Origin of the sequence: Amycolatopsis vancoresmycina, assembly GCF_000716785.1 — a bacterium.
Classification (GTDB): domain Bacteria; phylum Actinomycetota; class Actinomycetes; order Mycobacteriales; family Pseudonocardiaceae; genus Amycolatopsis; species Amycolatopsis vancoresmycina.
In genome coordinates this window covers 335,883-393,088 of sequence record NZ_JNYY01000014.1, presented here as the reverse complement: position 1 = coordinate 393,088, position 57,206 = coordinate 335,883, and the positions used below count along the sequence as shown (strand labels likewise).

The window sequence follows — 57,206 nt, the reverse complement described above, 5'->3', positions numbered from 1 at the left end:
TGCGCGCCATCGGCCATGTCACCGCAGGCGGACAACGAGGCGACGGCGACCAGCGCCAGCGCGCTGACGACCACCGGCCGGATACGGTTCATGACGTTCTCTCCTCGGTGAGGGCGGCACCGCCGTCCGGCGGACCTCGACACCTGGAGACACGGACGGGTGCGGGAAACGGTTCAGCCTTGTTTCGGGCCGTTCGGTGCCGGTTCGGCGGCGGATTGGTGGGTCCCGGTGATCGGCACGATCTTGTCGCCGTGCGGGCGCGCTTCCTAAGCTGATCACGTCCGCACCGCCGCCCCTGCCCGTGCCGGGAGGCCGCCGTGCCCGTCAAACCCCTCGTCCTGGTGGCGCTGCTGGCCGCGGGCTGTTCCGCGGCCGCGCCGGCCTTCACGGCGACCCTGACCTCGCCCACGGACGTCGTGCTGAGCTGGCCGGACGACGACGCCGGGCACCGCGTCGAGTACGCGAACGACCCGGCCGGGCCGTGGACGACGCTGCGGTTCCTGGCCCCGCACGTGACGAGCTACCACCACCCGGACCTGATCCCGGAGACGCCGTTCTACTACCGCGAGCAGCCCTACACCGGCCCGGTCTCGACGGACCTGCACACGGCGATCTCGGGCGACACGGCGACGTTCACGTGGGCCGACCGGTGGAGCGACGAAGCCGGGTTCCTGCTGGAGATCCGCCGGCCGGGCGCGCCGGACTTCGACCCGGTCGAGGTGACCGACCCGAACGCGACGACGTGCGCCCTGTCGCTCCTGCCCGGCGAGGAGAACTCGGCCTACCGGATCCGGGCGCTGCACTACGGCCCGCTCTCCCCGGTGGTCCACCAGACCACCGGGAAGGAGCGGTAGCCGTCACTCCCCCGCGAGCACCGTCCGCAGGAACTGGCCCGTGTAGCTCTCCTCGACCTCGGCGATGTGCTCCGGCGTGCCCTCGGCGACGACCGTGCCGCCGCCGTTGCCGCCCTCGGGACCCATGTCGATGATCCAGTCGGAGGTCTTGATCACGTCGAGGTTGTGCTCGATCACGATCACCGAGTTGCCCTTGTCGACCAGGCCGTTGATCACGCCGATCAGCTTGTTGATGTCCTCGAAGTGCAGACCGGTGGTCGGCTCGTCGAGGATGTACACCGTCTTGCCGGTCGACCGCTTCTGCAGCTCGCTGGCCAGCTTGACGCGCTGCGCCTCACCGCCGGACAGCGTCGGCGCGGGCTGGCCGAGCCGGACGTAGCCGAGGCCGACGTCCACCAGCGTCTGCAGGTGGCGGTGGATGGCCTTGATCGGCTCGAAGAACTCCGCGGCCTCCTCGATGGGCATGTCGAGCACGTCCGAGACGGTCTTGCCCTTGTAGTGCACCTCGAGGGTCTCCCGGTTGTACCGGGCGCCCTTGCAGACCTCGCACGGGACGTAGACGTCCGGCAGGAAGTTCATCTCGATCTTGATCGTGCCGTCGCCGGCGCACGCCTCGCAGCGGCCGCCCTTGACGTTGAACGAGAACCGGCCCTGCTGGTAGCCGCGCACCTTGGCCTCGGTGGTCGCGGCGAACAGCTTGCGGACGTGGTCCCAGACGCCGGTGTAGGTGGCCGGGTTGGACCGCGGGGTCCGCCCGATCGGCGACTGGTCGACGCGCACCAGCTTGTCGACGTTGTTCAGGCCGTTCACCCGGGTGTGGCGGCCCGGCACCTGGCGGGCGCCGTTGAGCTTGTTCGCCAGCACCGTCGCGAGGATGTCGTTGACCAGCGTCGACTTGCCCGAGCCGGACACGCCGGTGACCGAGACCAGGCAGCCGAGCGGGAACGAGACGTCCAGCCCGCGCAGGTTGTGCTCGCGCGCGCCGACGACGGTCAGCTGCCGCTTCTTGTCGATCGGCCGCCGGATCGCCGGGATGTCGATCTTGCGCCGGCCGGACAGGTACTGCCCGGTCAGCGACTCCTTGCTCTTGAGCAGCTTCTTGTACGGTCCACTGTGGACGATGTGGCCGCCGTGCTCGCCGGCACCCGGGCCGATGTCGACCACCCAGTCGCTGGAGCGGATGGTGTCCTCGTCGTGCTCGACGACGATCAGCGTGTTGCCGAGGTTGCGCAGCCGGGTCAGCGTCTCGATCAGCCGGTGGTTGTCGCGCTGGTGCAGGCCGATCGACGGCTCGTCCAGCACGTACAGCACGCCGACCAGGCCGGACCCGATCTGCGTCGCGAGCCGGATGCGCTGCGCTTCACCACCCGAAAGAGTGGCGGACGCGCGGTCGAGCGACAGGTACGTCAGGCCGACGTCGAGCAGGAAGCGCAGGCGGGCCTGGATCTCCTTGAGCACCGCGCCGGCGATCATCGCCTCGCGCTGCCCCAGCTCCAGCTCGTCGAGGAACTGCGACGCCTCCGCGATGGACAGCGCGCAGACCTCGGCGATGGACATGTCGCCGCGGGTCTTGTGCTGCAGCGTCACCGCGAGGATCTCCGGCTTGAGCCGGGTGCCCTGGCAGGCCGGGCACGGCACCTCGCGCATGTAGCCCTCGTACCGCTCGCGCATGTACTCGGACTCGGTCTGCTCCTGGCGCCGCTCGAGGAACGGGATGACGCCCTCGAAGTTCGCGTAGTACGAGCGCTGGCGGCCGTAGCGGTTCTTGTAGCGGACGTGGACCTGCTCGTCGACGCCGTGCAGCACCGCCTTCTGGGCGCGCGCGGGCAGCCGCCGCCACGGCGTGTCCATCCGGAAGCCGATGGTCTCCGACAGCGACTCGAGCAGGCGGATGAAGTAGTCCGCGCTCTGGCCGCCCGACCACGGCGCGATCGCGCCCTCGGCCAGGGACAGCTCGTCGTCCGGGACCACCAGTTCCGGGTCGACCTCCTTGCGGATGCCGATGCCGGTGCACTCGGGGCAGGCGCCGTAGGGCGAGTTGAAGGAGAACGAGCGCGGCTCGAGGTCCTCGATCGCCAGCGGGTGGCCGTTCGGGCAGGCCAGGTTCTCGGAGAAGCCGCGGATGCGGTGCGGGTCACCTTCGGGGAGGTCGACGAACTCGAGCTCGATCAGGCCGTCGGCCAGCCGCAGCGCCGTCTCGACCGAGTCGGTGAGCCGCTGCCGCGAAGCCGCCTTCACGGTCAGGCGGTCGATCACCACGCCGATCTGGTGCTTCTCCTGCTTCTTCAGCTTCGGCGGGTCCGTGAGCGCGTGGACCGTGCCGTCCACGACCACGCGCGCGTAGCCCTGCTGCTGCAGGTTCTCGAACAGGTCGACGTACTCGCCCTTGCGCCCGCGCACCACCGGCGCGAGCACCTGGAACCGGGTGCCCTCCGCCATGGCGAGCACCTGGTCGACGATCTGCTGCGGGGTCTGCTTGCTGATCGGCTCGCCGCACGTCGGGCAGTGCGCCTTGCCGGCGCGGGCGTAGAGCAGGCGCAGGTAGTCGTAGACCTCGGTGATCGTGCCCACGGTGGAACGCGGGTTGCGCGAGGTCGACTTCTGGTCGATCGACACCGCGGGCGAGAGGCCCTCGATGAAGTCGACGTCCGGCTTGTCCATCTGCCCGAGGAACTGCCGGGCGTACGCCGAGAGCGACTCGACGTAGCGGCGCTGCCCTTCGGCGAAGATGGTGTCGAAGGCGAGGCTCGACTTCCCCGACCCGGACAGGCCGGTGAACACGATCAGGCTGTCGCGGGGCAGGTCGAGATCCACGCCGCGGAGGTTGTGCTCGCGGGCACCGCGAACAACGAGGCGATCAGCCACGCCAGGGTCCTCTCAATGTCTTCTTCAGCTGCGGTCGCGCACCCGGTTTTGCGCCTGGCTCAGGCTGCACGGGTGGCCGCGATCCATGCTACGAGCCACCACCGACAAAAACGGGTTCCGCGTCCTTGACCTGCGGTTCTTCGGGCTTTCGACGTCTGGTGAGCCACCGGTGGGCCGGGCGTTCGACCCCCGCGGTGACCGCCCAGCCGGCCAGCACGGCGGCGCCGGCGACGACGGGGAGCCGCAGCCAGCCGGGGAGGCCGAGGTCGAGCAGGGCGCGCGCCAGGACGTAACCCAGTTCCTGGTGCACCAGGTAAAGACCATACGAGATGCCCGCGAGCCAGGTGACGGCCGGGGCGATCCGGGCCAGCCCGGGGAACCGCCAGTCCGGGCCGCGGGCGGCCAGGCAGACCAGCAGGAGAAGCACGGCGAACCCGATCGTGGACGGCCAGCGCTGCGCGTCCTGCGGCAGGGCGACGTGGAACGGGAAGACCTGCAGGTCCTGCGCGGCCACGGCGGCGATGACGAAGAGTCCGATGTGCCAGGTCTTCAGGCGTCGCTGCGCCCAGAGCCAGATCGCGACGCCGATGGCGAACACGTGCAGCCGGTGCAGGCCGAGGCCGTAGTAGAAGGTCTCGACGACCGGGCTCGCCGTGCCCGGCGGGAAGACGAGGAAGCGCAGCGCGAGCGGGACGAGGATCAAGGACCACAGCAGCGCGACGGTCAGCCGGTGCGTGCGCCATGACCGCGGCCACAGCAGGGCGGCGCCGGTGAAGGCCATCAGCTGCACCGGCAGGGTCCAGTAGGAGCCGTCCAGGTAGTAGAACGTCTCCGACCGGATGCCCCATTCCTGCACCATGCCGAGGTTGGCGAGCAGGTCCAGCCAGGTCGGGATGTACCACGGCGAGGGGTCCGTCGGCGGGCCCTGCGGCACGCCGAAGAGGAACCCGGTGACGCCGGGCGGGTAGGGCAGGCCGCTGAAGGAGATGGCGGCCCAGCGCGTGACGACGTAGGTCAGCAGGACGGCGACGAGGTACGCCGGCACCAGGCGCGCAACGCGGTTCCAGAGCCACCGGCGCGGATTGCCCTTGCGGAGGCTGGCGCAAACGAAGAAGGCGGAGATCACCAGCAGGATCGCGGCACCGAACTGCGCTGTCACCCGGAAGGGGTACCCCGTGAGCTCGGGGTGCAGGAGCGCACCCTGGTGGGTGACGTGCCCGAGGACGACCGCGACGACGGCGACGACCCGGAGGAGGTCCCAGCTGATCCGGCGCGGCGTCGGGGAGGTGGGCACGGTCGTCCTGAGGTCGGGGCTGACGGGTTCGCGACGAGCCTACGTGCCGCGGCGCGCGGCCGCTTGTGCGGGTGGAACAGGTTGGAACGAAACGACTACCGTGTGCACGGTGAACATCGCGGAGACCTACACCGGGCACGTCGACCCGGGCGGCGACGCCACCCGCCGCACCCTGGACGCGCTGACCATCACCAAGCTGTCCGTCGGCCCGATGGACAACAACGCGTACCTCCTGGTGTGCCGCGCGACGAACGAGGCCCTGCTGATCGACGCGGCGAACGACCCGGACCGCATCTCGGACCTGATCGGCCACGGCCCGGACCGCCCGTCGCTTCGCACGGTCGTGACGACGCACCAGCACCAGGACCACTGGCAAGCCCTGGGCGCAGTGGCGGGCGCGAACGGCGCGAACACGGCGGCCCACCCGCTGGACGCAGAGCCGTTGCCGGTACCGCCGGACTTCCTGGTCGAGCACGGGGACACGCTGACGGTGGGCGAGGTCACGTTGTCGGTGATCCACCTGAGGGGGCACACGCCGGGGTCGATCGCGCTGCTGTACCGGGACCCGGCCGGGTATCCGCACCTCTTCACCGGGGACTCGCTGTTCCCGGGTGGGGTGGGGAAGACTTCGTCGCCGGAGAACTTCACGTCGCTGCTGGACGATGTGTCTTCGCGGATTTTCGACGAGCTGCCGGATGAGACGTGGTTCTACCCGGGACACGGGGACGACTCGACGCTGGGTGCGGAGCGGCCGAAGCTCGGCGAATGGCGCGAGCGCGGCTGGTGAGCTGACGACGTACCCGGACGGGGCCGCCCTCCATGGTCGTCCTGCTCCCCGTCCTCGCCGCTATCGGCGGCGCCCTCGCCGGGGCATTCCTCTGCTGGGGTGCCTTCCGTCTCGGCGTCGCGCTCGCCGACTGGGCGGAGGCGCGGCGATGAACATCACCAAGGCTAACGACACCAGCCGGTGGCGCTCCAGCATTCGCCTGGAGCGCCACCAGGCCACCCGGCGCGAGGCGATGGTTCGCCAGCGCACACCGGCTGCTGGCCTGCGGAGGCACCCGTAACAACGGTGCCTGGGCAAGCGACCTGGTCTCGCAGCCCTTGAGCAAGGAGCCATCACGATGTCCGACACGAGCCGCGTGCCGACCCGGCTGTCCGCCAGCGAGGCCGCCGCCCAGAGCCGGGTGCTGAGCGACGAGGACCCGATGCTTCAGGCCGCGTTGGAGCAGCTGGCGGACGTACTCGATCCGGCGGATCCTGTTGTGGACGTTGGTCTTCGTCCGCCTTACGCTGGCCATCGTCGGTGTCGTGCTGACGTTCGTGCTCCAGGTGCCGGCCGCCGACCACGGCATCGCCAGCTGACCACGTCTCAGAGTGGCCCCTAGGCTCGCGTCATGACCGTTCATCTTGTCGTGACGACAGCAACCCCAGACCGTGAATCCGGCGAGAAGCTGGCGGGTTCGGCCGTCGCTGCCCGGCTCGCCGGGACCGCACAGGTCATCGGCCCGGTCACGTCGTTCTTCTGGCACCTCGGCGAAAGCGGCAAGGGCGAAGAGTTCAACGTGACGTTCAAGACCACGGACGCCCGCTACGCCGAGCTGGAAGCGCACATCATCGCGAACCACCCATGGGACAAGCCGGAGGTCACGGCCGTCGAGCTGGTGCGCGGCTCGGCTGACTACCTGGCATGGGCCGAGGAGTCCACCCGGCCCTGCTAGACCTCCAGCCGCGCGAGCAAGTCGCCGACCGCCGCCGTCGACCGGTACCGCGTCAGCTGGCGGGCGACGGTCTCGATCCTGGCCGCCGGACGCACCGAGCTGACTCCGGCGGCCAGGTCGGCGGCGCGCGCGAGGGTCACGGCGGCCTGCTCGATCTCGTGGGCGTGCAGGTAGGACGTAGCGAGCCATGTCAGGTACAGCGCCTTGTCGCGCGCGTGCGTGTCGTCGAAGCCGGACAGCACTCGCTCCAGCACCGGCACGGCCCGCAGCGGGCGGCGCAGCTCGGTCCAGCACCGCCCGGCCATGATGTCGATCTCGGCGTCGTTCACCCAGAACACCCAGTCCGGCTCCGGACGGTCGTCACGGACCTGCAGGGCTTCACGCGCCAGGTTCAGCGCCCGGTCAGCCTCCTGTGGCTCGCGAGCCGTCGCATGAGCCCACGCCTTCCGTTCGAGCAGCAGTGCGTTGACCTTCGGCGTGGCCATCGGCCGCGCGATCTCGCAGGAGTCGGCGGCCAGGGCAGTTCCGCTCTGAGCTGTCGTGGTCTGTTGGTAGGCGGCGTAGGCCAGGGCGTTTCCAGCAAGGTCGAGCACGCCAGCGTCCTCGGCGGCTCTCCGGCTGTCGCTGTAGAACCGCTGGGCGAGTGCGTGCTGACCGTGGTCGAACGCTGCCCAACCAGCCTGTTGCTGCTGCTCGGCGAGCAGCGCTCGCAACTGCTGACCGATCTCAGTTGCGTGGGTTGATTCGCGGAGCAGCCGCTGCGTGAAATCGACCTCGGCGGAGTACACCGGGAAGGTTTCGGCGCCCCCGATGACGTTGTCGAGGCGGCGGAGTCGGGCTGTTCGGCGGCGCAGCTCGTCGACGTCGGATTGTCCGATCCGGCGCGCTGTCGGCTGTTCGGTGCGAGCCAGCGGGATCGCCAGAGCGGCCATTGCTCCGATGAATTCACGCCGCTGCACTACCTCTCCCGTCTTTGTCTTCCGCTGTTCCGCACGAGTCGCCATGACCGCTCGCCGAATTCCCTGCACATCGATCCCGAAGCTCGCGGCAATGTGCTCCTGCCAGAAGGGCGTCGGCAATCGCCGCTCACGCTCCCATCGCGATACTTCGTTCCGGGTGACGACCCGGCCCGAGATCTCGGAAGCACCTCGGCCTGCTCAGCTTGAGAACGGCCGGCGGTCACGCGCTGGTTCTGGAGCAGTGCGCCGACCCCTTGCTGCTCCACTCGTACTCCCTCGGCTCGCACCCTGCAGGTGGCCATCATCGCTCTGGCCCCCGCTTCTGGCCACCCCCTGCGAATGGCCACCTCTCCGGGCTCCTCCTACCAGGCATTATCGCTCATAGCCTCGATAGTGTGACAGCGTGCGATGGTGAGACGCCTCCCGTGGACGAGGTGCGACGGCAGCAGCCGAGGATCAATCGGTACGCGACATGACGGTGCTCGACGACGTACCGCGCGCCACCGCGCAGGGCGACTGGTGGGAATGGCACGGGTTTATTGACGGCCTCGCGCACCTTTATCTGCACGCGCAACTCGCCCTGGACTGGCCGCCGCTGGTGTTCCCGGCGTGCGAGCAGCGGCGCCCGGGACCGCTGGGCCACGACCGGCCAAGCATCACCCGACAATCGGTCGGGCATCGCACGCACCCGCCATGCCTCGCCTGCCTCAACAAGACCAGGCCCACGGAGGTGCCCGGTGCCCGCTGAGCCGTACTACATCCGCGACCCGGCCGAGCTGGCGCAGAAACTTGCACTCGGCCACTGGCTCGTCTTCACCCACGAGCGCCTCGGCGACGAATGCGATCTTCCGACCTGGAAGGCCGCAGTACGCGAAGCCTGCCTAGACCTCAACGTGGTCGAGGAGACGATCACGATTCCTCGCAAGGACCTGACGATCGTGTTCAACGCCGAGAAGGTGCCGGACGCCGAGGAGATCAGGGCGTCGGTGAGTCGGGCTGAGCTTGACCGGTGGATCGCACGTGAGCTGCGGCCCGAGCTGCAGACGCGACTTGCGCGAGGTGAGTAGAAGCTCCCGGCCGGCGCGTTCTGCCAGTCCTCCACACGTTGGGCGGACGCGTCGGCCGGGTTCCAGCCGCCCACACCCTGCCGTGCGCAGCGGAGTCGAGGCGAAGCGGAAGAGCCGCGCTCCCTGATCTCCGACCTGTCCACGCCTCTATCGAAGGACGGCCGATGCCTACGCCGCGCAATCCTGCAGGCCCCGGACCGACCCGCCCAGGCCCCGGCAGGGACAGGCCCAGCTCTCCCACGCGCGGCAACCCCGCCCCACAACGGGGCCCCATCAACCCGCCGCCCCCTGAGCGCAAGGACACGTCTCATGCCACACAGGTCGAACCGACGTCGACGCGACCGGCGAAGCTGCCTCACCGGAGGCCAGCAAGGCAATGTGACCCTCGGCTCGGCGGGAAGCTGGCCCCCGCAGCAGCCGAGCGGCCCGACCCATCCGGGCGGCCCCTACCGATCGACCCTGTTCCGCTGGCCGCCGAGGCAATGGCCACCGTCGCAGGACGACGAGAGTTAGGATTGACCCATGCGGTCCACCCGGGAAATGCGCAGGCTGGCGGCGGTGCTCCTCGCGGGAGCTGAGAAAGCCCGCTTCTACCCCGAAGATTTACGCCACGCTGCGCAGGTGCACAGCAACCGCCTCTACCCGATGCTGGACAAGCTGAAGCAGCGCGGCTGGCTCAAGGACGAGTGGGATGAGCCCGACAAGATCCACCGCTACTTCGTACTCACCGACGACGGTCGGCGCGGGCTGGCCAAGCCGTTGTAACCCGGCGTTCGGCGCCAGAGCAGGCCAACCAGCCGAATGCGGCGCAGTGAAGAGCCGACACCGCCGTCGTTGTCCGTCACGTCCGAAACGACCGCGCACCTACCACCCAGCAGCCGAAGAACCCGGTCGAGTTTGCCGGACCAGGCGCGACGGAGTGGCGCGAGCACGACCGGCGAACTGGAGTCAACCGGCGGCTTTGTCGCTGGCGATGAGGTCTTCCGGCGTGGGCCGGGCGGCGGCAGACCTGGACGGCGGCAGCGGAAGCTCACTGACTGACGCCAACTCCGGAATCTTCTCGTCGAGTCTCGGCTCCAGAAGGTTCTTGACAGTGATCAACCGGACTTCGAGGCCATCTGCCCAGCGCGCTCGCGCAGCTTCTTCCCGCGCGTTACGCGTGAAGCTGAAAGCCACGACGTAGCCCACCTCGTGCTTCCCGCGACGCATGGCGGTCTCGAAGTTGTCGATGACATTACGGCCGACTCGATCCGACCGTTTGACTTGGATTGGATGGTTGACCATGAAGCTGTAACCGTCGATTCCCATGTCGCCGGACAGTCGAGGCGAGTGGGTGCCGACGAACTTTTGTATCACCCAATTTTGAAACTCGAAAGGCTTGAGCCGACGAAGAGACTCCTCGGAGTCAGGCATTCCCAGCACCTGGATCGGCGAGCTGGTCACCCGGCGCATCCGCTGTCGAATGATTTCCATCGCAGTAGGGCTGATGTCGATCCCAATCCACCTTCGCCCCAGCTGCTGCGCAGCAGAAACAGCGGTACCACATCCACAGAACGGGTCGACTACAATATCTCCTACATTACTGCTTGACTCGATAATCCGCTTCAAGAGCGCTTCCGGTTTCTGCGTCGGGTAGCCGAGCCGTTCGGCCGCCCTCGAATTTATCGGGTGCACATCCACGACAACGTCCTGCACCGGAACCCCCGGAGAGATATGGAGATACTGCTTGAACCTCGGCTGTCCACCCCTTTTGGCAGGCCAATGGATCAAACCCACCCGGTCCGCTTCATCCAAGCGTTCGGAAATCGGTAACGAACTCAGCGAACGACCGGTTATCTTCTCAAAATACTCATACATGAGCGACGGTATTGCCCAATGTCTACCGCTACAGTTCGGGTCCACGCCACGCCACGGCAGGCCGGAATCCCCCGCGCGACGACCAGGGCCGGTAAGCGCCACGTCTTGGTAACGACCCCGAGCATCCTCGTACTTGAACTTCTCCTCGACATAGCTGAGGTCATAGGCTTGGTAGACTTTGTTCCACGTGAACGCGTCCGACTTCGAGTAGAACAGGATGGCGTCGTGCTGAGGACCCCATCGGCGCGCGGAATTATGTGAGCCGGTTCGCTTCCAGATCACTTCGTTCCGGAAGCTGGTCACCGTGAATATCTCATCGAGCATAACCTTCAGGTAGTGGCTCGCATGGGGATCACAGTGCAAGTACAACGAACCGGTCGACTTGAGAATCCGATACAGATGCCGGACCCGATTTCGCATCCAGTCGATATACACCTGAATACCCCCCTCCCAGCGATCTTCGAACGACCGCACTTCGGCCTCGTCTCCCCAGATAACCTCATAAGACCTGTTGGAAAAGAACGGGGGGTCGAGGTAAACTAGATCAACACTATTGGATGGCATGTTCGAAAGCGCATTGATGTTGTCCTCCCGATAGAGGACGCCGGTGTCGATCTGATCGGACATGACAGTCTCACTCTTCCTATGTGCATGGAACCACGACAACCGCAACATCCGACCGTGAAGGACGGTCGCCGAACTGCGAATCCTACGCATACCAACCAACAGGCCACGGCTCGAGCACCAATCGACTGCTCGTACACTTGACCATAGTCATCACACCTTCCCCAAGGGTTCACGATCTCCATATCCGAGATTCGGCGCAAGAAAAATGATCGTCAAGCAAGGTCACCGAGTTGGCTCAGTAGCGGTAACCCAGGCGATTTGGATCAAGAAGGCAGGCTGACCGTCTGGCGTAGTCAGCCAATCGAATGGGCCAGTCCGGGCGGCAGCGCGGAGGGCCAGTCGGACCGAGGTAGACAGATGTGGGCCACTCAGCCTGCCTCGCAACGGCGCACTAATTTCCCCTTTTGCTACTGATGCGAGACTCCGTTCCCGGGCCGGCGCAAACGACGGCGTCGCCGAACGATCTACCCAGGCGAGCGATCGGGGAAGACGACATCGGCCTTACCCTGGTAACGACCGCCGGGATAGGGTGATCACCGCATGTCACGACGGGGAGGGTCGGTGGCGCAGAGCAAGCACGCCAGGCGGGTGCTCCAGCAGCAGGCTTCGGCCCTGCTGAACGAGAAGATCCCGCAGCTCGACGGCGACCGGCGCCGGATCCTCACCGCCCTGCTCGTCGAGACCGCCGGGAACTGGCGCCTCTTCGTGCGCGCCACGCCCCTGGACGAGCAAGCGGACGCTTTCCTCGTCGGTCCCGACGGCATCTTCGCCGTCACCGTCGCCGGCGCCCCACCGCACGGCTCCAGCCGCCACGAGCTCGTGCGGCGCGCCGAAGAAAGGTGCGCCGGCATCCGGGATGGCCGGGGGCGTGTGCTCGCCGGCAGCGCCGTCCACTTCGTGCTGATCACTCCCGGTCCCCCGGTCGCCGTCCGGGACGCCGGGCTGTTCCGGGTGCTCGCCGAGCCCGAACTGGCGAAGCTGCTCAAGCCCGCCGCACCACACCTCAACCGGCGGCAGATCGAAGAGATCAGTGCGCAGGCCGAGAGGTTCTTCGACGGCTATGTCCCGTTGCGCGTCCGAGTCCCGGAACGCGGCGGAACCACCGACGGCTTCCTGGACGCCGGGAGCCTCGTCGACGCCGAGGTCGCCGCCGCGCAGCTGCGGCCCTTCGACTCGTGGCTGACCTTCCTGCACCCGCACCAGCGGGCGGTCGTCACCCGCGACTACCGCGGGCCGGCGCGGATCAGCGGGCCGGCCGGGACCGGGAAGACCGTCGTCGCGCTCCACCGGCTGCGGCACGTCGCCCGGCGGACCGGTGGGCCGCTGCTGTTCACCACCTTCGTGCGCACCCTCCCGCCCGTGCACGAGGCCGCCTTCCGCCGGCTGGCCCCGGAACTCGGGGACCGGGCGGAGTTCCTCCACCTCCACGCCTGGGTGCGCCGGTTCCTCGCCGGGCGCGGGCAGGCCGTGGAGGTCGACGCCCGTGGCGTGCGAACCGCCTTCGGCCGAGCCTGGATGCGCCACCGGGCCGTGCTCGAACCGATCGAGCGGCACGACGAGTACTGGCGGACCGAACTCGACCGGGTCATCAAGGGACGCGGGTTCACCACGCTCGAGGAGTACCGCCGTCCGTCGGTGCGGCGCGGACGCGAAGTCCGGCTGGGGCACGAACAGAAGGCCGCGGTCTGGCAGTTCTACGAGACTTATCAGGAGATGCTCGCCGAGCGCGGCCTGCACGACCACAACGACGTCATCGACCTCGCCTTGGCCGAGCTGCGGCGGCAACCGCTCGAAACGCGCTACGCCGCGGTGGTGGTCGACGAGGTGCAGGACATCACCCTCAACGGCCTCCGGCTGATCAAGGAGCTGGGCGGCACCGGCCCGAACCAGCTCCTCCTGGTCGGCGACGGCCAGCAGCAGGTCTACCCGGGTGGCTGGCGGCTTTCCGACGCGGGCATCCCGGTCCAGGGCCGCGGCGAGGTGCTGCGGGTCAACTACCGCAACCGCGCCGAAGTCCTGGCCTTCGCCCAGCGGTTCGACGCGCGCAACGAGGTCGACGACCTCGACGGCGCGGCCGGGATCACCCTGCGGCACGCGGAAGCGGGCAACACCGGCGGCACGACGGCGTCCTGGCGCGGGCCCGAACGGGACCTCGCCGCCGAGCTGACGCGGCGGATCGCCGGGCTGCGGGACACGCTCGGGCAGACCGCGCTGATCGTGTTCCAGCACCAGGACCTCGTGCGGTGCCGCCGGATCCTGCGTGCCGCCGGGATTCCCGTCCTGTCCCTCGACGACTACTCCGGAGCCCCCGACGACCACCTCAAGGCCGGCACCGTGCACCGGGCGAAGGGCCTCGACTTCCAGGCCGTCCTGGTCGTCGAGTTCACCGGCGAACCGGGTGAGCGGGGAGCCGCCGCGGAAGAGGCGTCGGACCTGCGCGACCGGCAGCGCCTCGTCGCGGCGACGCGCGCCCGGGACTTCCTCTGGTGGGGTGTCGTCGAGGACACGTTCGGAGCAGCCGGGTAACGATAGAGGACGTCAGGGCAACTTCCCGGACGAACCGGGCGTCCCTCGCAAACCCAGCGCTGCGACTTCCATCGGTTCTCTCCGCCAGGAGGCCCACCATGTCCACCACGAAGCGGCGCGCGCTCGCCGCCGTCGTCCTCTTGCTCGCGGCAGGCGGGATCGCCGGTTCGCCCGCCCAGGCCGCCGCGCCCGTCATTCCGGCCATGACCACCATCCGGACCGGGAACAACGCCGGGTTCGACCGGGTCGTGCTCGATCTGAGCTCCGGGCCCGCGCCCGCCGTCAGCTACCAGCTCACCGATGAGCTCACCGCCGACCCGAGCGGTGAAATCGTCTGGCTGACCGGGCAGTTCTTCGTCAACGTCACCGCGACGCCCGCCGCCGCGCACGATGCTGCCGGGAACCCCACCTACACCGGGCCGCCGAAGTTCCGGACGCAGAACCTCGCCAACGTCATGGCCGTTGCCGTCACCGGGGACTTCGAGGGGCACCTCTCGGTCGGACTAGGGGTGCGGTCGCGGACCGCGGTGAACGTCTTCACGCTCACCGCGCCCAACCGCGTCGTCATCGACGTCGCCCACTGACGGCGGGCGGGGGAGTCACCCGCGCTCGTACGGGATCTTCTCCCCCGCCTCGACCGCGAACGGCAGGTGGTTGCCCGCCGGCGGCAGGGGGCACGTCGCGAAGTCGGTGAACGCGCACGGCAGGTTCACCGCGCGGTTGAAGTCCAGCGTCACCGAGCCGTCCGCGGCCGGCGCCCCGACCGGCAGCGACCGGTTGGCCGCGTACGTCGTCACGCCGCTCGTCCCGTCGGTGAACAGGATGCTGAGCCCGCCGTCCTTGCCGTTGAACGCCGTCAGCGTGTGCGGCGCGCCGTCGCGCGTGAAACGGACCACCCCGGGTGCCGTGTAGACGTGGCTGAGTCCCTCCACGACGGCGCCCACCGTCGTGGGCCGCGGTGCGTCGAACGGCTCGAACCGCCCGGACAGCACCCACGACGGCGACGGTTCGTACGCCGGGACCCCGTGGAACTCGCGCAGCACCTCGGCCTTCGGGTCGTGGACGCGGATCAGGTACCCCGAGCGGCGGGCCACCTCGATCTCGACGTCGCCGGCCAGCACGCGCGTGCCGGCGCCGCTGTTGACCAGCCCGAACCGCCGGACGCCGGTGACCGGTTCGCCCTCGTGCACCAGGGACGCGCCGGCCGGGTCGACGTAGGCCGCGTCCGCGTCCTGCCACCAGCGGCCGGGGATGCCGGGGTACTCCCGCGGGGCGTCGGTCAGCCAGTCGAGCGATACCAGCGCCAGCCAGCCGTGCGGCTGCGCCAGGTCCGCCTCGCGCCGAACCTTCCAGTCCTGCCACTCCTGGGTGAACGTGCTCATCGCGGGCCCCTTCCGTCGGCTACGACGGTGCCAACCCGGTGCCCGCGCCGCTATTCCGCGTCCCAGCATCCGGACGGCTCAGCCGCCGGAGGGCCTCAGTCGCCGAAGGACCACTGCAGCCCGTAGCTGAGCCCCTGGTGCAGGTCGTGGAACTCGAGGCCGACCTCGCCGACCCGGTTGACCGTCAGCGCGTCGCCCGAATCGACGCCGTCGTCGACCACCCGGCCGGGCACGCCGTTGAGCCGCCACACCCGCGACGGCGGCGCCGCGCGGTCGAACCGGACCCGCACCGTGAACTCCTCGCAGCGGCGCAGCGGCGTCATGACGTAGTACGGCCGCAGTTCCGTGCGCTGCGGCGTGAACCGGATGCCGTACTCGTGCCGCTGGCCGAGCCGCAGCGGGCTCGGCAGCCGCAGCACGAACTGCGCGTGGCTGGCCGAAACCGGGCGCGTTTCGACGACTTCGCCGCCGAACAGCGCGTCCGCGGTGATGCCCGGCCCCGGGCCGCTGCCCGGGCCGGCCGGCACGCTGAACGGCAGGATCAGCTCGTCCAGCTCGTCGGTCTCCGCGACGATCCGGCGCTCCTCCTGCAGGCTGGGTGGGTCGTGGTCGAGCCGGAGCATCGCCTTCATCGACTCGACGTACCAGCCGGCCAGCGGGTGCCGGTCACCGCGGGAGGCGGGCGCGCCGAGCAGCTCGTCGAGCCGGCGGAACGCGAGGTCGATCCGGCGGCGGGCGGTGCGCGGGTCGCGGTCGAGGACCGTGGCGAGCCAGGAGATCCGCCGGTCGAGGAACTCGCCGGCCGCCTCCTCGTGCAGGCCGAGGGCCGCCAGCGCGGCCAGCCGCAGGTCCGCCGGCAGCCGCCCGCACAACTCGGTGAGCCGCAGCACGAGCTTGTGGCGCGCGGCCGCGGGCTGGTCGGCCTCGGTGATCGCGCAGGCCGCCCGCAGGCAGGGGCCGATCCGCAGGTGCAGGTCGGCCGCGTCGAGCCCGCGGCCGCGGCGCAGTTCGTTCAGCTCCCGCACGAACGGCAAGGTGTGCTCGTCCGTCGTTCCCACCCCTTTGCGTTCCCGGCGCAAGAAATACTCACGCTACCAGGTGCCGATCACCGGGGAATCGTTCGCGAAATGCCCGGCCGGCCGGCCCCCCACGAGCCGGCCGGCCGGGCCACCGCGGGTCAGCCGGCCCCGAAGATCAGGGCCCAGATCGAGTGGCTCTCCATCAGACACACCTCCTCATCGCGGTACCCGGGCCGAGGCGGAGAGCAATTCCGCAGGGACGGAATCCGGTCGTGGACGCGCAGGACCGCGGCTCACCGGCCTCGCTCGAAAAAGGAAAACCGGCCGGAAGGCATCCGATTCTTTTCCGGCCGGTTCCAGGATCGCCGGGTGGCGGCGCCCGTCAGATGTCCGATGTCACCGGTCTTGTGTGCCGTTTGGCTCAGAACGCGCGAAGGCCTGGAGGACGCGGGGCTCGCGGATGAGGAACCGGCGCCTGCCGGTTTCGACGATCCCGCGCTCCCGCAGCACGCGCAGCGCCCGCGCGACGGTCCGCCGGGCCGCCCCGATCTGCGCGGCGACGTCCTCCTGCGACAGCGCGTCGATGACGACGCCCTCCGGCACCGTGCGGCCGCGTTCCTCGGCCAGCCGGACCAGCACCACCGCGACCCGGCGGCTGACGTCGAAGGCGGCCGAGTCGACCCGGGCGGACTCCGCCGCGCGCAGCCGGGCCGCGACGGTCTTGATCGTGGCGATGGCGATCGCCGGCCGGGCGTGCAGGACGTCGACGAACTCCGCGCCGGTCAGCTGGAAGACGGTGCAGGGCTCGATCGCGCGCACCGACGCCGACCGCGGCCGCCCGGTGACCGCCGCGAGATCGCCCAGCACCTCGCCGGGGCCGCGCAGCCCGAAGAGCACCTCGCGGCCGTCCTCGACGATCGTGGAGACGCGCACCCAGCCGGAGACCAGCACGTGGACGTGGTCGGACGGGTCGCCCTCCATCAGCACGACGTCGTTCGCGCGGAACCGGCGGCGGGTGCCGCGGGCGAGCAGGTACTCGCGATCGGCGTCGGCGAGGTAAGCCAGCAGCGCCCCCTCAGCCGTGTCCTCTTGCGCGCTCATGGCTCCCCTCCGGAGATCTCACGGTAACCCGGCGTGGCGGCGTTCCGCGAGGGTGCCGCCCGGTAGGGTCGGCGCGTGGACGTGGAGATCTACACCGACGGCGCGTGCAGCGGCAACCCCGGACCGGGTGGCTGGGGCGCGGTGCTGCGCTACGGCAGGCACGAGCGCGAGCTGTACGGCGGCGAAGCGACCCCGACGACGAACAACCGCATGGAGCTGACGGCGCCGATCCGGGCCCTGGAGAGCCTGACCCGGCGGTCGCAGGTGCGCGTCTACACGGACAGCACGTACGTCCGCAACGGGATCACGCAGTGGCTGCCCCGCTGGAAGAAGAACGGCTGGCAGACGACGGCCCGCGAGCCGGTGAAGAACGCGGACCTGTGGCAGCGCCTCGACGCGGCGGTCGGCGAGCACGAGGTCGAGTGGCTCTGGGTCAAGGGCCACGCGGGCCACCCGGAGAACGAGCGGGCCGACCGGCTCGCGGTGCGGGGCGCGCAGGAGGCGCGCAAGACCGGGGAACCGGTCAACGCGGGTTAGCAGGCGCCGTCAATTCGCCGTTTTCCACCATCGGGCCGTTTCCCTCACCCGTCCGGCCGGTTGACCACGGGCCACGCCGCCGATAATTTCCGCCTCGGTCCGCCGGACACGGTTTTCCCGGTCGTTCTCCCGCGGATTCGCCGGAGGAGAAACCGTGAGGAAACGCAGGTCCGCCGCCGCGGCGGAACCGGCCGCCGACGCCGCGATGGGCACCGCCTCCGCGCTGGCGCACACCGCCCGGCAGCCGGGCTGGTCCGGATGGGAAGACCACGGCGGCGAGCTGGTGTCCCCGCCGGCCGCGGCCTCGTGGGCGCCGGGGCGGCTCGACGTGTTCGTCCGGGCGTCGGACAACGCCTTGTACCACAAGGCTTTCCACGACGGCTGGTCCGAATGGGAACCGCTGGGCGGACCACTGGCGTCCGCACCGGCCGCCGTCTCGTGGGGTGACGGGCGCATCGACGTCTTCGCCGTGAACACCGGGAACGTCCTGTGCCACACCCGGTTCGACGGCGGCTGGTCGGCGTGGCAGTCGCTCGGCGGCGCCCTGACGTCGGCGCCGGCGGTGTCGTCGTGGGCGCCCGGACGGCTCGACGTCTTCGCGCGCGGCAAGGACAACGCCGTGCACCACCGGTGGTTCGACGGCGGCTGGTCCGAGTGGGAGAGCCTCGACGGTGTCGTCACGTCGTACCCGGCGGCCGTTTCCTGGGGCCCCGGGCGGATCGACCTCTTCGCCCGCGGAACGGACCATGTGCTGTACCACAAGGCTTTCGCCGGATCGTGGTCGGCGTGGGAGCCCCTCTGCGGGCCGCTGACGGCGGGCGTCGGCGTGGCTTCCCGGGCTCCCGGCCGGCTCGACATGTTCGTCCGCGGCATCGACGGAACCCTGCGCCACAACCGGTTCGACGGCGACTGGTCCGGCTGGGAATCCCTGGGCGGGCTGCTGCTGCACCCCCTCGGCCCGGCCGCGGTTTCCTGGGGACCCGGCCGGATCGATACTTTCATCACCGGCGCGGACGGCCGCCTTTACCACAAATGGCAGGGGTGAAATGAGGGCTCCGCGGTGGGGCACGGCCCACCGTGGCACAATTTCCCGATGCCTCCCGCCCCGTGCCCGTGCGGCCTCGCCGAGTCCTACGCCGACTGCTGCGGCCGGTTCCACGACGGCGGCCTTTCCGCGCCGACCGCCGAACTGCTGATGCGCTCGCGGTTCAGTGCCTTCGCCGTGCGCGACACCGCGTACCTGCTGCGCACCTGGCACCCCGGCACGCGGCCGCGGCAGCTGCGGCTCGATCCCGGCCAGGAGTGGACGCGGCTGGAGATCCTCGGCCGCTCCGGCGGCGGGCTGCTGCACAACGAAGGCACGGTCGAGTTCCGGGCGCACTACCGCCACCACGGCCAGGACGGTTTCGTCGAGGAGAACAGTCGGTTCCGCCGCGAGGACGGCCATTGGGTCTATCTCGACGCGGAGGCGTAGCCCTTCGTGCTAAACAGGGCGGCGATGGGAAAACTGACGCGCCGCGCCCGGGCCAAGGCGGACTACCTCGGCTTCCTCGGCGCCCGGGAGTGGCCGCTCGCCGCGTCCGGGCTGGGGGTCGTGCTCGGTGTCGTCACCATCCTGCCGAGCGCGGTCGGCGTGGTGCTTTCCGTCGTCGCGCTCGCGCTGGGCGTCGCCACCTTCACCCGTGACGTCCGGCTGCTGCGCCGCCGCTGGGCCGGGTTCGAGTTCACCACCATCGCCGCGCCCTTCCCGACCGCCGAGCTGCCGCCACCGGCCGCCTACCCGGAACCGGCCTACCTCGCCGTGCCCGCCCGCGGCACGGCGCTGGTCAGCGCGGCGATCGACCGGGAGCTGTGGACCGAACGCCACACCATCGACGTCGCCGAGGAGCCCTACCGGCTGCCCCCGGCGTTGAAGGCGACCGCGCCGCACGTACTGCCGCTGCGGGCGCGCGGCCGGCTGCTGTTCAACGGGCCGATCGTCGGGATGCGCGGCGACCCGCTGCCCGCCGCCGGCGCCCGGCCCGCGCCGGTCCGGCTGCACCGGGCGCGGTTCTTCGACGCCGTCTGCTCGAACGAACTCGGCGCGCTGCGCATCACGCGCGTGGACACCGGCGAAGAGTACGACCTGCGCAAGGCCGAACTCACCGACACCGCCGGCGCGCTGCGGGAGCTGAGCAGCAGCACGCTGGCCGACCTCGTCGGCGTCTCCACGGTCGCGTTCACCACCGACGGCAAGCTGGTCACCGTCCGGCAGTCGTCGCTCAACTCCGTCAGCGGGCTGCTGCTCGCGCCCTCGGGCAGCGGCTCGCTGGAGCCGCGTGACCTGCGCACGCCCGACGGCGGGCGGCGCCGGCTGCTGCACACCGCGGTCCGCGCCGGGATGGAACGCGAACTGTGCGAGGAGAGCGGGCTCCGGCCCGCGGACGTCCGCGGGACGAAGGTGGTCGGGTTCGCGCGCTGGATGGAGCGCGGCGCCAAGCCCGAGTTCTTCGGGCTGACCGAGCTGGCCGTCGACAGCGCCGAGGTCACGCGGCGCCGCCCGGGCAGCGGCGAACGGCTCTACAGCGCCGGGCTGACGCTCTTCGACGTCGACCTCCCCGCGATCGGCGCCGCGCTGGCCGGCGGTGTCCCGCTCAGCGAGGCACTCCCGCCGCGGCTCTGGGAGGACGGTTCCCTGCCGCTCCTGCTGGCCCTGCGGGCCGCGGCGGCGTGGCAAGCCGCCCGGGTCTGACGAAACGGCCCTGTTCCCGGCGTGATCGGACCGCTACGATCGTCGCAATTGTTAGGAAAGTTCCCTAACGATGGTCCGCTGTCCCCCGCCGCCGTGGGTGCCTAGGAGGCGCGCTAGTGAGCTATCGGCAGAGAAGAACCCGGACCCTCCTCGCGGCGGCGGCACTCGCCGTCGCGGTCAGCGGGGTCACCGTCGCTTCGGCCACCGGGCAGGAACCCGCGAGAGCCGTCGTCGCGGCCGCGGCGCCGGCGACCGCCGTCCCCGGCTTCCTGATCCAGACGTCGGCGCAGGTCAGCGACGACTCCGCGGTCTCCAAACCCGGCTACAACACCTCGGGCTGGTACCCGGTCGGCCCGCGCTCGACCGTCTACGCCGGCCTGCTGGCTAACGGCAAGTACGCCGACCCGTTCTACTCGACGAACATGAAGAACGTGCCGACCGCGGACTTCAAGGTCCCGTGGTGGTACCGCACCGACCTCACCGTCGCCGACACCACCCAGCGCACGTACCTCGACTTCAGCGGTGTGCTGTCCAAGGCCGACGTCTGGGTCAACGGGACGAAGATCGCGGACAAGGCCGAGGTCACCGGCGCCTACACGCGCCACGACCTCGACATCACCGCGCAGGTCAAGGCCGGCACGAACAGCGTCGCGTTCAAGGTCTACCCGAACGACCCGGACAAGGACCTGTCGATGGGCTGGATCGACTGGGCGCAGACCCCGCCGGACCAGAACATGGGCATCGTGCGGGACGTCCTCGTGCGGCGCAGCGGCCCGGTGGCGCTGCGCGGCGGCCACGTCGTCACGAAGCTGACCGGGCTGAGCCACGCCGACCTGACGGTGAAGGCCGACGTCCGCAACGACAGCGCCGCCGCGGTGTCCACGACGGTCTCCGGCACGGTGGCGGGCAAGCCGATCAGCCAGACGGTTTCGCTGGCCGCCAAGGAGAAGAAGACCGTCACGTTCGGCGTGGTCGGGATCGACAACCCGCAGGTCTGGTGGCCGGCCGGGATGGGCGGGCAGCCGCTCTACGACCTCGACCTGACCGCGAGCGTCGGCGGCACGGCTTCGGACACCTCGCACTCGAGCTTCGGCGTCCGCACGGTGACGGCGAACAAGAACTCGAGCGGCGGCCGGTCCTACACGATCAACGGGCGGCCGCTGCTGATCAAGGGCGGCGGCTACTCGCCGGACCTGTTCCTGCGCTGGAACGAGCAGTACGCGGCGGACAAGCTCGCCTACGTCAAGGACCTCGGGCTCAACACCGTGCGCCTGGAAGGGCACATCGAGCCGGACGAGTTCTTCGACCTCGCCGACCGGATGGGCGTGCTGACCCTGCCCGGCTGGGAATGCTGCGACAAGTGGGAGGGCCAGGTCAACGGCAGCGAGAAGGGTGACCCCTGGACCGCCGCCGACTACCCGGTCGCGAAGGCGTCGATGACCGCCGAGGCCGAGCGCCTGCGCGACCACCCCAGCGTCATCTCGTTCCTGATCGGCAGCGACTTCGCCCCCGACGCGACGATCGAGAAGAACTACCTCGACGCGCTGTCCGCCGCGGACTGGGCGACGCCGGTGGTCCCGGCCGCGTCGGCGAAGTCGTCGCCGCAGCTGGGGTCGTCCGGGATGAAGATGAACGGGCCGTACGACTACGTCCCGCCGAACTATTGGTACGACAAGGCGCACAGCGACCTCGGCGGCGCGTGGAGCTTCAACTCCGAGACCAGCGCCGGGCCGGACATCCCGACCATGGACACGCTCAAGCGGATGATGTCGTCCGGTGAGCTGGACACCCTGTGGAAGAACCCGTCGGCCGCGCAGTACCACCGGTCGTCGTCCTCGACGTTCGCCAACCTGAAGCTCTTCGGCGACGCCCTCACCGGCCGCTACGGCAAGCCGGCGAGCCTGGACGACTTCGTCCGGAAGGCGCAGCTGGCGCAGTACGAGAACGTCCGCGCGGAGTTCGAGTCGCACTCGCGGAACTTCAGCGACAGCTCGAACCCGGCCACCGGGATCATCTACTGGATGCTCAACAGCGGCTGGACGTCGCTGCACTGGCAGCTGTTCGACGCCTACCTCGACCAGAACGGCTCGTACTTCGGGGCCAAGAAGGCGAACGAGCCGCTGCACATCCAGTACTCGTACGACACGAAGTCGGTCGTGGTCGTGAACCACAACCACGACGCGGCGTCCGGCCTGACCGCCCGGGTGCAGCTGTTCAACCTGGACGGCACCTCGAAGTTCGACCAGACCAAGAGCGTGTCGGTGGGCGGTGACGGCGCGAAGACGACCGCGCTGACCATCGGTTCGGTGAGCGGCCTGTCGACGACGTACCTGGCGAAGCTGGTGCTCACGGACTCCTCGGGCAAGGAGGTCAGCCGGAACGTGTACTGGCTGTCCACCAAGGCCGACACCCTGGACTGGGGCAACAGCGACTGGTACTACACGCCGACGACGGCGTACGCGGACCTGTCGGGGCTGAACAGCCTGGCCCAGGTCTCGCTCGGGTCGACGGCCACCTCGACGGCGAACGGCGACGGCACCACGACGACCAAGGTGACGCTGACGAACGGCTCGTCCGGCAAGGTGCCGGCGTTCTTCGTCGACGCGCACGTGGTCGGCGCGGCGGGCGCGCCGGTGCTGCCGGTGCGGTGGACCGACAACCAGGTCAGCCTCTGGCCGGGCGAGTCGGCCACGCTGACGGCGACGTACCGGACCGCGGACCTCAAGGGCGCCAAGCCGTCCGTGCGGGTCGCGGGCTGGAACACCGGGACGAAGACGATCCCGGCGGACGGCACGGTCGACCCCGGCCCCGGCAACCCGGTGGACTACCAGGCCGAGGACGCGACGATCACGAACGGCGTCGCGGAGTCCAACCACGCCGGGTTCACCGGGACCGGGTTCGTCAACTACGACAACGCGGTCGGCAGCGCGGTGGAGTTCACCGTTTCCGCAGCCGCGGCGGGCAACGCGAACGTCGTCCTGCGGTTCGCCAACGGCACCACGGCGAACCGGCCGATGGACATCACGGTGAACGGCACGAAGGTGGCGTCCGCGCTGGCGTTCGGCGGCACGGGCAACTGGGACACGTGGCAGACGGTCACGATCCCGGTCACCCTGACGGCGGGCACGAACAAGATCAAGGCGACCGCGACGACCGCCAACGGCGGCCCGAACGTCGACAAGATCACCGTCTAGGTCCGGGCCGGGGCGGTCTCGCGCCGCCCCGGCTCAGTCCCAGAGCAGCCGCTGCTCGCGGTCCGGATCGGACACCGTGGAGCTGACGTCGTCGAACAGGCGCGTGACGCGGTCGGCGGGCGTGTAACGCGGCCAGCCCGGGTCGCCGGTCGCGACGAACCGGACCCAGGCGCCGAACATCTCCGTCGCCACCGCCTGCATCCGCTCGGCCGGGAACGTCCGCCCGGCGAAGAGGAACCGCCAGTTGCGGTTGCGGATGTCGTCGAACACCAGCGGCAGATCGAGGCCGTGCACGGCGCCGAGCCCCTTGCCGCGCGGGGCGATCCGCCAGTCCAGGCGGTACATCCAGGCGGCCGGCTGCCGCTCGGCGAACCGGATGGCCGGGATCCACCAGTCCCCCGCGGTCAGCACGCGGTTGCGGATCTGGTCCTGAGGCCAATCGAGTAGGTCGTTATACACCGCGACGGCCTTGTCGATTTCGACCGCGTCCAGCATCGTCGAGCCGACGCCCAGCAGCTTCGCGCCACCCGACTGCAGCCAGCCGAACAGGTCTTCCTCGTCGGCCGTCGTCCCGATGAGCAGCGGGGTTTCCCGGACGCCCTCCAGCGGCCGTTCCGGCAGCAGTTCGTCGCCGACGACCACGCGGTAGGTCACCTTGGTGCCCGAAACCGCCGAAACGCGTTGCTGCGCTTGGAGGATCTGCGTGACCGGCAGCGTGGCGAGATCTCCGGGCCGGGCGTCCAGTTCCCGCAGGACGGCGTCGGCGACGGCCGCGCCTTCGGCCGGGGTGTGCACGACCGAGCCGACGCCGGTGCCGCTCTGCACGATCGCCTGGTGGACGAGACCGCGGGTGGCGGGCACGGCGAGCAGCGTCCCGACGGTACGACCGCCGTTGGACTGCCCGGCCAGCGTGACGCGGTCCGGGTCGCCACCGAACGCGCCGACGTTCTCCCGCACCCAGCCGAGGGCGGCGACCTGGTCGCGCAGGGACAGGTTCGAGTCGGCGACCCCGGGCAGGTGGAGCATCCCGAGCACGCCGAGCCGGTAGGCGACAGTCACGACAACCACGCCGGCGCGGGCGAACGCGGACGCGTCGAACTGGTGTGGCGCGCCCATCACGCCGCCCCCGCCGTGGATCCACACGAGAACCGGGTACGAGCCGGGTTCGGAAGGCGCGTAGACGTTGAGGTAGAGGCAGTCTTCGTCGCCGGTGAAGCCACGCCCGGTCAGCTGGGGCTGCGGCGCGCGGGGCGCCCACTCCGTCGCGTCGCGTTCACCGGACCACGGCTTGGCGGGGCGTGGCGCGCGGAACCGCAGCTCCCCCACCGGCGGCTCGGCGTACGGCACGCCGAGGAACGTCCTGACCCCGTCCCGCCCGGACCCGCGCAGGACACCGGCCGCGATCTCCACCGTCGTCACACGCCCAGCCTAGGGACGACACGGCACCCGGCACCGCGCAGGCCGTGTCGTCCGCCTGAGTACGCGTGTCGTCCATCGGGGCACGCGTGTCGTCCGGTCCCCACCCCGGCTTCCACCGCGAGCGACCGCCGAAGCCCGCACCGACCTGGCCAGGTGACACCCGCCGCGGCGGACGGGTAATGATTAGCCCGTGCACGTAGCTGCAGAGATAGTGGCGCTGGTCGTGACCGTCCTCGTCGTCAGCGCGGTGGCGCGGCGGCTGGACTGGTCCGCCCCGCTGTGCCTGATCGTCGTCGGCGTCGCCGCCTCCTACGTCCCCGGTGTGCCCGAGGTCCACCTCGACCCCGAGGTCGTGCTGCTGGGCCTGCTGCCGCCGCTGCTGTACTCGGCGGCCATCCAGACGTCGCTGGTCGACTTCCGGAAGAACCGCGGGGCGATCGGGCTGATGTCGGTCGGGCTCGTCGTGTTCACCGCGCTCGGCGTCGGCGTGGCGGCCTGGGCGGTGATCCCCGGGCTCCCGCTGGCCGGCGGCATCGCGCTCGGCGCGGTGGTGGCGCCGCCGGACGCGGTCGCGGCCAGTGTCGTCGCCCGCCGGGTCGGCATGCCCCGCAAGCTGATCCGGCTGCTCGAAGGCGAGAGCCTGTTCAACGACGCGGCCGCGCTGGTCGCCCTCCGCACGGCCATCGCCGCGCTGGCCGGTTCGGTCAGCCTCTGGCAGGTCGGCGCGGACTTCTTCCGCGCGGCCATCGGCGGGGCGGTGGTCGGCCTGGTGGTCGGGTTCGCGGCCGCGTTCATCCGCGCCCGGATGGACGAGCCGGTGCTCGACACCGCGCTGTCGTTCGCCGTGCCGTTCATCGCCTACATCCCGGCCGAGGCGATCCACGGCTCCGGCGTGCTCGCGGTCGTCATCGCCGGGCTCATCCTCGGGCACAAGGCACCGCAGATCCTCTCCGGATCGACGCGGCTGGCGTCCCGGCTGAACTGGCAGACCATCCAGTTCCTGCTGGAGAACATGGTCTTCCTGCTGATCGGCCTGCAGCTGCGGCGGATCCTCGCCGAGGTCGGCGAGAGCGGCCTGTCCCTGGCCATGCTCACCTGGATCTGCGTCGCCGTGCTCGGCGCGACCATCCTGACCCGGGTGCTGTGGATGGCCGGGATCGGCACCGTGAAGCGCGTGGAACGGCGGCTGCTGCCGAAGAAGCCGCGGGCCAAGATCTGGCCGTGGCGGTACTCGGCCGTCATCGCGTGGGCGGGCATGCGCGGGGTGGTCACGCTCGCGGCCGCCTTCGTGCTGCCCGCCGACACCCCGCAGCGGGCCGTGCTGGTGCTCGCGGCGTTCGTCGTGGTGGCCGGCACCCTCGCCGTCCAGGGCATGACGCTGCCGCCGCTGATCCGGCGGCTGCGCCTGCCGCGGCCGGATCCGGCGGAGGACGCGCTGCAGGAGGCGGCCGTGCTCCACGACATGACCCGGGCGGCGCTGGCCAAGCTGGAGGAGATCCAGTCGCCCGACGACCCGCCGGAGATCATCCAGCGCCTGCGGGACCGGCTGCAGCACCGCGCCGACTCGGCGTGGGAGCAGCTCGGCAGGCAGAGCGCGCTGGCCGAGACGCCGAGCGACGCCTACCGCCGGCTGCGGCTGGCCCTGCTGGAAGTGGAACGCGACCAGTTCCTCAAGGCCCGCGACAGCGGCAGCGCCGACGACGACGTGCTGCGCAAGGTCCTGGAGCGGCTCGACATCGAAGAGTCCATGCTCGACCGCGACGAGGCCGAGCCCGACACCGAGGGCCGCGAGCTGCGCACCCCGGCCGCGACGGCGGGGTCGTGCAAGCACCTCGCCCACGAGTGGACCGACAAGGAACCCAGTTCGGCCGACAGCTGCGCCGCCTGCATCGCCGAGGGCACGACGTGGGTGCACCTGCGGATGTGCCTGAAGTGCGGCAACGTCGCCTGCTGCGACTCCTCGCCGCGGCGGCACGCGACCCGGCACTTCCAGGAGTCCCGCCATCCGGTCATGCGCAGCTTCGAGCCCGGCGAGACGTGGCGATGGTGTTTCGTGGACAAGCAGCTGGGTTAGGGTCGGGGCCATGAGCACGCCCGAGCAGGAGATCGAATACCGCCAGCACCGCTTCAGCCCGCCCCCGGGTTCGACGGAGATCTTCCTGGTCCGGCACGGCGAATCGGCCCCGGCCCGCGGCGACGACCCGTTCGAGCTCGTCGGCGGCCAGGCCGACCCGGACCTCGCCCCGGAAGGCCGTGACCACGCCCGGCGCGTCGGCGACCGGCTCGCCGGGGAGCGGATCGACGCGATCTACGTGACGACGCTGCGCCGCACGGTGCAGACCGCCGCGCCGCTGGCGGAGAAGCTCGGGCTGACCCCGGTCGTCGAGCCGGACCTGCGCGAGATCCACCTCGGCGACTGGGAGAACGGCCTGTTCCGCAAGTACACGGCCGACGGCCACCCGATCGTCGACCGGCTGTGGACCGAGCAGCGCTGGGACGTGATCCCGGGCGCGGAGTCCGACGAGCGGTTCGGCGCCCGGCTGCGCGGCGCGCTGACCCGCATCGCGGCGGCGCACCCGGACCAGCGCGTGGCGGTGTTCACCCACGGCGGCGTGATCGGCGAGGTGTTCGCGCAGGCCAGCCGCTCAGTCGAGCGGTTCGCGTTCCTCGGCGCCGACAACGGGTCCATCTCGCACCTGGTGCTGCACGGCGATGTCTGGATCGTGCGGCGCTTCAACGACACCGCCCACCTGGCTACGCCGCTCGGCTGAGCTTCCCGGCCGCGACGAGCTGCACGGTCACCAGGATCGAGACGGCTTCCGCGGCGAGCAGCCCGATCAGCACGAGCACCTGCGTCAGCCCGGCCTGGACCGGGCCCGCGCCGCCGAGCAGCACGCCGACGTACGCGCCGGGGAGCGTCACCAGGCCGACGGTGCGGGTCTGGTCGAGCGCGGGGATGAGGGCGTGCCCGGCGGACGGGCGGCAGATTTCGAGCGCGGCCGGGCGCGGCAGGAATCCGAGGGCGAGGGCGGCTTCGTACTCGCCGTGGCGGGCTTTCAGCTCGTCGAGGGCACGGCGGGCGGCCTGCGAAGTGGCGGTCATCGCGCCGCCGATCACGATCCCGGCGATCGGCACGACGGCGATGGGCTTCGGCGGGACGACCCCGGCGCCGAGGACGAGCGCGAGCACGGGGACGACACCGGCGGCGATGGCCAGTGCCGTCCACGGGAGGTTCTTGCGGGTGCCGACGCGCCGGGCCGACGTCACCGCGGCGATGCCGAACATCAGCAGCACGAAGAGGCCGGTGAGCGGGGCCGAGCGCAGGACGGCGGTGATCACCAGCGACACGACGGCGAGCTGCGCGACCGCCCGGACGGCGGCGATCAGGACAGCCCGTCCCCGGCCGAGCCCGCCGGCCTGGACGACGGCGGCGCCGGCGAGGGTGAGCAGGAGCAGGACGGCCACGAGGGCGGGCCCGAAGGTGATCGCGGCGTTCACGCCGCCGATCCTGCCGTCTAGACGGAGCAGCTGAAGAGGCGGTCCGGTGTGGACTCGGCCTTCTCGGCGACGACGACGCCGTCGACGACGATCCGGCAGCGCAGTTCGCCGGGCCCGGGGTTCCGGGCGGCGATGCTGTAGAACTCGGTGCGGCCGGCGGGGCCGACCCGGGTGAACTGCGTCGACCACGGCGTGGCGACCTCGGCGTGCTGGGTCAGCGCCGACCCGGCGGCGGCGAAGGTGACGTTGCGGGCGCCGTGCGCGCCGAGCAGCTCGTAGACGACGGTGTGGCTCACGGTGCGGACCGCGGCGGGGGCGACCGGCGCGGTGGCGGGCTCCTCCTTGACGGGTCCGCGCGCGGACCGGGGCACGACGTAGGCGGACACGGCGAAGGCGGCGGCGAGCACCCCGAGGACGACGACGAAGCTGCCGGCCGACCGAGCCCGCCCGGCGCAGTCGCCCGGGGTCCGGGTCGCGGTGGGAACACCCATGGAGAGGTCTTCTCTCGTCCCGCGCACTTCCGTCGAGTGCGTCGATGTATATCTCGCCGTGACCTGACGGGGCGTTAGCGCGGTTCGCCGGAAAATCCGATGTTCACCCGGACGGGTGGCTGCGGGAAGGGCCGGTTTTGTCGGACCCCGGAGGCATGATCGAGGTGTGTACGAGGAGACAGCCCCACCGCGGCGGCTGCGTGAGGTGGCGCGCTGCCTGTGGCGATCGGCTTCGGAGGGCCCGAAGCGGATCGTCCCCGACGGCTGCGTGGACCTGGTGGCCGGCGACGGCGAGGTGTTCGTGGCGGGACCGGACACGATGGCGTGGTCATCGGCGCCGGCGCCGGCGCTGAGCGGAGTCAGGTTCCGGCCGGGCCACGCGGCGGCGGTGCTGGGCGTGGCTGCGGACGAGCTGCGCGACCGCCGGGTGCCGTTGGGCGAGCTGTGGGGGCGGCCGGGAGAGCTGGCGGCGGAGCGGGTACTGGCGGGTGAGTGGTCGTTGGCGGAGGCGGTGGCGTGGCGGCTTCCGGCAGCGTCATCGCCGGATGCGGCGGTGACGGCGTTGATCGCGCGGCTGGATGCGGGGGTGGCGCGGGTCGCGGATGCGGTCGCGATGCTGGCGGGGGCGGGTCACGGCGCGGAGTCCGGCCGGCCGGGTTCCGGTGGGGCGCGGGCTGCCGCCATGCTCGCCGCGACTGACCCGGAGGGCTGGCGCATCGCCGAAGCGGGCGCCATCCTCCCGCGCCGCGGCCCACAAGCTGCCGCGATCGCCGAAACGGCCGCCATTCTCGCGCGCCCCGGCCCACAAGCCGCCGCAGTTCGGGCCGAAGATCCGGCCGCGCCGGTGGCGGTGAGCGAACGGCGGCTGCGGCGGCGGTTCGTCCAGGCGGTCGGCTACGGCCCGGCCACCTACCTCCGCGTCAGCCGGTTCCAGCGCGCCGTCGCCCTGGCGCCGCGCGTTTCCGGGCTGGCCGCACTCGCCGCCGCCACGGGGTATGCCGATCAAGCTCATCTCAGCCGGGACTGCCGCGCCCTCACCGGGCTCACGCCGCGTGCCTACTTCCGCCGTCCCTCCACTGTGGACGTGGCGGAGCGTGATCGACTCCGTTCGGCGTAACCCGCGCGGACAACCGGAAGTGGCTGCTCACCCGAAAAGGTAAGCGGACGGTAAACGACTACCAAGAGCGCTATTCTCCCCCTCGACAAGTGATCAGGGAGGGCCCGTGGCCACCATCAGCGACGTCGCGGCGAGAGCCGGAGTCTCCACGGCGACCGTGTCGCGCGCGCTCAACGGCAAGTCCACTGTGGACCCGACGCTGGCCGCGCGGGTCCAGGAGGCGGCCGCCGAGCTCGGGTATCACCCGAACGGGCTGGCCCGCAACCTCCGCCGTCAGGAGACGGCGGTGCTCGCGCTGATCATCTCCGACGTCGAGAACCCGTTCTTCACCGCCATCGCGCGCGGCGTCGAGGATCTCGCACAGCGGTCCGGGTATTCGGTGGTGCTCTGCAACTCGGACGAGAACGAGGACAAGGAGCGGCGCTACATCGAGGTCGCGCTGCAGGAGCGGGTCGCCGGCGTGGTGCTGTCCCCCACCGGCCGTTCGACGAGCGTCGAGGGCCTGCGCCGCCAGGGCACGCCCCTGGTGGCCGTGGACCGGCCGCTGCCCGCGGCGGCAGGCGACCAGGTCCTGGTCGACACCCGCCACGCGGCCGCCGAGGCGACGCGCCACCTGCTCGCGGGCGGCTACGAACGCGTGGGCTGCCTGACGGGCCCGGCGGGCGTCCGCACGGCCGACGACCGCCTGGCGGGCTACGCGGACGTGGTCGGCGAGGAAAACGTCCTGTCCCGGCGGGCGGAGTACCGCGCGGAGGGCGCCCGGCTGGCCGCATCGGAGTTGCTGGACGCGCCATCGCCACCGGACGCGCTGCTGGTCGCGAACAGCACGATGGCGATCGGAGTCCTGGAGGCGCTGTCGGCCCGCGGCCTGCGCCCGGGCAGCGACGTGGGCATAGTTTCGTTCGACGACGCCCCGTGGACGACGCTGGTCGACCCCCCGCTGACGGTGGTCGCCCAGCCGGCGTACGAGGTGGGCCGGGTGGCGGCGCAACTCCTGCTGGCCCGGATCTCCGACAGCAGCCGCGACGCGACCACGACGACGCTGGAAGCACGCTTGATCGTGCGGAAGAGCTCCCGCCGCTGAGGCCGGGGTTCCGGACGCCGCCCCGCGCACCCAGTCAGCTCTCGTACCCGGACAGTCGACTTGCGTACCCGAAGGGTCACCCCGTTCGGAGCGACGTGCCCGGGGGCCGGCTCGTGCCGGCCCCCGGGCACGCCCCACCCCCTGTGTCCCCCATGACCGGCGCCGGAACGCCGGATCCTGCGAGCACGGAGCGGAAATCGTTTACTCACCGGCAACCTAGGTCCGCCGGCCGGCACTGTCAAGCCGACCCGAGACTGGACAACCCACCCCCGCCCGGGGACACTAGCGGGAAGTTGCTTACTCAACGTGTTGGATGATGTGCCCTAAGTGTCGATCTCTGGTGAATTCACCCACAGACAGGGCAAGAAACCGCACGAACCCGCACACGCGCGCTGTTTCGGGTTAACCTGAGCCACATGTCTGTAGCGCTGGAGAACATCCTCGCCAAGGCGGGCCTCAAAGTTGACGCGAACGAGTTCCTCACACTCGTCGAAGATGCGGCGCGCAGACTCTCCCCACCGAACCCCGATCCATCGCACTACTTCTCGGCCGACCAGCGCGCCGCGCTCGCCGACGTCGGGCTGGACCTCTCCCCCCGGCGGGAAGACGAGCCCGACTTCCGGGCGCGGACCGTCGCCGCCCATGCCGTGCTCGCCGAGGGCGCGCTCAGCGTCAACGAAGCCGCCAAGGCCCTCGGTGTCGACGACAGCCGGATCCGGCACCGCCTCAAGGAAGGCAGGCTGACCGGGTGGAAGGACGGCGGCTGGCGGCTTCCCGCGTGGCAGTTCGCCGGTTCCGGGGTGCTCCCCGGCCTCGAGGTCGTGCTGAAGGCCCTGCCCGACGACCAGCCCGCGCTCGTCGTCGCCGCCTTCATGAGCACTCCGCAGGCCGACCTGGTCATCAACGACCACCCGGCGACCCCTCGGCAATGGCTCCTCTCGGGTGGTGACCCGGACCACGTCGCCCGCCTCATCGCCACGCTCGGCACGCCACTCTAGGCTGGACCCCCCGAGCAAGATCACCGACAAGGACGGACCACCCCCGACCCATGGCCCGGCTCCCGCTGCCGCCCGCCCGATCCGTCCTGGTCCGGCAGCTGAACCGCGCCGACGACGTGGTGACGGTCCAGCCCGCGACCAGGCTCGTCCGGATCTTCACGGCGCACGGCAACCACCCCCAGCAGTGGAACTCGTTCCGCTACACCGGCCCGCTCCCGCACGGCCGGTTCGACCAGCAGTCGCCCGGCCGCGGCGGCGCGCCGGTCACCGACCCCGCGAACGGTGTCCTCTACTTCGGCCTCACCGTGCGCACGTCGGTCGCCGAGGTGTTCCAGACGAGCTCGACGGTCGACCGCCGCACCCGCGGCCCCCGGCTCGTCGTCGTCCGCCCGACGCGCACGCTGCGCCTGCTCGACCTGACCGGCCTCTGGCCGACGCGGGTCGGCGCGTCCCAGGAAATTTCCAGCGGGCCGAAGAAACTCACGCAGGCGTGGGCCCGCGCGATCCGCGGCGCGTTCAGCGACCTCGACGGCCTCTGGTACCGCTCGTCGATGGACTCCGGTGACCCCGCGATCTGCCTGTGGGACCCCCCGGCGGGCGCCGCGCTCCCGATCGCGCCGGACGTGCTGCTGCCGCTGGACCACCCGGGCCTGGACGTCCCGCTGGGCCGCGTCTGCGAAGAGCTCAACTACACGCTGCTGAATTGAGCCGCCAGGACCGGGGATGACCGCCCGCAGGTCCGTCCCGTCGACGACGTGGGTCGCGACGGCACGGGCGGCCGGGGTCGCGTTGAAGGCGAAGCCGCCGCGTCACAGGTGCCGCGACCACCACTCCAGGATCGCCTCGAAGCGCTGGACCCGGTGCCGCGGCCGGCCCGACCGGCTCAGCTCGTGGCCCTCCCCGGGGAACAGCAGCATCTCCGCCGGCGCGCCCGCCCGGCGCAGGGCCACGAACATCCGCTGCGCCTGCTCCAGCGGGCACCGCCAGTCCTGCTCCGAATGCACCACCGCGAACGGGATCCCGATCTGCGCCGCGTACGAAAGCGGCGACTTCTCGCGCTGCACCTCCGGCGACGCGCCGATGTAGGCGTCGACGAAGAAGTAGCCGATGTCGGAGCTGCCGACCATCGAGTCCCACGCGTTGACCGCGCGCTCGCTCCACGCCGCCTTGAAGCGGTCGCCGTGGTGGGCGGCCAGCCAGCTCGTCATGAACCCGCCGTACGAGCCGCCCATGATGCCGACGCGGGAGGCGTCCAGGTCCGGGCGCTCGAGGGCCTTGTCGAGCAGCGCCAGGACGTCGTCGACGTCCACCGTGCCGAACGCGTGGGTGATCGCGTGGCCGTGCGTCTGACCGTAGCCCGCCGATCCGCGCGGGTTGCCGACCACGACCGCGTAGCCCGCCGACGCGTACACCTGGGCCTCGTCGAACAGCGCCCACTCCTGCTGGGTGAACGGGCCGCCGTGGACCACGCGCAGCACCGGGTGCGGGCCGTCGCCCTCGGGCAGCACCAGCCAGCCGTGCACCGGGTAGCCGTCCGGCGCCGTCGTCTCCAGCTCGATCATCGGGCGAATGCCCTTGTCGCGCAACGGCTTCGCGTAGTCGGTGAGCACCCGCGGGCCGTCTTCGCCGAGCAGCACGACCTCGCCCGGTGTCGACGGCGTCGCGATCACCGCCACCAGCACCGAGCCGTCCAGGGTGAACGACCGGACGGCGGCCTGGTCCGCGTGGACCACCGGCAAGTCGGCCAGCGGGGCCGCGGAAGCGCCGACGGGGACCGCGCGCAGTTCGACCGCGCCGCGGTGGCGGACCGCCACCAGGACGTCGTCCCCGCGCGGGGCCGGCGGGCCCGCCGCGGCCTCGCAGTCCACGGTCTCGGCGTCGGTGAGCCGCCGGCCCGCGACCGGGCCCGCGCCGAACTCCGGCGTCGCCGCGTAAAGCCCGGTGGGCGCGGCTTCGTGGTGGTCCTCGAAGGACTGTCCGAAGTAGAACAACGTGCCGTCGGGCCCGAAGGCAGGCCGCTCCGAGTAGCCCTCGCACCGCACGAGCACCGACGGCTCACCGCCCGAAGCGGCGATCGCGCAGATGTCGCGGGCGTCGCTTTCGGCCGCGTCCCAGTCCGGCGGCGCGGTGAAGACCACGTGCGTGCCGTCCGGCGTCCACGCCGGGTGGGCCACGTCGAACCCGGCTCCGGTCAGCGGCTCGAGGTCGGCGAGCTCGGCCTGGTCCAGCGCCGCGACGGCGTCGACGACGAACAGCCGCTGCAGGCGGTCGCGCAGGAAGCCGACGTCGTCGATCCGGTAGTCCATCCGCGTGATCCGGCGCGGTGCCTCGGCGGCCGGCTCCGGCGTCTCGCCGTCGGCGTCCGGTGTCCCGTAGCGGCCCGCTTCGGGCACGCGGGCGGTGAACGCGATCCGCCGCGAGTCCGGCGCCCACACCGGTTCACCGGCCCCGAGGTGCAGCGACGTCAGCCGGCGCGCCTCTCCACCGGCCGACGGCATCACGTGCAGCTGCGGGCTGCCGTCGGCGCCGTCGCCCTCCCCCGCGCGGAGGAACGCCACCCAGCGGCCGTCCGGCGAGATCGCCGGGGCGGAGTCGTGCCGGCCGTGGGTCCACGCGGACTCACCGCCGTCGAGCGACACGCGCCGCACCGCGCCGAGCGCGGCGTTCGCTTTCAGGTCCGGCTGCTTCAGCGCGGTGAGCAGCAGGTTCCCGCGCAGGGCGGGACGGCCGGGGGTGACGAGGTGTTCGATGTCGGCAGGACGCACGTCCCGACCGTACCCGATATCCTTAGCGAGGCGAACGATTTTGCCGGACGTTAAGCCGCGACCTGCTTGCGCTCGTCGCGCCGCGCCTTGGCCAGGCTGGCCACCGTGGTCACGGTCAGCACGACGACGATCACGCCGAGGGAGACCCAGTTGTTGATGTCCAGCCAGTCCGGCACGACGTGGTATTCGTGCAGGGCGTGCAGGAACAGCTTCGCCCCGATGAAGGCGAGGATCACCGCGAGGCCGTACGTGAGGTAGACCAGCTTCGTCACCAGGCCGCCGAGCAGGAAGTACAGCTGCCGCAGGCCCATCAGCGCGAACGCGTTGGCGGTGAAGACGAGGAACGCCTCCTGCGTGATGCCGAAGATCGCCGGGATCGAGTCGACGGCGAAGAGCAGGTCGGCCGAGCCGATGGCCACGATCACCAGCAGCATCGGGGTGATCATCCGCTTGCCGTTGATCTTCACCGTGTAGTGGTGGCCGTGGTAGTCGTCGGTCACCGGGGCGATCCTGCGGACCTGCCGGGTGACGGCGTTCTCGTGGTACTCCTCTTCTTCACCCTTGCCGCGCAGCATGCTGACGGCCGTCCAGACGAGGACCGCGCCGAAGAGGAAGAACACCCAGACGAACTGCTCGATGAGCGCGGCGCCGATGGCGATGAAGACGCTGCGGAAGCCCAGCGCGAGCAGGATGCCGACGAGCAGCACGCGGTGCTGGTGGATGGCGGGCACCTTGAACGACGCCATGATGATCATGAAGATGAACAGGTTGTCGACGCTCAGCGAGTACTCGGTGATGTAGCCGGTGAAGAACTCGACGCCCGGGTCGTGCCCGGCGAAGATCCACACTCCGGCCCCGAAGAGCACGGCGCACGAGATGTAGAAGATCACCCAGCGAGCGGCTTCCCCCGTGGTCACCTCGTGCGGCTTGCGATCGACGATGACCAGGTCCAGCGCGATCAGCGCGAGCAGGCCACCGATCGTGGCGATCCACAGCCACAGGGGGACAGTCATGGAACTCGAACCTCCGGATAGTGCGCAGCAGCAACTAACCGGAGGTCTCTCCCGCCGGTGAAAACACCGGCCGACGGTGCCGGGGGCGCAGGGCCACCGTGCTGACGACACCGCCGCGAAGGAATACTCCCCTCACAGCGCGTCCAGTTTGCCGGTTCCCGCCACCGAAAGCCAGCCGGGATCGCGCACGTCACCGGGTTGGGCCTGTAATTCCGGTCACTTCGGTCCACCAGGTGGTCGCGGACGTGTGATCACTGTGAGGAGCGGAGGACACTCTCAGGAAACTTCACATACGGTCACGTCGTGCCCCGACTCCCGCTCCCGCGCACCCGCCGGGCCCGCCTCACGGCGCTCGGCGCCGTCGTGGTGGTGCTCGCCGCCGCGACCGTCCTCTGGGCGACGCGCGACACGGCCCCGCCCGCCGTGCCCACCCAGGACGCGCTGCTCGACCTGCCCGCCGCCCCCGGCTCGGCCGAGCAGGTCAAGATCGACACGACCACCTACCTGCCCACGACGCTGCCCGCGCCGGCCGTGCTGCTCGCGCACGGCTTCGGCGGGGACAAGACCAGCGTCGCCGACGACGCCCGCGAGCTCGCGCGGAAGGGCTTCGTCGTGATGACGTGGTCCGCGCGCGGCTTCGGCAAGAGCACCGGCAAGATCGGGCTCAACGACCCGGACGGCGAGGTCGCCGACGCGAGCCGGCTGATCGACCGGCTCGTCGCGCAGCACCAGGTCACGCTCGACGCCACGGGCGACCCGAAGGTCGCCGTCACCGGTGCTTCCTACGGCGGCGCGCTGTCGCTGCTGCTGGCCGGCACGGACAAGCGCGTCGACGCGATCGCGCCCGTGATCACCTACAACGACCTCGCCCAGGGCCTGGTCCCGAACGCGGCGACCCCCGCGGCCACGGCCCCGGGCACCCCGTCCGCCGGCGCGTTCACGCCTGACGGCGTGTTCAAGAAGAGCTGGGCCGGCATCTTCTTCTCGGCCGGTTCCGGCGCCGCCGCGAGCGGCTCGCCGTCCGCCGAGGCGCCGGAAGCCGGGCAGGAGACCGACACCGGCTCCACCGGGGCGACCGGGGCCGGTGCGGCCGCCGGGGCCGCGCTGCCCGCCGGGCCGCCGGGGGCGGGCGGGCCGCGCGGCGGGCCCGCCGACCCGTGCGGCAGGTTCACCGCCGCGGTCTGCCGCGCCTACACCGAGCTGGGCACCACCGGGCGGGCGAGCCAGGCGAGCGTCGACCTGCTGCGCCGCGTCTCCCCCGCGTCCGTGACGAGCAAGATCACCGTGCCGACGCTGCTGGTGCAGGGCGAGAGCGACACGCTGTTCGGTCTCGACCAGTCCGACGCGAACGCGCGGCAGATCACGGCGGCGGGCGGCAAGGTCAAGACGATCTGGTACACCGGCGGCCACGACGGCGGCAAGCCGGGGCCGCAGCTGCGCGCCAAGATCGGCGACTTCCTGAAGACGGCGCTGGACGGCGGCGACCCGGGCACCGGCTTCAGCTACGACGTGCAAGGCACGTTGCGCGCCAACGGAACGCCGTCGGTCCGCACGGTCAACGCCGCCGCCTACCCCGGGCTGACCGGGCCGGCCACCGAACGGCGGCTGCTGGCGCTGAACGGGCCCGCGCAGCCGGTGGTGCGCCCGGCCGGGGCGAACCCGGCGGCGGTCAGCGGGATCCCCGGCCTCAACGGCGTCGCGAGCAGCTCGTCCCGGCTCGGCGCGCTGTTCAGCAACGACCCGCCCGGCCAGGCCGCGCAGTTCGCCACGGCTCCCTTCGACGGCCAGGTCGTCGTCAGCGGTTCGTCCACCGTGCGGCTGCAGGTCGCCGCGGACCCGGCGCACCCGCAGCCGGACGCGGTGCTGTTCGCGAAACTCTACGACGTCGGGCAGGACGGCTCGCGCGTGCTGCCGGCCAACGCCATCGCGCCGTTCCGGGTGAGCGGGCTGCCCGCCGACGGCACCCCGGTCGAGGTCACCGTGACGCTGCCCGGCATCGTCCGGCCGATCGAGGGCGGGCACTCGCTGCGGCTCGTCGTCGGCACCACCGACCAGGCGTTCGCCGCCCCGGCCGCGCCCGCGGTGTTCCGCGTCGGGCTCGCCGCCGGCACCGCGCTGGCCGTGCCGATCGTGCCCGGGACGTCGGTCGGTTCCCCGGCGCCGGTCGGGCAGCTGGTGGGGATCGGCGTGACGCTGGCGATCGGCCTCGCCGCGGTGCTCTTCGCGGCCCTGCGCCGCCGCCGCGCCACCGACGCCGACCCCGAGCTGGCCGCGACCCCGCTGGTCATCGAGGGACTGCGCAAGCAGTACGCGGGCGGGTTCGTCGCGGTGAAGGACCTGTCGTTCCGGGTCGAGCCGGGCCAGGTGCTCGGCCTGCTCGGGCCGAACGGCGCGGGCAAGACGACCACGCTGCGGATGCTGATGGGCCTGATCACGCCGACCGCGGGCAGCATCCGCGTGTTCGGGCACAAGATCACCCCGGGCGCGCCGGTGCTCTCGCGCATCGGCTCGTTCGTCGAGGGCTCGGGCTTCCTGCCGCACCTGTCCGGCCGGGCGAACCTCGAGCTGTACTGGGCGGCGACCGGACGTCCGGCGGAAAAGGCGCACTTCGCGGAGGCACTGGAGATCGCCGGGCTCGGCAACGCGGTCGAGCGCCGGGTGCGGACCTACAGCCAGGGCATGCGGCAGCGGCTGGCGATCGCGCAGGCGATGCTCGGCCTGCCGGAGCTCATGGTGCTCGACGAACCGACCAACGGGCTCGACCCGCCCCAGATCCACCAGATGCGCGAGGTGCTGAAGCGGTACGCCGCGACCGGCCGCACGGTGGTGGTGTCCAGCCACCTGCTGGCCGAGGTCGAGCAGACCTGCACGCACGTCGTGGTCATGCACCGCGGTTCGCTGGTGGCCTCGGGCGAGGTCGGCGAGCTGGCCGCGGCCGGCGGCGAGGCGACGTTCCGGGTCGACGACCCGGCCGCGGCCGCCGCGGCGCTCAAGGCGCTGAGCGGGGTCACCGACGTCGACGTCGAGGGCGAACTCGTCCACGCGAACCTCGGCGAGCTGCCGCGGGCCGAAGGCGTGGCGGCGCTGGTGCGTGCCGGTGTCGCGGTGGAGCAGGCCGGGCCTCGGCGCCGGCTGGAAGACGCGTTCCTGCAACTGGTCGGAGAGGAATCATGAGCGAGGGTGTGCACACCGATCCGCACGCGCTCGACGAGCTGAGCGACCTCGCGTCGGCCGAGCACGCCGGGGTTGGGCCGGACGGCGCGGTCGAGGGGTATTCGGCGCGGCGGACGCTGCGGCTCGGCGTCGAGCTGCGGCGCCAGCTGAAGCGGCGCCGGACGCAGTTCCTGCTCGGGTTCGTCGCGATCCTGCCGTTCATCCTGGTGATCGCGTTCGAACTCGGGCAGTCGAACCCGAACCGGCGCAGCGGTGGGTTCGTCGACCTGGCCACGGCGTCCGCGCCGAACTTCGTCGTGCTGGCGCTGTTCGTGTCCGGGACGTTCCTGCTGCCGATGATCGTGGCGCTGTTCTTCGGCGACACGATCGCGAGCGAGGCGTCGTGGTCGAGCCTGAAGTACCTGCTCGCGGTGCCGGTGCCGCGGCAGCGGGTGCTGCGGCAGAAGGCGATCGTGTCCGGGCTCCTGTCGGCGTTCGCGCTGGTGCTGCTGCCCTTGGTGTCGCTCGGCGTCGGGGTGATCTGGTACGGCGCGGGCGACGCGATCAGCCCGACCGGCGACGCGGTGTCCTTCGGCGACAGCCTGCTGGCCATCGCGCTGTCCACTGTGTACATCATCCTGCAGCTGGCCTGGGTGGCCGGGCTGGCGCTGGCGCTGAGCGTGTCGACCGACGCCCCGCTCGGCGCGGTCGGCGGCGCGGTGCTGGTGGCGATCCTGTCGCAGATCCTGGACCAGATCACCGCGCTGGAGGGCCTCCGCAACTACCTGCCGACGCACTACGCGTTCTCCTGGATGGACCTGATCTCGACCGACGTCGACTGGACCAACCTGGCGAGCGGGATGCTGTCGGCGGCGATCTACGGGACGGTGTTCTTCCTCTTCGCCGGGCGGCGGTTCGCTCAAAAAGACATCACCAGCTGACGCCACCGGCGGGCGTACGCTCCATCGATGACGTCCGCAGTGGAGTGGCACCAGCCGCCCGCGGCGCTGGTGCGGACGATGAACGTGGTGTTGCGCGGGGTGCTGCCCAGCCCGCTCGGCCGCGGCGTCGGCGAGTTCATGCTGCTCGCCTTCACCGGCCGCCGGACCGGGCAGCGCTACCGCGTGCCGGTCACCGCCCACCGCGTCGCCGGTGACCTCTGCGCGCTGACACCGGCAGGTTGGCGGCTCAACTTCCGCGGCGGCGCCGACGTCGACGTGACGCTCGCCGGCCGGACGACCCCGATGCGCGGCGTGCTCGTCGAGGACCGGGCCGAGGTGGCCCGGATCTACCTGGACCGCATGACCGAGCTGGGCATGCGCCGGGCGGCCCGGATGATCGGGCTGAAGTTCCCCCTCGGCAGGCTGCCGGCCCTCGACGAGGTCGCCGAGCTGGCCCGCCGGGAGCACTTCGGCGTCGTCCGGTTGAGCGTCAGGACCTGACCGCCCGCCGCCCCCGCGGTACGGTCGGGCCGTGCCGATCACCCTGGACAGCCACCGCGACGTCGCCGTGCTCCGGATCGACCACGGCCGGGGCAACACCTTGGACACGGCTTCGTGCCGCGAGCTGGTGCTCCGGCTCGAGGAGGCCGAACAGGCCCGGGCGGTCGTGCTCACCGGAACGGGCGGGATCTTCTGCGCGGGCGTCGACCTCAAGCGCATCGACGAGGGCGGCGCCCCGTACGTGGCGGAGTTCCTGCCGCTGCTCTCGGACGCGTTCCTGTCGGTGTTCGGCTTCCCGCGCCCGGTGGTGGCGGCCTTGAACGGCCACGCCATCGCCGGCGGCGCGGTCCTCGCGGCGGCCTGCGACCACCGGGTGCTCGGAGCCGGCACGATCGGCGTGACCGAGCTGCTGGTCGGGGTGCCGTTCCCGCTGGCGGCCCTGGAGATCCTCCGCTGCGCGTACGGAACCACGCGGCTGCCGTCGCTCACCTACCCGGGTGAAACCTGGGGCGGCCCGGAAGCCCTGGCCCGCGGGCTGGCCGACGAGCTGGCACCCCCGGAGGAGGTGCTGGACCGGGCGATCGCCGTCGCGGCCCGGCTCGGCGAGCTGCCCGCCGAGCCGTTCACCCACACGAAGGCCCAGATCCGGCAGCCGTTCCACGAGCGGATCGCCGAGTACCGCCACTCGGACGACCCGCAGGTGGAGCGGATGTGGCAGTCCGCCGAGGCGCTGGCCGCCGTGAAGTCCTATGTGGACCGGATGCTGCGCTAGGCGGCGCGCACGCCGCTCTCGGCGAGGGATTTGATGCCCTCCACCGTCTTCTGCATGTTGGCCTGCAGCTCGCCGAGCCGCATCGCGACGATCTCTTCCTCGTGCTCGGGCATCGAGCTGATGATCTTCGTCAGGTTGGACGGGCCGGGGCCGATCTGGGCCCGCTGGCGCAGGATCGTGCCGTCGCCGTCCGGGATCAGCTCGAAGCGCCACGAAGCCGCCGGGTTCGTCACGTCCATCACGGCCCAGGCGAACAGGCGGCCGGGCTCGTACCCCGTCACCGTCGAAACCGTCTCCCACTCCCCGGCGACCGGGTGGGAGTTGCGGCCGCGGAACTGCGCGCCGAGGCCGGGCTCGGACCCCTCGAGCCAGCCGCCACCCTGGAACTCGTTCGAGAACCGGGCCGGCAGGTCGACGTCCAGCAGCCAGGACCAGACCTCGGCCGGCTGCGCGGCGATGCGGACCTCGACCTGGGTCGTAGGGCAGTCGGAAACCTTCATGGCGGACCCCTCGCTCGATGCCGGTGCCTACGGGTTCGGACCGTAACGTGGCGCCGATCACCCGGACAACTCGCACGGTGCGCGCGACTGCGCACGCCGGAGGACGTCCGCCCCGGCGCCGCGCCACCCGCCGAAAGTCGGATCCTGACCGATTCTGCGCCCGGACAGCCGATTGCCGACCCGGGCCGGTTCTGTGAGGGTCCCACGGAGGGTTCGTGAGCCGGGAGGGTGCTCGATGCGCAGACTTTTCACCGCCGGTGCGGTCCTGCTCGCGCTGGCCGGCCTGGCGCCGGCGGCCGCGGCGGCGCCCGACATCAAGACGGAGCTGCAGCGGATCCCGGGGCTGACCGTCGTGTCGGAGGACCCGGCACCGGCCGGGTACCGGTTCTTCAAGCTGACCTACACGCAGCCCGCCGACCACCGGCACCCCGAGGCGGGCACGTTCCAGCAGCGGTTCACCCTGCTGCACCGGGACTTCGCCGCCCCGACGGTCGCCTACACCAGCGGCTACAACGTCGGCAGCACCCCGAACCGGTCCGAGCCGACGCAGATCGTCGACGGCAACCAGCTTTCGATGGAGTACCGCTACTTCGCGCCTTCGCGGCCGGAGCCGGAGAACTGGGCGAAGCAGCTGACGATCTGGCAGGCCGCCGCGGACGAGCACCGCGCGGTGCAGGCGTTCAAGGCGATCTACCCGGGCAAGTGGCTGGCCACGGGCGGCAGCAAGGGCGGCATGACCGCGACGTACTTCCGGCGCTTCTTCCCGGACGACGTCGACGCGACGATCCCGTACGTCGCGCCCAACGACGTCATCGACCCGGTCGACGTCTACAACCGGTTCCTCTCGCGGGTGGGCAACGATCCGGCGTGCCGGGCCGCGTTGAAGGCCATCCAGCGTGACGCACTCAAGCGGCGTGACGAGCTCGGCGCGATCGCCGCGGCGGACGCGGCGCAGCGCGGGCTGACGTTCTCGATCGTCGGGTCGGCGGACAAGTCCCTCGAGATCTCGGTGATCGACTCGTACTTCGCGTTCTGGCAGTACCAGAAGCAGTCGGACTGCGCGACGGTGCCGGCCCCGGGCGCACCGGCGGCCGACGTCTACGCCTGGTACGAGAAAGTGGAGAGCCTCAACACCTACTCCGACCAGGACCTGGCGCCCTACATCCCGTACTACTACCAGGCGGCGGTCCAGCTGGGGTCACCCGAGGCGTACGACGGTTACCTCCGCGACCTGCTGCGCTACCCGGGCGCGGACCAGCCCAAGACGTTCGTGCCGTCGTCGATCCGGCTGCCGCGCTTCGACTACCTGGCGATGCCGGACATCGACTTCTGGGTGAAGTCCCGCGGCACGCGGCTGCTGTTCGTGTACGGCTCCAACGACCCGTGGGGCGCGGAGCCGTTCGAGCTGGGTTTCGGCAGCCGCGACTCGTACCGCTACTACGTCCAGGGCGGCAACCACGGCTCGAAGATCGCCCAGCTGGCCCCGGCCGAGGCCGCGGCGGCGACGGCGACGGTCCGGCGGTGGGCGGGCTTGCCACCGGTCTCGGCGTTGACGGCCCGTTCGGCCCCGGCGGGCTTCCCGGACTTCGACGCGGACCTGACACCGCGGGCACGGCTGTAACTTTTCTCAGGCCGGGCGTACTCTCACGACACCTGACGGCCCGGCCTGAGGAGGCGCGCATGCCTCGTCCCGTCCACTTCGAGATCCACGCTGGCGACCCGGAACGCGCGGTGGCGTTCTACACGGCGGTGTTCGGATGGAAGTTCGAGCGCTGGGGGGAGGTGCCTTACTGGATGATCACCACCGGGGAGGGTGCCGGGATCGATGGTGGGCTGCTGCCTCGGCAGGGGCCCGCTCCGGAGGCTTCGGCGCCCGTGCATGGGTTTGTGAACACGATCGATGTGGCGGATTTGGATCGGGCGTTGGGAGAGGTCAACCGGGCTGGGGGGACTTTGGCTTTGCCGAAGAATCCGGTTCCCGGGGTGGGGTGGCTGGCTTATTGCAAGGATACTGAGGGGAATGTTTTCGGGATGCTTCAGGCGGATGAGAACGCTCCGGCTCCGGAGTGATCTCCGGGGGCTTGAGTTTGGCGGCCGAAGGGCGTTCTTGATCGGGTGAACCCTTGCCTTGGGTGGGCCCTTCATCCCGATTGGCCATTGTGACTACGGCCAGCAGCACCGCGTCAAGGCGGGAAAGCGTGCCTTGACCCGGTGCCGCTGGCCGTGTTGGGGCTTTGGATCGGGATGCAGGGTGGGGGCTGGCTGGTGGTCCTGGCTGGCGGCACCCTCGCCTTGCGCTTCCCGGTTGCCTCGCTTGCGCTTCCCCGGCCGGCTTTCCGGTCGGGGAAGCGGCCCGGGAGCCCGGTGCTACTGCCCGGCGAACCGGTGCTACTTGATGCCTGCTGCGTCCATGCCCCTCAGCTCCTTCTTCAGGTCCGAGATCTCGTCTCGCAGGCGTGCCGCCAGCTCGAACTGCAGGTCCCTTGCTGCCTGCATCATCTGGTCCGTCATCTGCTGGATCAGGTCGGCCAGCTGTGCCCGGGGCATTGCCGATACGTCCTTGTCCACCAGCATTCCCGAGCTGCGGACGCGGTCGCCCTGTTCTGGCTTCTTGCCTCGTGAGGAGTTGCGGCCCGAGCCGCCCACCGAGACCTGCTCGGTGTCCTCGGCTTCGCTGTACACGCGGTCGAGGATGTCCGCGATCTTCTTGCGCAGCGGCTGCGGGTCGACTCCGCGCTCCTTGTTGTACGCGACCTGCTTTTCGCGGCGGCGGTCCGTCTCTTCGATCGCGTGCTGCATCGAGTCGGTGATCTTGTCCGCGTACATGTGGACCTCGCCCGAGACGTTTCGCGCCGCGCGGCCGATCGTCTGGATCAGCGACGTTCCGCTTCGGAGGAAGCCCTCCTTGTCCGCGTCCAGGATCGCCACCAGGGACACCTCCGGGAGGTCGAGGCCCTCGCGCAGGAGGTTGATGCCGACCAGGACGTCGAAGTCGCCCGCTCGCAGCTGGCGCAGGAGCTCCACCCGGCGCAGCGTGTCGACCTCCGAGTGCAGGTAGCGCACCCGGATGCCCAGCTCCAGCAGGTAGTCCGTCAGGTCCTCCGCCATCTTCTTCGTCAGCGTGGTGACCAGGACTCGCTCGTCCTTCTCCGCGCGCTCTCGGATCTCGTGGACCAGGTCGTCGATCTGGCCCTCGGTCGGCTTCACGACCACCTTCGGGTCGACCAGGCCCGTCGGCCGGATGACCTGCTCGACGAACTCGCCGCCGGCCTGGCCCATCTCGTACGGGCCCGGTGTTGCCGACAGGTACACCGTCTGGCCGATCCGGTCGGAGAACTCCTCCCAGGTCAGCGGCCGGTTGTCCACCGCGCTCGGCAGGCGGAAGCCGTACTCCACCAGGTTCCGCTTGCGGGACATGTCGCCCTCGTACATGCCGCCGATCTGCGGGACCGTCTGGTGCGACTCGTCGATCACCAGCAGGAAGTCGTCCGGGAAGTAGTCGATCAGCGTCGCCGGCGCCGAACCCGCGCCGCGGCCGTCGATGTGGCGCGAGTAGTTCTCGATGCCGGAGCAGAAGCCGACCTGGCGCATCATCTCGATGTCGTAGGCCGTGCGCATCCGCAGGCGCTGTGCTTCCAGGAGCTTGCCCTGCCGCTCCAGCTCCGCCAGGCGCTCCTCGAGCTCCTTTTCGATGCCCTGGATCGCCTTTTCCATCCGCTCCGGACCGGCGACGTAGTGCGTCGCCGGGAAGATGCGGACCTCGTCGACCTCCTTGACGATGTCCCCGGTCAGCGGGTGCAGGTAGTAGAGCTTCTCGACCTCGTCGCCGAAGAACTCGACGCGGATCGCCAGCTCCTCGTACGCCGGGATGATCTCTACCGTGTCACCCCGCGCGCGGAACGTCCCGCGCGCGAAGGCGATGTCGTTGCGCGTGTACTGGACGTCGACCAGCGCGCGCAGGAAGACGTCCCGGTCCAGCTGCATGCCGACCGCGAGCTTCGACGACCGGTCGAGGTAGGACTGCGGCGTGCCCAGGCCGTAGATGCAGGACACACTCGCGACCACGATGACGTCCCGCCGCGAGAGCAGGTTCATCGTCGCCGAGTGCCGCAGCCGCTCGACGTCGTCGTTGATCGACGAGTCCTTCTCGATGTAAGTGTCCGTCTGCGCGATGTACGCCTCAGGCTGGTAGTAGTCGTAGTAACTGACGAAGTACTCGACCGCGTTGTGCGGGAAGAGCTCGCGCAGCTCGTTCGCCAGCTGGGCGGCGAGGGTCTTGTTCGGCGCCATGACCAGCGTCGGCCGCTGGACGCGCTCGATCAGCCACGCCGTCGTCGCCGACTTGCCGGTGCCGGTGGCGCCGAGCAGCACGACGTCCTTCTCGCCCGCCTTGACCCGGCGTTCGAGCTCGTCGATGGCCGCCGGCTGGTCACCGGCGGGCTGGTAGTCACTGACCACCTCGAACCGGCCGCCGGTCCGCGGGATCTCCGAGACGGGCCGGAAGTCGGACTGGGCGAGTACGGGGTGTTCGGTTGCGAAAGCCACGTAAGACAGAGTAGGCCGACCCACCGACAATTTCCGTCGGCCCTGGTCAGCGGGGGCGGAACACCGTGATCGACGTGACATCGGAGCCGTCGACGGCGCAGTGCAGGACCGCGCCCGGGACGGCGTCGTCGCCGAAGCACGAGACCAGCACGCGGTCGGGGCCGGTCGCCTGGACCTCGGTGCGCGGGAACTCCGCCAGCACCTCGGCGACCTCGCCGTCCGGCGCCGCCAGGTGCGCGAGGACCACTTCGCGCGGCGACGGCGGGGGCGGGATCGGCAGGCCGTGCCCTTCGAAGAGGCGGTTCAGCTGGTCGGCGGCCGAAACGGCCCGCGGGAACCCAGCGAAGGCCGCGGTCTGGACGACCACTTCGCAGACCTCCGCGGGCGACAGGCCCGAGGCCAGCCCGGTGCGGAAGTGCACGCTGAGCGGCGGCCCGACCATCCCGGCGGCGACGATCGCGGCGAGCGTGGCGGCTTCGCGGGTGCGGGCGTCCAGCGCGGGGCGTTCGTGCAGGTGGCCGTAGACCGTGCCGACGGCCAGCTCGCCGAGCGCCGGGACGGTGGCGAAGAGGGCGTCGAGGCGCGCCTTCCCGCCTTCGACGAGCCCGGCGAAGTTCTCGCGGCCCCGGTCGTGGAGATCCGCCATCGGTTCGGTCATCGTCCTGCTCCCCTCAGCAGCTGCAGTCGCAACAGCTGCAACAGTCGCAACAACCGTCACAGCCACCGCAGTCGCCGCAGCCGTCGCACGTGCTCACCGGTTTTCCGCTCCACGGGCCAGGATAGGGATCGCGGCAGCAGAACTGGCAGGTGCAGCACATGTAGGGGGTGAGGGCGCAGCCGAGGAAGAAGTTGCGCTTCTTCGGGGGGACGGCGAATTTCGGGTACCAGAGGCCGCCGCCCTTGCCGTCATGCGGGCCGGACTTGCCGGAGCCGGGGTCGTCGGGGCCGCCCGGACCACCGGGGCCACCAGGACCGCCGGGACCACCCGGGCCACCCGGGCCGCGGCCGCCGGGACCGTTCGGACCGGCAGGACCGCCCGGACCGGGTGCGCCCGGCGGCGGAACCGGCCCCGGCGGCGGGAACCCGTGCGGCCGCGGGGAACCACCCCAGCCGGGCGGACCCTGCTGCGGTGCCGGTCCCGGCCCGATCCATCCCGGCGGCGACTGGTGCGGATGCTGCGGCGGCGTTGGCCCCGGGCCGATCCACCCGGGCGGCGGCTGCTGCCCGGCCGGCTCGCCCGGCCGCGCCCCTGGCCAAGCGCCCTGGTACGGCACAGGGCACTGCCCGGCCTGCAGGTCTTCGCCGGAGAACGAGCCGGCCTCGGGTCGCAGGCCGGCTGGGCTGTGGCCGTGGGAACCGTGGCCGAAGGCGCGCCGCACCGCCTGCCGCAGCTCGTGGACCAGCAGCGCGTGCACCAACGCCGGCTGGGCGAACTGCGCCTCCCGCAACGCGAGCTCCACCCCCAGCACCGCGTCGTCGCACAACCGCCGGGCCTCCGCCACGCTCGTTCCCGTCGCCGTCAACGGGTTCCACGCCCCCGCCGCCAGGTCCGCCCCTTGGTCCTCCACCGCGTCCAGCAAGTGGGCCACCCGGCCGAACAACCGGCCCGCCTCGCGCAGCGGGGCCACGTTGGCCGGCCGTCCCGCCAGCTCCGCCGTCCGGGCGAACGCCGCCGCCGTTGCGCGCTCGGCCGGTTCCGTCACGAGCAGGAGCGAGTCGCCGAGGCGCACCGACGACTCCAGGGCAGCTTGCCCTTCGACCGCCTCCGTCAGCACCGTCGTGTCGAAGCCCACCTGGCCGCCCGTGCGGTGCCCCTGCGAAGCCCAGCGGGCCGCGACCCGGCGCGCCGCCGCGGCCACCGGGCGGCGGGCGAATGCGCCGTCGCGGTCCTCGACGTGGTCGCCGACCTTCGCCGCCGCCAGCACCAACGACACCGCCGCCGCCAGCTGGGCTCCTTCGCCGTGGGCGACCGACGCCGTCCGCATGCCGCGCAACGGGCACGGGCCCGCTTCGCGCCGGCCGTCCGCGCGGGGTGTCTGGGCCTCGACCAGTACCGAGATGATCAACCCGTCGTAGTTGGTGACCACGCGGGCGAGCTGGCCGTGTTCGTCGCGCAGCGTGAGGCAGAGCCCGCACAGGTGGGCCTGCCAGTCCGCGTGCAGGCCGGCGGCCAGCCGGTGGTGGCACGGCCGGATGATCCCGAACATCCCCAGTCCCCTCGATTCGCCCGAAGCTCGGCGCACCTTAGCCCGAACGCGTGACGCCGCGGGCGGGAGTTCGCGTTTCGTGACCGGCCCGGCAGGATGACCGGCATGGCCGCACTGCACCCCCCGAAGGTCGAGGTCTTCGACCCCGCCGCGCGCGCGAACACCGACCCGAAGGGCATCGTGCGGGAGGTCGAGGAGTTCCGCGAGGAGCCGTTCGGCCTCTACCTCGCGCGCCCGACGCCGGGCCGCGCGCAGTTCCACTACCTCGAGTCCTGGCTGGTGCCCGGGCTCGGCCTGCGGTTCACCGACTTCTGGTTCTCCCCCGGCCACGAACGCGACCAGGACTTCTACCTCGACGTCGTCCGCGTCCACCGGGACGGCCCGCGCTGGATCGCCACCGACCTGTACGTCGACATCGTGCTCAAGGACAAGCTCTCCCTCCGGGTGATCGACACCGACGAGCTCCTGCAGGCCCTCGAAGCGGGCCTGGTCACCGCCGAAGAGGCCGAGTACGCGCTGAAGACCACCTACACCGCCATCGAAGGCCTGGCCGCGCACGGCTACGACCTCGCCGGCTGGCTGGCCACCCTCGACATCACGCTGACCTGGCGGCGGCACCCCTGACCCCGGCGGCGCCGGACCCGCACGTAGGGTGCGGGAAGACCGGCGCCGACGAGGAACAGGAGCACGATGGACGCCGTGGCCACGGCCCCCGACCAGGCCGAAGCCGAGCTCGCCCCGTTCGCCCGGCTCCCGGTCCTGCTGCTCGCGGCGGGCACGGCCACCGCGCTGCTGCTCACCGCCGGCCGCTACGGCTACTTCGGCGACGAGCTGTACTTCCTCGCCGCCGGACGGCACCTGGCCTGGGGTTACGCCGACCAGCCGCCGCTCGTGCCCGCCCTCGCCTGGGCGATGAACACCCTCGCCCCCGGCTCGCTCCTGGTGTTCCGGCTGCCCGCGATCGCCGCCACCGCCGCCGGCGTGGTCGTCACCGCGCTGATCGCGCGGGAGCTCGGCGGGCGGCGGAAGGCGCAGGCCCGCGCCGCGGCGGCGTACGCGATCTGCGGGCAGTTCGTCGGCAGCGGCCACTACCTCGCCACGTCGACGATCGACCCGCTGCTGTGGACGCTCGTGCTGTGGCTCGTGGTCCGCTGGGTCCGCACCCGCGACGACGCCCTGCTGGTCTGGCTCGGCGTCGTGACGGCGGTGGCGCTCAACGGCAAGCTGCTCATCGCCGCGTTCTGGCTGGTCGCCGGGCTCGCCGTGCTCGTGTTCGGGCCGCGGGAGCTGCTGCGCCGCCCGAAGCTGTGGCTCGGGGCCCTGATCGCCGCGGCCTCCCTGGTGCCCACGCTGCTCTGGCAGCGCGCGAACGGCTGGCCGCAGCTCGCGATGGGTGACGCCGTCGGCGCCGAGGTCGACGCCGCGGGCGGCCGCGCAAGCTTCGTCCCGGACCTGCTGGCCGGCGCCGGCTGGGTGATCGGCGCGCTCGGCGTCCTCTACGGCCTCGCCGTGCTGCTGGGGAGCAGGCAGCTGCGGCCCTACCGGTTCCTCGGCTGGACGGCGCTGGGCGTCGCCGCGGTCTTCCTGGTCGCGAACGGGCGCTACTACTACGCGGCCGGGATGTTCGGCGTGCTGTGGGCCGCCGCTGCCGTCCACCTCGAAGCGCGGGAGCCGGCGCGGTGGTGGCGGTGGGTGCCGGCCTGGCCGGTGTTCGTGCTCTCGGCCCTGTTCAGCCTGCCGTACACGCTCCCGGTCTGGCCGGTGCACTGGCTCGCCGACCACCCGGGCGCGCCGCGGCCCGCCTACGCGGCCGAAGAGGTCGGCTGGCCGGACCTCGCCGCCGACGTCGCCGCCCTGTACCGGACGGCGCCGCCGGACACCGCGATCGTCACCGGCGGGTACTGGCAGGCGGGCGCGCTCGGCCGGTACGGGCCCGAGCACGGCCTGCCCGAGGCGGCCAGCCCCAGCCGGGGCTTCTGGTACTTCGGCCGTCCGGCCGACGACACGCGCAACGTGCTCTTCGTCGGCTACGACCCGTCGAAGATTGCGAAGCACTTCGGCGACGCGAGGATCGTCGGCGAGGTCGGCAACCGGCTCGGCCTGCGCAACGCGAGCGAGCACATGCCGGTCTGGCTGCTCACCGGCCGGACCGGGAGCTGGGCCGAGATCTGGCCTCAGCTGCGGGACATGCGGGCTTAGGGCGTCCAGCCGGTGGCCGCCGCCCACTTCTCCGCGCGGGCGAACACGCCGTTGACGAACTCCTGCTTCTCGTCGGCGTACGCCTCGAAGGTGGGGTCGGCGGCGTGCGCCTCGGCCAGCCGCAGCTTCACGTCGCGGTAGTCGTCGCGCTCGTCCGGGTTCGCGCGCAGGTAGTCGCGGAAGAGCAGCGCGAGCCGCCAAGCCGGTGTCTCCACCGAGCGGACGTGCAGGTTGACCGGGCGTCGCGGGTCGCCGCCGACGTGCATGCGCTTGGGCCAGGTCCCCTCGCCGTCCTGGGCGTCGTCGCACCAGTCGCCCGCCAGCCGCGGGAAGCCGGCGTCGGCCAGCAGGTCCCCGAGCGCGTCCGCGTCGTCCAAAGTGGACACGGTCAGCTGGAGGTCGAGGATGTCCTTGGCGGGCAGGCCGGGCACGGCCGTCGACCCGATGTGGTCGGCTCGGCGGGCGAGGTGCCCCGCCGCGGCGCGGACCCTGGCCAGCACCCGCTCGGCCTGGGCGGGCCAGGTGAGGTCGTAGCCGGCGATCTTCGGGGACATCGGCGGCCGCGGGCGGCGCAGCCGGACGTTCGCTTCGAACGGCACCAGCCGGTCCGCCCAGAGCGCGTCGACCTCGGCGAGCACGGCGTCTTCGGGACCGCCGTTGTCGAGCCAGACGTCGGCGACGGCGCGGCGCTGCTCGGTGCTCGCCTGCGCCCGGATCCGCGCCCGCGCGTCCGCTTCGGCCATGCCGCGCGCCGACACCAGCCGCCGCACCCGCACCTCGACCGGCGCGTCGACCACCACGACCAGGTGGTACGCCGTCGCGAGGCCGTTCTCGACCAGCAGCGGGATGTCGTGGACGACGATCGCGTCCGGTGCCGCGGCCGCCATCAGCTCCCCGGTGCGGGCGCCGACCAGCGGGTGCACGATCGCGTTCAGCCGGTGCCGCGACTCGTCGTCGGCGAACGCCTTCGCGGCGAGCGCGGGCCGGTCGAGCGAGCCGTCCGCGGCCAGGATGTCCTCGCCGAACTCCGCCACCAGCCGGGCGAGCCCCTCGGTCCCGGGCTCGACCACCTCGCGCGCGATCCGGTCGGAGTCGACCAGCACGGCACCGTGTTCGGCGAGCCGGTTCGCCACGGTCGACTTCCCGGCCCCGATCCCACCCGTCAACCCCACACGCAACATGACGATCACCCTAGCCGGGCGCCGGTGGACGTGACGCGTGACTCAACCGATACCCGGACACGCCGTGTTGCTTACCCACGTGGACTCACGCGAGTGCGTACGGTGCCCGCGACGAGAGCGCCCACGCGGAGGAACGATGGCGGACAGCAAGCACGCCGGGAGGCACCGGCTCGGCACGCCGGGGCTGGTGCACTGCCTCCGCCACCGCCCGGTGGCCGAAGCGCTGGCGGACTACCGCCGGACCTGGCTGAGCACCCTGCTCGTCCCGGCCAAGCACAGCTTCGCCGGCCTGCGCCGCAAGGCCCGTGCCGCGGCGCTCGAACGCATCTGGGTGCCGTCGGTCAGCCCGGCCGGGCCCCGCGCGGTGACCGTGCGCGCCGCCTAAAAGCGGGTTTCGATCGCGATCTCCGACGACAGTGTGCGGTGCACCGGGCACTTGTCGGCGATCAGCATGAGCCGGGCGCGCTGGTCGTCGTCGAGATCCCCTTCGAGGGTGATCTCGCGGGTGATCCGGCTGAGCATGCCCCGCTCGGTTTCGCACTTGGCGCAGTCCTCGGCGTGGATGCGGTCGTGGCGCAGCCGGACCGTCGCGCGGGTCAGCGGGATGCCCTTGCGGTCGGCGTACATCCGCAGCGTGATCGCCGTGCACGAACCGAGCGACGCGAGCAGCAGCTCGTACGGGTTCGGGCCGGCGTCGGCGCCCCCGACCGCGACCGGCTCGTCGACGAGGAGCTCGTGGGTCGCCGTCGTGACCTGCTGCGTGTAGGTGCCGTCGCCACTCGCGGTGACGACGACGGTGCCGGGCTCGGGGTGGTCCATCGGCGTCGGTCCTCCAGGGTGTCGGTGCGCGCGGATCCGGACATCCCGAACATTCCCAAGACGCCGCGGATATCGTATCTTCTGCTGCGGATGGGTCACCCGGACGCCGCTTGCGCCGGGCTGCCGCGAAGGGGGTGCGCCGTGGCCACCAGGCACGTGCCGATGCGGCCCGCCGATCACGGGGGCCGTGAGCGCTACCTCGACGCCGCCCTGTCGGTGCTGGTGAACCGGGGTGTCCCGGGGCTGACCGTGCGCGGGGTGGCCGAAGCGGCCGGCGCGTCGACGCTGTCGGTGTACGCCCGCTTCGGCGGCCGCGCGGGCCTGCTCGACGCCCTGTACGAGCGCACCTTCGACTCGCTGCGGGAACTGCTGGAGGGCCTGCCGCCGTCGAGCGACGACGGAGTCGGGGATCTGCTGCACCTCGCGCTGGAGTACCGGCGCTTCGCCCGGGAGAGCCCGACGCGCTACGCGTTGATGTTCGAGCGCCCGGTCCCCGGGTTCGACCCCGATCCGGCGCTGCGGTCGGCGGTGCTGCGGACGACGTTCTCCCTCTTCATCGCCCGCGTCCAGCGGGTCTGCCCGCGGGGCGCGGACGCCCGGTCCACGGCCTACCAGCTGTGGACGACCATGCACGGCCTGGTCGGCTCGGAACTGATGCTGGCCTCGCGGCGGCCGCTGGCGGACTGGTTCATCCCGCCGACCGACGAAGCGAACGAGGAGATGTACCGCCAGGGCGTCAGCGCGATGATGGCCGGCCTCGGCCTGCGCAACCGCTGACCTCCGTCGAACGAAGAACCCCCGGTCCACTCGGGACCGGGGGTTCTTTGTTCGGCTCAGAGAGCTAGTGCTCACGCACCGCCGGAGAGCTTCTCGCGGAGCGCCGCGAGCTGCTCGTCGGAGGCCAGCGTGCCACCGCTGCTCTTGGAGTCGGCCGGGGCCGAGCCCGAGGTGTAGCTTTCCGCGCCACCCTCGATGCCGGTCGCCGCGTCCGCCGCCGCTTCGGCGTCGGCCTCGACGGCCTTCTGGACCTGCTTCATGTGGGCCTCGTAACGAGTGTGCGCCTCGGCGTACTGGCGCTCCCACTCCTCACGCTGCTTGTCGAAGCCTTCCTGCCACTCCTGGGTGTCCGGGTCGAAGCCTTCGGGGTAGATGTAGTTGCCCTCGGCGTCGTACTCGGCGGCCATGCCGTACTGGGTCGGGTCGAACTCGGTGTCCGGCGTGACACCCTCGTTCGCCTGCTTCAGCGACAGCGAGATGCGACGGCGCTCGAGGTCGATGTCGATGACCTTGACCATCACGTCGCCGTTGACCTGGACGACCTGCTCCGGGATCTCGACGTGGCGCTCGGCCAGCTCCGAGATGTGCACCAGGCCCTCGATGCCCTCTTCGACGCGCACGAACGCACCGAACGGGACGAGCTTGGTGACCTTGCCCGGCACGATCTGGCCGATCGCGTGGGTGCGGGCGAACTGGCGCCACGGGTCTTCCTGGGTCGCCTTCAGCGACAGCGAGACGCGCTCGCGGTCCATGTCGACGTCCAGGACCTCGACCGTGACCTCCTGGCCGACCTCGACGACCTCGGACGGGTGGTCGATGTGCTTCCAGGACAGCTCGGAGACGTGCACCAGGCCGTCGACGCCACCCAGGTCCACGAAGGCACCGAAGTTGACGATGGAGGACACGACACCCTTGCGGACCTGGCCCTTGGCGAGCGCGTTGAGGAACTCGCTGCGCACCTCGGACTGGGTCTGCTCCAGGTAGGCGCGGCGGGACAGGACCACGTTGTTGCGGTTCTTGTCCAGCTCGATGATCTTCGCCTCGAGCTCGCGGCCGACGTACGGCTGCAGGTCGCGGACGCGGCGCATCTCGACCAGGGACGCGGGGAGGAAGCCGCGCAGGCCGATGTCCAGGATGAGGCCGCCCTTGACGACCTCGATGACGGTGCCCTTGACGGGCTCGTCCTTCTCCTTGAGCTCCTCGATCGTGCCCCAGGCGCGCTCGTACTGCGCGCGCTTCTTGGACAGGATCAGACGGCCTTCCTTGTCCTCCTTCTGGAGGACCAGGGCTTCGACCTCATCGCCGACGGTGACAACCTCAGCCGGGTCGACATCGTGCTTGATGGAGAGCTCACGCGAGGGGATGACACCCTCGGTCTTGTAGCCGATGTCGAGCAGGACCTCGTCGCGGTCGACCTTGACGATGGTGCCCTCGACGATGTCGCCATCGTTGAAGTACTTGATCGTCTTGTCGATCGCCGCGAGGAAGTCTTCCTCCGACCCGATGTCGTTGATGGCGACCTGCTGGGGCCCGGTGGGGGCGGTCGGGGCGGTGGCGGTGTCGGTGGTCATTAGGCGGGTTGCTCCGGTGGATGGGAATCGAGGGTTGGCAGTTGTCGGCGCGATGGGAGAGCATGCGACGACCCTGCGAGCAAACGTCCACCAGTGAACGACCGCGGCATTGACCCCGCATACGGTGCGCGACCCGAGTCCCAACCAGAAGCTGAGCGGAAGGCAGCGCGAACCCACTGCGCTAACACTTATCCTACGCGGCAGCCGCTAGGCGGCACAATCAGGGTCCCCCTGGCTCGCTAAGGTCCTCGCGGAAGCAAACCGCACGCACGAGGACGCAGGTGGAGCCGCTGGCGGCCACCGGGACCGGAGACACATCATGCCACCGGAGCAGGCGCCCGCGCCGGGGCGCCACGACGCCGCGGAGCACCGGCTGGGCACCGCCGCGGTCGCCTACCGCGAGGTGGGCGGGGCCGAGGCCGCGGCCGCGAACCTCGCCTGGTGGGACGCCGACGCCGACGACTACCAGGCCGAGCACGGCGGGTTCCTCGGCGACGCCGACTTCGTCTGGTGCCCCGAGGGCGTCCGGGAGGCCGACGCGCGGCTGCTCGGCGACGTCCGCGGCAAGCGCGTGCTGGAGGTCGGCTGCGGGCAGGCCGCGTGCGCGCGCTGGCTCACGGCGGAAGGCGCGCACGCCGTGGCGACCGACCTCTCGGCCGGCATGCTGCGCCACGCCCGCGACGGCAACGCGCGCACCGGCCTGGCCGTGCCGCTGGTGCAGGCCAACGCCGAGCACCTGCCGCTGGCGTCGGGCAGCTTCGACGCGGCGTGCTCGGCCTTCGGCGCAATCCCCTTCGTGGCTTCGGTGGACGCGGTGTTCGCGGAGGTGCACCGGGTGCTGCGGCCGGGCGCGCCGTGGGTGTTCTCGGTGACTCACCCGATGCGGTGGATCTTCCCCGACGACCCGGGCCCGCAGGGGCTCACCGTCACCCAGCCGTACTTCGACCGCACGCCGTACGTCGAGGTCGACGACGAAGGCACCGCGACCTACGTGGAGTACCACCACACCCTCGGCGACTACGTGCGCGCGCTGGCCGGGGCCGGGTTCACCCTCACCGACCTGGTCGAGCCCGAATGGCCGGCGGGCCACACGCGGGTCTGGGGCCAGTGGAGCCCGTTGCGCGGCAAGCTCTTCCCGGGCACCGCGATCTTCCGCACGCACCGGTCGTGAACTCCCTCGAAGCGCAGCAGAACGCCCGGTTCGCCGCGCTCGACCCACTGCTCCCGCCGATCGCGGCCCCGCCGTCGCCGTCGAGCGAGCCGCTGCTGGTGACGGCGGGCGAGCTCCGGGCGGGCGGCCTGCTGACGCACGCCGTGCACGCGCCGGGGTCCTGGCCGACGCTCTGGGGGCCGTCGGAGATCCGGGACCTCACCGCGGTGCCCGGCGACAGCGGCGCGGCCGGCCTCGCCGCGCTGCTGGGCGCGTGGCGCGAGCGGCTGCGCGGGACGCCGGCGGGCCCGGACTCCGCGTGCACGCTGACCTGGCCGAGCCGCGACGCCGAGGCATCGGCGGTGCTGCTGGCGCACGGGTTCGCGCCGATGACGTGCCTGGCGGTCCGGCCGCCGGACCCGCCCGGCGAGCCGGGGCCGGCGACGGTCACCGTCCGGCGCGCCGAGGATGGCGACGTCGACGCGCTGACCGACCTGCGGCTGGCGGAGTGGCGCTACACGTCGCTGGTCGGCACCGCGGTGCCGCGCCCGGGCGCCCGGGCGCTGCTGCGCGCGGAAGTCGTCCGCTCGCTGCGGTTCAGCGGGCTGGTCTGGCTGGCGGAGGCCGACGGCGTGCCGTCCGGGATGGCCGCCTGCGCACAGGCGTCACCCGCGCCGGGCGACAGCATCCACGGGCGGCTGCTGCCGGGCCGCTGGGGGTACGTCGACACGCTGTCGGTCGCGCCCGCGGCCCGCGGCGGCGGGATCGGCC

General features: G+C 71.3%; 51 protein-coding genes (2 of these 51 cut by a window edge). 31 read left to right on the top strand and 20 right to left on the bottom strand.

The genetic code is table 11. The features are described from left to right. Positions 1 to 92, bottom strand: the 5' portion of a protein-coding gene (locus OO60_RS31015; protein WP_004558777.1) for a lipoprotein. The gene continues 412 nt to the left of window position 1, outside the view; only the first 92 of its 504 coding nucleotides appear in the window; its start codon is at positions 90 to 92; its stop codon lies beyond the left edge, outside the window. 225 nt (positions 93 to 317) lie between these two features. Here OO60_RS31015 and OO60_RS31010 point away from each other — a divergent pair, with 225 nt between their 5' ends. Next, positions 318 to 854 carry a fibronectin type III domain-containing protein gene (locus OO60_RS31010; RefSeq protein WP_004558776.1) on the top strand — a complete coding sequence of 179 codons (537 nt, stop codon included), beginning with the start codon at positions 318 to 320 and terminating at the stop codon, positions 852 to 854. Between the two features lie 3 nt (positions 855 to 857). On the opposite strand, the gene uvrA is transcribed toward OO60_RS31010, so the two are convergent. Both uvrA and OO60_RS31000 read right to left on the bottom strand, forming a co-directional pair. Continuing rightward, positions 858 to 3,719: an excinuclease ABC subunit UvrA gene (gene uvrA / locus OO60_RS31005; RefSeq protein ID WP_004558775.1), complete on the bottom strand. Its 2,862-nt coding sequence runs from the start codon at positions 3,717 to 3,719 to the stop codon at positions 858 to 860. Positions 3,720 to 3,807: 88 nt separating this feature from the next. Next, positions 3,808 to 5,013 carry an acyltransferase family protein gene (locus OO60_RS31000; RefSeq protein WP_004558774.1) on the bottom strand — a complete coding sequence of 402 codons (1,206 nt, stop codon included), beginning with the start codon at positions 5,011 to 5,013 and terminating at the stop codon, positions 3,808 to 3,810. 109 nt (positions 5,014 to 5,122) lie between these two features. Here OO60_RS31000 and OO60_RS30995 point away from each other — a divergent pair, with 109 nt between their 5' ends. Beyond that, entirely contained in the window at positions 5,123 to 5,800 is a 678-nt protein-coding gene (locus OO60_RS30995) for an MBL fold metallo-hydrolase (RefSeq protein WP_033262681.1), read from the top strand. Between the two features lie 610 nt (positions 5,801 to 6,410). Beyond that, entirely contained in the window at positions 6,411 to 6,734 is a 324-nt protein-coding gene (cutA, locus tag OO60_RS30990; RefSeq protein ID WP_033262649.1) for a divalent-cation tolerance protein CutA, read from the top strand. On the opposite strand, the gene OO60_RS30985 is transcribed toward cutA, so the two are convergent. Further along, positions 6,731 to 7,870, bottom strand: a complete 1,140-nt coding sequence (locus tag OO60_RS30985) for an NsdA family TPR-like regulatory protein (RefSeq protein ID WP_483294832.1) — start codon at positions 7,868 to 7,870, stop codon at positions 6,731 to 6,733. The genes cutA and OO60_RS30985 overlap by 4 nt on opposite strands. A gap of 295 nt (positions 7,871 to 8,165) precedes the next feature. On the opposite strand from OO60_RS30985, the gene OO60_RS30980 reads away from it, so the two are divergent. From OO60_RS30980 to OO60_RS46010, 3 genes are all read left to right on the top strand, one after another. Beyond that, positions 8,166 to 8,441: a hypothetical protein gene (locus tag OO60_RS30980; protein ID WP_004558770.1), complete on the top strand. Its 276-nt coding sequence runs from the start codon at positions 8,166 to 8,168 to the stop codon at positions 8,439 to 8,441. Further along, on the top strand, positions 8,431 to 8,760 hold the full coding sequence (locus OO60_RS30975; protein ID WP_004558769.1) for a hypothetical protein: 330 nt from the start codon (positions 8,431 to 8,433) through the stop codon (positions 8,758 to 8,760). Before OO60_RS30980 ends, OO60_RS30975 begins: the two co-directional genes overlap by 11 nt. Positions 8,761 to 9,282: 522 nt before the next feature. Continuing rightward, entirely contained in the window at positions 9,283 to 9,525 is a 243-nt protein-coding gene (locus OO60_RS46010; RefSeq protein WP_081655995.1) for a helix-turn-helix transcriptional regulator, read from the top strand. 183 nt (positions 9,526 to 9,708) lie between these two features. On the opposite strand, the gene OO60_RS46005 is transcribed toward OO60_RS46010, so the two are convergent. Continuing rightward, positions 9,709 to 11,244 (bottom strand): DNA methyltransferase, encoded by a 1,536-nt coding sequence (locus OO60_RS46005; RefSeq protein ID WP_004558767.1) that lies wholly within the window; start codon positions 11,242 to 11,244, stop codon positions 9,709 to 9,711. A gap of 540 nt (positions 11,245 to 11,784) precedes the next feature. On the opposite strand from OO60_RS46005, the gene OO60_RS30965 reads away from it, so the two are divergent. Together OO60_RS30965 and OO60_RS30960 are read left to right on the top strand one after the other, a co-directional pair. Then, a complete protein-coding gene (locus OO60_RS30965; RefSeq protein ID WP_033262648.1) occupies positions 11,785 to 13,770 on the top strand; it encodes a UvrD-helicase domain-containing protein in 1,986 nt (661 codons plus the stop codon). Positions 13,771 to 13,868: 98 nt separating this feature from the next. Beyond that, positions 13,869 to 14,354: an AMIN-like domain-containing (lipo)protein gene (locus OO60_RS30960; protein ID WP_004558765.1), complete on the top strand. Its 486-nt coding sequence runs from the start codon at positions 13,869 to 13,871 to the stop codon at positions 14,352 to 14,354. Positions 14,355 to 14,369: 15 nt separating this feature from the next. On the opposite strand, the gene OO60_RS30955 is transcribed toward OO60_RS30960, so the two are convergent. From OO60_RS30955 to OO60_RS30945, 3 genes are all read right to left on the bottom strand, one after another. Beyond that, positions 14,370 to 15,152 carry a DUF1684 domain-containing protein gene (locus OO60_RS30955; protein WP_004558764.1) on the bottom strand — a complete coding sequence of 261 codons (783 nt, stop codon included), beginning with the start codon at positions 15,150 to 15,152 and terminating at the stop codon, positions 14,370 to 14,372. A gap of 95 nt (positions 15,153 to 15,247) precedes the next feature. Next, complete coding sequence (locus OO60_RS30950) at positions 15,248 to 16,177, bottom strand: hypothetical protein (protein WP_033262678.1); 930 nt, start codon at positions 16,175 to 16,177, stop codon at positions 15,248 to 15,250. 390 nt (positions 16,178 to 16,567) lie between these two features. Beyond that, positions 16,568 to 17,272, bottom strand: a complete 705-nt coding sequence (locus OO60_RS30945; RefSeq protein ID WP_004558762.1) for a Crp/Fnr family transcriptional regulator — start codon at positions 17,270 to 17,272, stop codon at positions 16,568 to 16,570. A 75-nt stretch (positions 17,273 to 17,347) separates the two neighbouring features. On the opposite strand from OO60_RS30945, the gene rnhA reads away from it, so the two are divergent. The 5 genes from rnhA to OO60_RS30920 all read left to right on the top strand — a co-directional run bounded on the left by rnhA (position 17,348) and on the right by OO60_RS30920 (position 23,734). Then, positions 17,348 to 17,809: a ribonuclease HI gene (gene rnhA / locus OO60_RS30940; protein WP_004558761.1), complete on the top strand. Its 462-nt coding sequence runs from the start codon at positions 17,348 to 17,350 to the stop codon at positions 17,807 to 17,809. A 154-nt stretch (positions 17,810 to 17,963) separates the two neighbouring features. Then, entirely contained in the window at positions 17,964 to 18,854 is an 891-nt protein-coding gene (locus tag OO60_RS30935) for a PLL family lectin (protein WP_004558760.1), read from the top strand. Between the two features lie 48 nt (positions 18,855 to 18,902). Continuing rightward, complete coding sequence (locus OO60_RS30930; RefSeq protein WP_004558759.1) at positions 18,903 to 19,283, top strand: YchJ family protein; 381 nt, start codon at positions 18,903 to 18,905, stop codon at positions 19,281 to 19,283. A 24-nt stretch (positions 19,284 to 19,307) separates the two neighbouring features. Further along, a complete protein-coding gene (locus OO60_RS30925) occupies positions 19,308 to 20,540 on the top strand; it encodes a hypothetical protein (protein WP_004558758.1) in 1,233 nt (410 codons plus the stop codon). A gap of 116 nt (positions 20,541 to 20,656) precedes the next feature. Then, entirely contained in the window at positions 20,657 to 23,734 is a 3,078-nt protein-coding gene (locus OO60_RS30920) for a glycosyl hydrolase 2 galactose-binding domain-containing protein (RefSeq protein WP_004558757.1), read from the top strand. Between the two features lie 33 nt (positions 23,735 to 23,767). Here OO60_RS30920 and OO60_RS30915 read toward each other — a convergent pair whose 3' ends face one another. Continuing rightward, a complete protein-coding gene (locus tag OO60_RS30915; RefSeq protein ID WP_033262647.1) occupies positions 23,768 to 25,153 on the bottom strand; it encodes a carboxylesterase/lipase family protein in 1,386 nt (461 codons plus the stop codon). Between the two features lie 211 nt (positions 25,154 to 25,364). On the opposite strand from OO60_RS30915, the gene OO60_RS30910 reads away from it, so the two are divergent. Together OO60_RS30910 and OO60_RS30905 are read left to right on the top strand one after the other, a co-directional pair. Next, positions 25,365 to 27,227: a Na+/H+ antiporter gene (locus tag OO60_RS30910; RefSeq protein WP_004558755.1), complete on the top strand. Its 1,863-nt coding sequence runs from the start codon at positions 25,365 to 25,367 to the stop codon at positions 27,225 to 27,227. 10 nt (positions 27,228 to 27,237) lie between these two features. Beyond that, the gene (locus tag OO60_RS30905; protein WP_004558754.1) at positions 27,238 to 27,924 is read left to right on the top strand and encodes a histidine phosphatase family protein; all 687 of its coding nucleotides are present in this window, start codon (positions 27,238 to 27,240) and stop codon (positions 27,922 to 27,924) included. Here the strand turns inward: OO60_RS30905 and OO60_RS30900 are convergent. Both OO60_RS30900 and OO60_RS30895 read right to left on the bottom strand, forming a co-directional pair. Next, the gene (locus OO60_RS30900; RefSeq protein ID WP_004558753.1) at positions 27,908 to 28,651 is read right to left on the bottom strand and encodes an ABC transporter permease; all 744 of its coding nucleotides are present in this window, start codon (positions 28,649 to 28,651) and stop codon (positions 27,908 to 27,910) included. The genes OO60_RS30905 and OO60_RS30900 overlap by 17 nt on opposite strands. 17 nt (positions 28,652 to 28,668) lie before the next feature. Next, positions 28,669 to 29,142 carry an MmpS family transport accessory protein gene (locus OO60_RS30895; protein ID WP_004558752.1) on the bottom strand — a complete coding sequence of 158 codons (474 nt, stop codon included), beginning with the start codon at positions 29,140 to 29,142 and terminating at the stop codon, positions 28,669 to 28,671. 166 nt (positions 29,143 to 29,308) lie between these two features. Here OO60_RS30895 and OO60_RS30890 point away from each other — a divergent pair, with 166 nt between their 5' ends. From OO60_RS30890 to OO60_RS30875, 4 genes are all read left to right on the top strand, one after another. Next, positions 29,309 to 30,259 (top strand): helix-turn-helix domain-containing protein, encoded by a 951-nt coding sequence (locus tag OO60_RS30890; RefSeq protein ID WP_004558751.1) that lies wholly within the window; start codon positions 29,309 to 29,311, stop codon positions 30,257 to 30,259. Between the two features lie 106 nt (positions 30,260 to 30,365). Then, entirely contained in the window at positions 30,366 to 31,343 is a 978-nt protein-coding gene (locus OO60_RS30885; protein WP_004558750.1) for a LacI family DNA-binding transcriptional regulator, read from the top strand. 416 nt (positions 31,344 to 31,759) lie between these two features. After that, positions 31,760 to 32,341 (top strand): MerR family transcriptional regulator, encoded by a 582-nt coding sequence (locus tag OO60_RS30880; RefSeq protein WP_004558749.1) that lies wholly within the window; start codon positions 31,760 to 31,762, stop codon positions 32,339 to 32,341. 50 nt (positions 32,342 to 32,391) lie between these two features. Then, positions 32,392 to 33,048: an RES family NAD+ phosphorylase gene (locus OO60_RS30875; protein WP_004558748.1), complete on the top strand. Its 657-nt coding sequence runs from the start codon at positions 32,392 to 32,394 to the stop codon at positions 33,046 to 33,048. A 102-nt stretch (positions 33,049 to 33,150) separates the two neighbouring features. Here OO60_RS30875 and OO60_RS30870 read toward each other — a convergent pair whose 3' ends face one another. Both OO60_RS30870 and OO60_RS30865 read right to left on the bottom strand, forming a co-directional pair. Then, positions 33,151 to 35,106 (bottom strand): S9 family peptidase, encoded by a 1,956-nt coding sequence (locus OO60_RS30870; RefSeq protein ID WP_033262645.1) that lies wholly within the window; start codon positions 35,104 to 35,106, stop codon positions 33,151 to 33,153. Between the two features lie 50 nt (positions 35,107 to 35,156). Further along, complete coding sequence (locus OO60_RS30865) at positions 35,157 to 36,119, bottom strand: TerC family protein (RefSeq protein WP_003066729.1); 963 nt, start codon at positions 36,117 to 36,119, stop codon at positions 35,157 to 35,159. A gap of 303 nt (positions 36,120 to 36,422) precedes the next feature. Here OO60_RS30865 and OO60_RS30860 point away from each other — a divergent pair, with 303 nt between their 5' ends. From OO60_RS30860 to OO60_RS30845, 4 genes are read left to right on the top strand one after another with little or no spacing between them, the layout of a single operon-like run. Further along, a complete protein-coding gene (locus OO60_RS30860) occupies positions 36,423 to 39,293 on the top strand; it encodes an alpha/beta fold hydrolase (RefSeq protein WP_033262644.1) in 2,871 nt (956 codons plus the stop codon). Then, on the top strand, positions 39,290 to 40,213 hold the full coding sequence (locus tag OO60_RS30855; protein ID WP_003070647.1) for an ABC transporter permease: 924 nt from the start codon (positions 39,290 to 39,292) through the stop codon (positions 40,211 to 40,213). The genes OO60_RS30860 and OO60_RS30855 overlap by 4 nt, the downstream gene beginning before the upstream one ends. Before the next feature lie 27 nt (positions 40,214 to 40,240). Further along, complete coding sequence (locus tag OO60_RS30850) at positions 40,241 to 40,714, top strand: hypothetical protein (RefSeq protein ID WP_033262643.1); 474 nt, start codon at positions 40,241 to 40,243, stop codon at positions 40,712 to 40,714. 31 nt (positions 40,715 to 40,745) lie between these two features. Further along, on the top strand, positions 40,746 to 41,486 hold the full coding sequence (locus tag OO60_RS30845) for an enoyl-CoA hydratase/isomerase family protein (RefSeq protein WP_003070652.1): 741 nt from the start codon (positions 40,746 to 40,748) through the stop codon (positions 41,484 to 41,486). Here the strand turns inward: OO60_RS30845 and OO60_RS30840 are convergent. Beyond that, positions 41,483 to 41,986, bottom strand: a complete 504-nt coding sequence (locus OO60_RS30840) for an SRPBCC family protein (RefSeq protein WP_003070655.1) — start codon at positions 41,984 to 41,986, stop codon at positions 41,483 to 41,485. The two genes, OO60_RS30845 and OO60_RS30840, sit on opposite strands and share 4 nt — an antisense overlap. 235 nt (positions 41,987 to 42,221) lie before the next feature. Here OO60_RS30840 and OO60_RS30835 point away from each other — a divergent pair, with 235 nt between their 5' ends. Together OO60_RS30835 and OO60_RS30830 are read left to right on the top strand one after the other, a co-directional pair. Next, positions 42,222 to 43,607, top strand: a complete 1,386-nt coding sequence (locus tag OO60_RS30835; protein WP_003070658.1) for a S28 family serine protease — start codon at positions 42,222 to 42,224, stop codon at positions 43,605 to 43,607. Between the two features lie 59 nt (positions 43,608 to 43,666). Further along, positions 43,667 to 44,056 (top strand): VOC family protein, encoded by a 390-nt coding sequence (locus tag OO60_RS30830; RefSeq protein ID WP_003070660.1) that lies wholly within the window; start codon positions 43,667 to 43,669, stop codon positions 44,054 to 44,056. Positions 44,057 to 44,374: 318 nt separating this feature from the next. On the opposite strand, the gene uvrB is transcribed toward OO60_RS30830, so the two are convergent. Genes uvrB through OO60_RS30815 form a run of 3 tightly spaced genes read right to left on the bottom strand, consistent with a single transcriptional unit; the run spans position 44,375 to position 48,738 of the window. After that, positions 44,375 to 46,531: an excinuclease ABC subunit UvrB gene (gene uvrB / locus OO60_RS30825; protein WP_003070662.1), complete on the bottom strand. Its 2,157-nt coding sequence runs from the start codon at positions 46,529 to 46,531 to the stop codon at positions 44,375 to 44,377. A 46-nt stretch (positions 46,532 to 46,577) separates the two neighbouring features. Then, positions 46,578 to 47,189 (bottom strand): carboxymuconolactone decarboxylase family protein, encoded by a 612-nt coding sequence (locus OO60_RS30820; RefSeq protein WP_003070665.1) that lies wholly within the window; start codon positions 47,187 to 47,189, stop codon positions 46,578 to 46,580. A gap of 13 nt (positions 47,190 to 47,202) precedes the next feature. Beyond that, positions 47,203 to 48,738, bottom strand: coding sequence for a DUF5685 family protein (locus OO60_RS30815; RefSeq protein WP_033262642.1), 1,536 nt, complete (start codon positions 48,736 to 48,738; stop codon positions 47,203 to 47,205). Positions 48,739 to 48,843: 105 nt separating this feature from the next. On the opposite strand from OO60_RS30815, the gene OO60_RS30810 reads away from it, so the two are divergent. Together OO60_RS30810 and OO60_RS30805 are read left to right on the top strand one after the other, a co-directional pair. Further along, complete coding sequence (locus OO60_RS30810) at positions 48,844 to 49,362, top strand: ribonuclease FAU-1 family protein (RefSeq protein WP_003090805.1); 519 nt, start codon at positions 48,844 to 48,846, stop codon at positions 49,360 to 49,362. 66 nt (positions 49,363 to 49,428) lie between these two features. Then, positions 49,429 to 50,937, top strand: coding sequence for an ArnT family glycosyltransferase (locus OO60_RS30805; RefSeq protein WP_003090807.1), 1,509 nt, complete (start codon positions 49,429 to 49,431; stop codon positions 50,935 to 50,937). On the opposite strand, the gene coaE is transcribed toward OO60_RS30805, so the two are convergent. Further along, a complete protein-coding gene (gene coaE, locus OO60_RS30800) occupies positions 50,934 to 52,118 on the bottom strand; it encodes a dephospho-CoA kinase (RefSeq protein WP_033262641.1) in 1,185 nt (394 codons plus the stop codon). The genes OO60_RS30805 and coaE overlap by 4 nt on opposite strands. Before the next feature lie 136 nt (positions 52,119 to 52,254). Between coaE and OO60_RS30795 the strand changes: the two genes are divergently transcribed. After that, positions 52,255 to 52,503 (top strand): hypothetical protein, encoded by a 249-nt coding sequence (locus tag OO60_RS30795; RefSeq protein WP_033262640.1) that lies wholly within the window; start codon positions 52,255 to 52,257, stop codon positions 52,501 to 52,503. Here the strand turns inward: OO60_RS30795 and OO60_RS30790 are convergent. Then, a complete protein-coding gene (locus OO60_RS30790; RefSeq protein WP_003098859.1) occupies positions 52,500 to 52,937 on the bottom strand; it encodes an OsmC family protein in 438 nt (145 codons plus the stop codon). The genes OO60_RS30795 and OO60_RS30790 overlap by 4 nt on opposite strands. A 162-nt stretch (positions 52,938 to 53,099) precedes the next feature. On the opposite strand from OO60_RS30790, the gene OO60_RS30785 reads away from it, so the two are divergent. Beyond that, on the top strand, positions 53,100 to 53,714 hold the full coding sequence (locus OO60_RS30785) for a TetR/AcrR family transcriptional regulator (protein ID WP_033262639.1): 615 nt from the start codon (positions 53,100 to 53,102) through the stop codon (positions 53,712 to 53,714). A gap of 71 nt (positions 53,715 to 53,785) precedes the next feature. On the opposite strand, the gene rpsA is transcribed toward OO60_RS30785, so the two are convergent. Beyond that, positions 53,786 to 55,285, bottom strand: a complete 1,500-nt coding sequence (gene rpsA, locus OO60_RS30780; protein ID WP_003098851.1) for a 30S ribosomal protein S1 — start codon at positions 55,283 to 55,285, stop codon at positions 53,786 to 53,788. A gap of 319 nt (positions 55,286 to 55,604) precedes the next feature. Between rpsA and OO60_RS30775 the strand changes: the two genes are divergently transcribed. Further along, positions 55,605 to 56,456, top strand: coding sequence for a class I SAM-dependent methyltransferase (locus OO60_RS30775; protein WP_033262638.1), 852 nt, complete (start codon positions 55,605 to 55,607; stop codon positions 56,454 to 56,456). Beyond that, positions 56,453 to 57,206 carry the 5' portion of a GNAT family N-acetyltransferase gene (locus tag OO60_RS30770; protein ID WP_033262637.1) on the top strand. It continues 161 nt past the right edge of the window, so 754 of the gene's 915 nt are visible here — the first part of the coding sequence; its start codon is at positions 56,453 to 56,455; its stop codon lies beyond the right edge, outside the window. Before OO60_RS30775 ends, OO60_RS30770 begins: the two co-directional genes overlap by 4 nt.

Bases quoted from the DNA above. Each gene is read 5' to 3' on its own strand.
- OO60_RS30855 (WP_003070647.1), top strand. From the start codon at position 39,290: ATGAGCGAGGGTGTGCACACCGATCCGCACGCGCTCGACGAGCTGAGC.
- OO60_RS30795 (WP_033262640.1), top strand. From the start codon at position 52,255: ATGGCGGACAGCAAGCACGCCGGGAGGCACCGGCTCGGCACGCCGGGG.
- OO60_RS30880 (WP_004558749.1), top strand. From the start codon at position 31,760: ATGTCTGTAGCGCTGGAGAACATCCTCGCCAAGGCGGGCCTCAAAGTT.
- OO60_RS30955 (WP_004558764.1), bottom strand. From the start codon at position 15,152: ATGAGCACGTTCACCCAGGAGTGGCAGGACTGGAAGGTTCGGCGCGAG.
- OO60_RS30810 (WP_003090805.1), top strand. From the start codon at position 48,844: ATGGCCGCACTGCACCCCCCGAAGGTCGAGGTCTTCGACCCCGCCGCG.
- OO60_RS30930 (WP_004558759.1), top strand. From the start codon at position 18,903: ATGCCTCCCGCCCCGTGCCCGTGCGGCCTCGCCGAGTCCTACGCCGAC.
- OO60_RS30805 (WP_003090807.1), top strand. From the start codon at position 49,429: ATGGACGCCGTGGCCACGGCCCCCGACCAGGCCGAAGCCGAGCTCGCC.
- OO60_RS30850 (WP_033262643.1), top strand. From the start codon at position 40,241: ATGACGTCCGCAGTGGAGTGGCACCAGCCGCCCGCGGCGCTGGTGCGG.
- OO60_RS30785 (WP_033262639.1), top strand. From the start codon at position 53,100: ATGCGGCCCGCCGATCACGGGGGCCGTGAGCGCTACCTCGACGCCGCC.
- OO60_RS30865 (WP_003066729.1), bottom strand. From the start codon at position 36,119: ATGACTGTCCCCCTGTGGCTGTGGATCGCCACGATCGGTGGCCTGCTC.
- OO60_RS30775 (WP_033262638.1), top strand. From the start codon at position 55,605: ATGCCACCGGAGCAGGCGCCCGCGCCGGGGCGCCACGACGCCGCGGAG.
- OO60_RS30790 (WP_003098859.1), bottom strand. From the start codon at position 52,937: ATGGACCACCCCGAGCCCGGCACCGTCGTCGTCACCGCGAGTGGCGAC.
- OO60_RS30960 (WP_004558765.1), top strand. From the start codon at position 13,869: ATGTCCACCACGAAGCGGCGCGCGCTCGCCGCCGTCGTCCTCTTGCTC.
- cutA (WP_033262649.1), top strand. From the start codon at position 6,411: ATGACCGTTCATCTTGTCGTGACGACAGCAACCCCAGACCGTGAATCC.
- OO60_RS46005 (WP_004558767.1), bottom strand. From the start codon at position 11,244: ATGTCCGATCAGATCGACACCGGCGTCCTCTATCGGGAGGACAACATC.
- OO60_RS30830 (WP_003070660.1), top strand. From the start codon at position 43,667: ATGCCTCGTCCCGTCCACTTCGAGATCCACGCTGGCGACCCGGAACGC.
- OO60_RS30875 (WP_004558748.1), top strand. From the start codon at position 32,392: ATGGCCCGGCTCCCGCTGCCGCCCGCCCGATCCGTCCTGGTCCGGCAG.
- OO60_RS30835 (WP_003070658.1), top strand. From the start codon at position 42,222: ATGCGCAGACTTTTCACCGCCGGTGCGGTCCTGCTCGCGCTGGCCGGC.
- coaE (WP_033262641.1), bottom strand. From the start codon at position 52,118: ATGTTGCGTGTGGGGTTGACGGGTGGGATCGGGGCCGGGAAGTCGACC.
- OO60_RS30965 (WP_033262648.1), top strand. From the start codon at position 11,785: ATGTCACGACGGGGAGGGTCGGTGGCGCAGAGCAAGCACGCCAGGCGG.
- rpsA (WP_003098851.1), bottom strand. From the start codon at position 55,285: ATGACCACCGACACCGCCACCGCCCCGACCGCCCCCACCGGGCCCCAG.
- OO60_RS30925 (WP_004558758.1), top strand. From the start codon at position 19,308: ATGGGAAAACTGACGCGCCGCGCCCGGGCCAAGGCGGACTACCTCGGC.
- OO60_RS30820 (WP_003070665.1), bottom strand. From the start codon at position 47,189: ATGACCGAACCGATGGCGGATCTCCACGACCGGGGCCGCGAGAACTTC.
- OO60_RS30980 (WP_004558770.1), top strand. From the start codon at position 8,166: ATGACGGTGCTCGACGACGTACCGCGCGCCACCGCGCAGGGCGACTGG.
- OO60_RS30815 (WP_033262642.1), bottom strand. From the start codon at position 48,738: ATGTTCGGGATCATCCGGCCGTGCCACCACCGGCTGGCCGCCGGCCTG.
- OO60_RS46010 (WP_081655995.1), top strand. From the start codon at position 9,283: ATGCGGTCCACCCGGGAAATGCGCAGGCTGGCGGCGGTGCTCCTCGCG.
- OO60_RS30905 (WP_004558754.1), top strand. From the start codon at position 27,238: ATGAGCACGCCCGAGCAGGAGATCGAATACCGCCAGCACCGCTTCAGC.
- OO60_RS30840 (WP_003070655.1), bottom strand. From the start codon at position 41,986: ATGAAGGTTTCCGACTGCCCTACGACCCAGGTCGAGGTCCGCATCGCC.
- OO60_RS30895 (WP_004558752.1), bottom strand. From the start codon at position 29,142: ATGGGTGTTCCCACCGCGACCCGGACCCCGGGCGACTGCGCCGGGCGG.
- OO60_RS30945 (WP_004558762.1), bottom strand. From the start codon at position 17,272: ATGAGCGCGCAAGAGGACACGGCTGAGGGGGCGCTGCTGGCTTACCTC.